Source organism: Pseudomonas sp. C2B4 (genome assembly GCF_013359695.1).
GTDB lineage: Bacteria > Pseudomonadota > Gammaproteobacteria > Pseudomonadales > Pseudomonadaceae > Aquipseudomonas.
This window is the reverse complement of sequence record NZ_JABFMU010000026.1, coordinates 1-57008: the sequence shown is the minus strand read 5'-3', so window position 1 is coordinate 57008 and position 57008 is coordinate 1. Positions and strand designations below refer to the sequence as shown.

Below are 57008 nucleotides of genomic sequence, written 5' to 3'. Positions count from 1 at the left end.
GAAAAACGCCCCATGCGACAGCTTTGCTGCGCCAGCCAGTTTTGCGTCCAGCCGGTATCGGGCAACAGTTTCGCGGTGACATACGCCAGTGCCAGAAAATGCAGCAGGCGCACCGGTGACAGGTTGGTCTTGCTGATCGGGTACAGCAGGTTGCTCAGGCTGGCCGGCATCAGCGCGTCGTGAATGTGCGGCCAGCGCCAGGCGAGGGTCAGTACCCCGGCAATGACCACGTATACCGCTGCGGTCATGAACAACGGCTGACGCAGCAATGGCCGGGGGGCCGGTACGCGTGGACGCTGGGCGTGAATCGCGGCGGCACCGCCGAGGACAAACAGCAGCTGCCACGCAACGGGGTTGAAGTACCACACGCCGTCCTTGATCGCGGCCAGGTTCCAGCCGAACAACGGCACCGTCAGATACACCGCCAGCGACATCGCTACCACCACCCAGGGTTTGCGCACCAGGATCGGCAACACCAGCGGCAATCCGGCCAGGAGCACGATGTACAGCGGCAGCGGGTCCATCAGGTTCGGTTTGAAGCGCAGCAGCAATTCATCGATCAACGCCTGCTGAGGGTCGCTGATGAAATGGTGCATGCCCATTTCCTCGACCAGGTCGCGGGTTTCCACATGGCTGTTGGCGAAAAACACGATGCCCATCAGCATCGCCAGCAGGAAAATGTGCACCACATACAACACCCAGGCGCGCCGCAGGATTTTTACGCAGGCGATCAGAAAGCCTTCCCGTGCTAGCACTTTGCCGTAGGCCAGCACGGCCGCGAAACCTGCCAGGAACACGAAGACTTCGGCGGCATCGCTGAAGCCGAAGTTACGCAAGGTGATCTGGCCCAACGGGTTGTGGGGCACGTGGTCCCAGAAAATGAAGATCAGTGCCAGGCCGCGAAAAAAATCGATCCGGTGATCGCGCGCTATCGTCATGACGGCAAGCTCGTAAACAGATGTTGAACAAAGGAGTAGCCCAGGGCGCGGCAGACTGCCCGCCGCACATCGGCGGCGCGCAGGGTGGACCGATTCGCCGGCAATTGCAAAGTCGGGGTATTTCGGAATGTTGATGCGGCGTTTAACCGCTGGTCTGAAAGGTGGCCAAACCTGCGATTTCTGACAGTAGACAAGCTCAAATACTTAGGGATGAGTGCGAGTTCTACTCCAGGAGCGTCAGCATGAGGCGGTTGTGGAAAGGCTTTTCCAGTTACACGGTGATAGGGATCGCCAACACCCTCATTCACTGGCAGATCTTTTTCCTGCTCAGCGTGGCCGCGGGCCTGCGTCAGGCTGTCAGCAACCTGGCGGCCTTCTGTGTCGCCGCTTCGTTTTCCTTCTACATGAATGCGCTCTACACCTTTGACAGCAAGCTGTCGGTCAGCGGCTATCTGCTGTTCATGGCGGCGATGGGGGCGTTGAGCTATGGGGTGGGCCATGCCGGTGATCTGTGGCGACTGCATGGTTTGCTGACCGTGGCGCTGTTTTCGGCGTTGAGCCTGATAGTGGGCTTCCTGTTTTCCAAGTACGTGGTCTTTCGCGAGCATCATCCATGAAGATCTCGCTCATCGTTCCCGTGTTCAATGAAGAACAGGCGATCGAGGTGTTTTATCAGGCCGTGCGGCGTGAGCTGAAACTCGACGATGCCGACGTGGAAATCGTGTTCATCAACGACGGCAGTACCGACCTGACGGCCGACCGGGCCACGGCGTTGGCGCAGAGGGACGAGCAGGTCATGCTGATCAACTTCTCCCGCAATTTCGGCAAGGAGCCGGCACTGTTCGCTGGCCTGGAATACGCCACCGGCGACGCGGTAATCCCGATGGACGTCGATCTGCAAGACCCGATCAGCGTGATCCCGTTGCTGATCGAGCAATGGCGCAACGGTGCGGATGTGGTATTGGCCAAACGCCGTGACCGTCATACCGACAGCTATCTGAAACGCCACAGTGCCTCGTTGTTCTACCACCTGTTGAATCGTATTTCCTACACGCGGATCGAAGAAAACGTCGGGGATTTCCGTCTCATGGATCGCAAGGTAGTGGATGTGATCCGCACATTGCCCGAGCATCAATTGTTCATGAAAGGCGTGCTGTCCTGGGCCGGGTTCAACACCGTGGTCGTTGAATACGAGCGGGCCCCCCGCGTCGCGGGGAAAAGCAAATTCAACGGCTGGAAGCTGTGGAACCTGGCGCTGGAAGGCGTGACGTCGTTCAGCACCGTGCCGTTGCGTTTGTGGACCTATGTCGGTGGCGGGATTTCGATTTTCGCCGTGCTGTACGCGGTGTACATGGTCCTGGACAAGATTTTCAACGGCAACAGCGTGCCCGGTTATCCCTCGTTGATGACCGCCATCCTGTTTCTGGGGGGCGTGCAACTGATCGGGATCGGCATCCTGGGTGAGTACATCGGCCGGATCTACATCGAGGCCAAGCACCGGCCGCGTTATGTGATCAAAGACATTGTCGGCGGCAAGCCGCCGCGCGGGCCTTAGCATGGGCCGGTTCAGCGACTTTTTCATCAAGGAAATCGGCCGCCGCCAGGCCTGGCTGTTTTTCCTGTTCGCAACGTTGGTGTATGTCCTGCCGCTGATCCTCGCGGACTACCCCTACATCGACGACAACTGGCGTTCGCTCTCCGCCGGCATGGCCTGGGCGGAGCAGGGGCGGTTGTTCACCCAACTGTTCTACAACGCGCTGACCTTCACCGGTGCGGCACCGAACATTTTCCCGTTGCCGTTGTTGATCGCCACCCTGGCCATGTCCTCGGCACTCACCAGCCTGACCTTTCATTACTTTCGCCAGCCGACCATCGCCTGCTGCCTGGTGCTGTTGCCGCTCTGGTACAACCCGTTCCTGCTGCAAAACCTGTCCTATCAATATGACGGCGCACCCATGGCCCTGAGCCTGGTGGCGGTGATCTACGCCATCACCTTTCGCCACCCTTCGCGCAGTGTGCAATGGCTGGTGCCTTCGTTTCTGATTGCGCTGGCATTGGGGTTGTACCAGATCAGCCTGAATGTGTTTCTGGGGCTGTGCTGTCTGGAGTTGCTCAGGGCTGCCGATGACAAAATGCCTTGGCCGCAGTGGGGCGCCTTGATTGGCTGGAAGTTCGCCCAGGTGCTGTTGGGCTGGTTGATTTACTGCGTCACGGCTTATCCGTTCCTGGGGCAGAATCGTGCGTTGTTGCTCAATTGGTCGGCACAGCCCTGGCTGCAAGTCGACATTAATATTGGCCGGGTGCTGGAAAAAGTCGTACTGCTGTTCCATGGCGGATTTGTCTGGGTGTTCGGCGTGTTGTTGCTGTGCGCCATTGCGGGGGCGGTTGGCCTGGGGATGAACGTTCTCGCACGCAAGGAGAGCGCGCCGAAGCGGATGCTGATCGGCCTGCTGTGCGTGCTGACAGTCCCGGCGGTGATGCTGTTGGTGTCGGGTGTGGCGTTGATCTTTCGCGACTTCAACGAAGGCGCCAGGACGCTGATGGGATTTTCGGTGCTGCTGGTGCTGCTGTTCTATCTGAGTCGTCTGGCGCTGGCGTCGGTGCATGAGCGATTGCCGCTGCTGTTGCTGGTGCCGTTGTTGGCGATGCTGTCGCTGTCGTTTGCCTACGGTCGGGTGCTGACCGTGCAGAAGACCTTCGCCACCAGCGCGCTGTACAGCCTTGAGCGCGACATCAGCAACCATCAAGCCTTGCGCGAGGCCAAGCGCATTTATATGTCGGTGACCTATTCCGATTACTGGTTGCTGGGGGCCGCCGGCTCCTTCAAGGCATTGCCGGTACTGCACTATCTGCTGAACATCGACTTTTACATGCTGGCGGAAAACCTGCCCAAGGTGGGCATCACCAACGTGGTCGCGGAGCGGGAGCGGCGCAATGCGACACGGGTGGGGTATCAGCATTACTCGCCGCTGGTGGAGAGCCCGTATTACCGGATCTACCTGATCGGCGATTACGGTTTCATCGTCATGAAAGAACCGGCCCCGATCAAATCGCTGCGTTGGTGAGCAGTCGTGTTGGCAAGGCATCCGCGTTTGTGGGCGGTCATTAGTCTGAAATGGGCGCGACCTGGTATTTCTGACAGTAGACATGTCGCGCGATGTGGCTCTAGTTTGCAGGCACCTTAAACGTGAAAGTTGCAAGGAGCCGGCATGAGAGCTTTATGGAATAAGTTCGGCGGTTACATGATAGTCGGCGCTCTCAGTACGCTGCTGCATTGGCAGATTTTTTTTGTGCTCGTCACGGCCTTCGAACTTAGTCAGACCGCCAGCAATTTTGCTGGGTTTTGCATAGCCGCCTCTTTTTCTTTCTATATGAATGCGGTGTTTACGTTTGATTCAAAGGCATTGTTATACAGATACCTGCTCTTCATAGGTTTCATGGCGGTGTTGAACATTGCCATAGGAAATGTTGCTGATGCCCTGCAATGGCGCGGCATTGTGACGGTTGCAGTGTTCTCATCGCTCAGCCTGGTTGGCGGTTTTCTTTTTTCGATGTTTTTCCTGTTTCGCGAGCGCCAAACATGAAGATTTTTTGCGTGCGCTGACATTGAGCGGCGTAGGCATTGAGGCACGCCTCTACATATTGAAAGACGAGCGCTGAGGTCAATTCGAACCGTCAGCGCCGAAGCCTTGAGGTCAGGCTGCTTCTACCTCATTAGGCTCGAAACTGTCCGCCCGCGCCATCTGCCACATCCGCGAATAAAACTCGCCATTCACTTCCCCGGTCAGCAATTCCCCCGGCTTCAAGAACACATGCAGCTGTGAGAACAGTTTGATCTCGGTCGCCGACATGCGCCGCACCAAGTGCTTGGCCGACAACTGAGAGGGGTGTTCAAGGCCGGCGGCGGCGAGCATTTCCGCCAGACCCTTGAGGGTGTTGCGGTGGAAGTTGTAGACGCGCTGCGCCTTGTCCGGCACCACCAGCGCGCGTTGACGCAGGGTGTCCTGGGTGGCGACGCCGGTCGGGCATTTGTTGGTGTGGCAGCTCTGCGACTGGATGCAGCCGATGGCGAACATGAAGCCCCGTGCCGAGTTGGCCCAGTCGGCACCGATGGCCAGGACGCTGGCGATATCGAAGGCGCTGACGATCTTGCCGCTGGCGCCGAGCTTGATCTTGTCCCGCAGGTTCAGGCCCACCAGCGTGTTGTGGACGAACAGCAAGCCCTCGCGCATCGGCACGCCAATGTGGTCGGTGAACTCCACGGGCGCGGCGCCGGTGCCGCCCTCCTTGCCGTCGATCACGATGAAGTCCGGGAGGATGCCGGTTTCCAGCATGGCCTTGGCGATGCCCATGAACTCCCACGGATGACCCAGGCAAAACTTGAAACCCACCGGTTTGCCGCCGGACAGCTCACGCAGCTGCTGGATGAAATGCATCATCTCGATCGGCGTGGAGAACGCGCTGTGCCGTGACGGCGAGATACAGTCTTCGCCCATCGAGATGCCGCGGGTGTCGGCAATTTCCTGAGTGACCTTGTGCTTGGGCAGAATCCCGCCGTGACCGGGTTTGGCGCCCTGGCTCATCTTGATTTCGATCATCCGCACCTGCGGCGTCCGGGCTTGCGCGGCGAAGCGTTCCGGGTCGAAGCGACCGTCGGCGGTGCGGCAGCCGAAATAGCCGCTGCCCAGCTCCCAGGTCAGGTCGCCACCGTGCTCCCGGTGATAGGGGCTGATGCTGCCCTCACCGGTGTCGTGGGCGAAGTTGCCGAGCTTGGCGCCCTGGTTCAAGGCGCGGATGGCGTTGGCGCTGAGTGAACCGAAGCTCATGGCCGAGATGTTGAACACCGACGCGGAATACGGTTGGGTGCATTGCGGGCCGCCGACCGTGACCCGGAAGCCGTTCGGATCGCTCAAGGGCGCCGGGCGCATCGAGTGACCGATGAACTCGAAGCCCGATTGATACACGTCGATCAGGGTGCCGAAGGGTTTGTCGGCGCTTTCGTTCTTGGCCCGGGAGTAGACCAGCGAGCGCTGGGCCCGGGAAAAGGGCAGGGCATCGCTGTCGGATTCGAGCAGGTACTGGCGGATTTCCGGGCGAATGCCTTCGACCAGATAGCGGATGTTTCCGAGGATCGGGTAATTGCGCCGCACCGCGTGGGGGCTTTGCAGCAGGTCGCCGATGCCGATCAGGCTGAGCACGCCGGTGACGGCGGTGATCGGCCACAGCCAGTCGTGTTCGAGAAAGGGCAGGCTGGCGAGGGTGAATATCACGCAGACGGCAAAGAAGGCGTAACGGCTCAGGAGTGACAGGCTCATACGGTTTCCTTGGGTTCGGACTCAAATTTTTTGGCTACACGCAAAACACTGTAGGAGCCGAGCCTGCTCGCGAAGGCGGTTTAACATTCAACATCAATGCTGGCTGATATACCGCTTTCGCGAGCAGGCTCGCTCCCACAGAAAAGCAAAGCGTTCCACGGCAGCATTCAGGCATTTTGTGCCTGCAGAAAAATCGAAAACAGCTCGGACTGGGACTTGATCCCCAGCTTGCTGTACATGTGTTTCTTATGGACCTTCACGGTTTCGATGGAGATTTCCAGTTTGCGGGCGATTTCCTTGCTGGAGCAGCCGCTGAGCATCAAGCGCCCGACATCCAGCTCCCGGGCGGTCAATTGCGCGCCCTTGAGTTGTTGCACCGACGCTTCCAGCTGTACCCGCCAGTCGCCTTGTGCCGGCGCGGGCGCCACCCTTTCGTTGATCTCGTAGGGCAGGCGCTGGCGCATCAGGCCCAGCACCCACGGCTGGATCAGCGACAGCAAGGCAATCTGCTGCGTGCTGAAGCGCTGCTGGCTGCCCAGTGACAGGCACAGCGTGCGGTCGCCTTCGAGCTGACAATTAAACTGGATTTCGTCGGCCACGACATTCACACGAAAGTATCGTTGATAGTACTCGGTGAGTTCGAAATGCTCCGGCGCGACTTCCGACAGGCGATACAAACCGCTGCTCGATTGCTCGCGGCAGGCGATGTAGAACGGATCGAGCAGGTACAGGCCGCGCAGGTAGTCCTGGAACAACTGGTCGGGGCTACCGTCCTCGCCAGGGCATTCGGCGAATACCTGCGGGTGCTGGTCGGCACTGAACAGCAGCGCCACCCAGCTGTCGCAGGGCACGTATTGATCCAGCAGACGCACGAGTTGCGTCCAGAAGTTGGGCTTGTCCAGGGCGTCGATCAATTGCCCCACCGAACGGTGCCAGGCGATGTCGTCCAACGAGAGTGTCATGCCGCTACCCCTATCGTGTTGCCCCAGCGGCATGATTCGCGGCCGCTTGCTTGCTGCGCATACTGGCGCACAGACAGCGACCGGGGCAATCTTTCTGGCGCCTGCTGGCGAAACGCGTGGTGTACCTGTAGGAGCGATGCTTGCTCGCGAAGAACGTCCAGACAACGCGATTACCCAGTTAGGGCGCGTTATCGTTGACGTCCATCGCGAGCAGGCTCGCTCCCACAGGGGGGAGGGCTTTGCTCGAGTACGACGGACATGTGATCCTTGCCGCTTTCGAGTCAAAGGCCTTCGTTCATGTCGACATTCCCTGCCCAGCCCACCGGACTTATCCACATCGCCGCCGCCCTGTTGATCGGCCCTGACGGTCGAACCCTGCTGGTGCGCAAGCGCGGCACTCAGGCGTTCATGCAACCGGGCGGCAAGATCGAGGCCCAGGAGCAACCGGTCAACGCCTTGGCTCGCGAACTGGAAGAAGAGCTGGGTTTGATCATCGATCCTTCGCACGCCACTTTCCTCGGCCAGTTCTCGGCACCGGCCGCCAACGAACCGGGTTTTATCGTTAAGGCCGAGATTTTTCTGCTGAGCATCGATTCAGACGTTACCCCCGCCGCCGAGATCGAGGAGGTGATCTGGATCGACCCGGCTACCGATGGCGACGTCCCGCTGGCGCCATTGACAAGGGACCTGATCCTGCCGTTTTATCGGGCTTCGCTGACCGCGACTGCCTGATCACTTACGCCCGATCATCCCTAGCAAGGACCCGCCATGATCCCGCTACAAGACTTGCTGATTTTCGCCGCCGCTGCGTTGCTGATGGTACTGACGCCGGGACCGAACATGATCTACCTGATCTCCCGTTCGATCTGCCAGGGCCGCAAGGCTGGCGTGACCTCGTTGCTGGGTGTGGTCGCCGGGTTCTTCGTGCATCTGTTCGCCGCCGCTGCCGGTTTGACCGCGGTGTTCCTGGCAGTGCCGATGGCTTATGAAGTGTTGAAGTGGGCCGGTGCGCTGTACCTGTTGTGGCTGGCCTGGCAGGCCGTCAAACCCGGTGCGCGTTCACCGTTCGAAGCCCAGCAGCTGCCACCGGATTCGTCGCGCAAGCTGATCACCATGGGTTTTCTCACCAGCGCCTTGAACCCCAAGATCGCGGTGTTCTACCTGTCGGTGTTTCCGCAGTTCATCACCCCCGAGCACGGTTCGGTGTTCACCCAAAGCATCGTGCTGGGCCTGACCCAGATCAGCGTCAGTTTCAGCGTCAACCTGCTGATTGCGCTGTTTGCCGCGGGCATCGCTTCGTGGTTCGTCAACAACCCGACCTGGCTGGCGATGCAGCGTTATTTCATGGGTTTCGTGCTGTCGGCGCTGGCGCTGCGGCTGATGCTTGAACAACGCCGGATGGCCTGACCATGTGGATCGAGCGGCTCGATGCCAGCCATGCCCTGGCCTACCGGGAATTGATGCTTGAAGCCTACGACCTGCATCCACAGGCGTTCACCTCCAGCGTCCGCGAGCGGGCATCGCTGCCATTGAGTTGGTGGGAATCGCGCCTGACCGGCAAGCTCGATGTGGTGTTCGGCGCTTTCGAGGAAGGCCGGTTGGCCGGCATCGCCGGGCTGGCCTTCGAACCCCGGGAAAAGGCCCGGCACAAGGCGACGCTGTTTGGCATGTACGTCTGCGCCAACGTGCGTCAGCGCGGGCTTGGCCATCAACTGGTGCAGGCGGTGTTGGCCGAAGCGCGCAGGCACCCGGCATTACGGCTGATCAAGTTGACCGTCACCGCCGGCAACGATACCGCGTTCAATCTGTACCGCCGCTGCGGCTTCATCCAGTTCGGCCTGGAGCCGATGGCGGTGCGGGTGGGCGAGGAGTATTTCGACAAGATCCACATGTGGCGGGAGATCTAAGGGACACCGACATCCCTGTTGGAGCGGGCTTGCTCGCGAAGGGGGCGTGTCAGACGACATCAATGTTGCCTGATGTACCCTCTTCGCGAGCAGGCTCGCTCCCACAAGGTGATGTGTGTTTCTAGCGAACCGCGCTGACCCCATCCAGCGTCGAAAACGACGTGTCCTTGGCCGTCAGCAGAAAATCGCGCATGTACGGTGCATCCAGCATGTCGGCCCGGATCGCTGCGTACAGCGTTGCAAACAATCCCTTCTCGCCCAGCCGCTTGGCCTTCACATAACCCCGTGAACTGTATTCATGCAGCGCCCAATGGGGCATGCCGCACACGCCGCGACCGCTGGCCACCAGTTGCATCATCATCACCGTCAGTTCCGAGGTGCGCACCTGCGCCGGTTCGACGTCGGCCGGCTCCAGGAAGCGGGTGAAGATGTCCAGGCGATCACGTTCCACCGGATAAGTGATCAGGGTTTCGGTGAGCAAGTCTTCCGGGACGATGTACGCCTTGCTCGCCAACCGGTGCTGGTTGGCCACCGCAAGCATCGCTTCATAGGTAAACAGCGGCACATAGGTGATCCCGACCAGGTCCACCGGATCGGACGTCACCACCAGGTCCAGATCGCCACGGGCCAAGGCCGGCAGTGGTGCGAAGGAGAAGCCCGAAGCCAGGTCCAGTTCAACTTCCGGCCAGGCATCGCGGAACTGGTCGATGGTCGGCATCAGCCATTGGAAGCAACTGTGGCATTCGATAGCCATGTGCAAGCGGCCGGCAGTCCCGCCGGCCAACCGCGCGATGTCGCGCTCGGCGGCGCGCAGCAGCGGCAGGGTGGCGTCGGCCAGTTGCAGCAGGCGCAGACCGGCGCTGGTAAAGCGTACCGGTTTGGTCTTGCGCACGAACAACTGCATGCCCATGCGCTCTTCCAGCTCCTTGAACTGGTGGGACAGCGCCGACTGGGTCAGGTGCAGGCGGTCGGCGGCATCCACCAGACTGTCGGCTTCGCGCAGGGCGTGCAGGGTTTTCAGATGACGGAGTTCAAGCACCGGAGGGCTCCATGAGGAAAACTTGTGATCAACACGAAAAGGTTGAGTTTGTCTCATGTTGGGTTGGCTGTCGACAATAGCGCCATCTTTTACACAGGAGCACCTCCAACATGGCCGTGGCACACACCCTGGGTTTCCCGCGCATTGGCGCCGACCGCGAACTGAAAAAAGCCCTCGAAGCCTATTGGAAGGGCGACCTTGACCAGACTGCGTTGCAAAGCGTCGGCCGCCAATTGCGCGCCACCCACTGGCAATTGCAGAAAGACGCCGGCATCGACCTGCTGCCGGTCGGCGACTTCGCCTGGTACGACCAGGTGCTGAGCCATTCCCTGGCCTTTGGTGTGATCCCCGAGCGTTTCGACAGCACCAAGGACGAGCGCGGCCTGCCGACCCTCGACACCTTGTTTGCCATGGCCCGTGGCGCCACGGCGAGCTGCTGCGGTGGCGAGCATGGCCAGGCGCAATACGCCCAGGAGCTGACCAAGTGGTTCGACACCAACTACCACTACCTGGTCCCGGAATTCAGCGCTGACCAGCAATTCAAGCTGAGCTGGGAACAACTGTTCGATGAAGTCGAAGAAGCCAAGGCCCTCGGTCACAACGTCAAGCCCGTCATCATCGGCCCCCTGACCTACCTGTGGCTGGGCAAGGCGAAGGGCAACGACTTCGACAAGCTCGACCTGCTGGAACGCCTGCTGCCGATCTACGGCGAAATCCTCGGTCGTCTCGCCGCCCAAGGTGTGGAATGGGTGCAGATCGATGAACCGATCCTGACCCTGGATCTGCCGCAGGAATGGAAAAACGCCTTCGAACGCGCGTATCACATCCTGCAGTACTCGCCGCTGAAAAAGCTCGTGGCTACCTACTTCAGTGGCCTGCAAGACAACCTTGGCCTGGCTGTCGGCCTGCCGGTGCAAGGCCTGCACATCGACGCGGTGCGTGCCCCGGATCAACTGCTGCACGTGCTCGATCGCCTGCCGATCTACAAGATTCTCTCGGTCGGTCTGGTCAACGGCCGCAACGTCTGGCGCTGCGAACTGGAACCGGTGCTCGAACAACTGCAATTTGCCCAGGAACGCTTTGGCGACAACCTGTGGGTCAGCAGTTCCTGCTCGCTGTTGCACAGCCCGGTGGACCTTGAGCGCGAAGACAAACTCGACCCCGAGCTGAAAAGCTGGCTGGCATTCGCTGTGCAAAAGTGTGGCGAAATCGCTGTGCTGCGCGATGCGCTCAACGATCCGCAAGCGCCGAAAGTGCAAGCCGCGCTGGCCGAAAGCCGCGCCATTGCTGCCAGCCGCACGCAATCGCCGCGCATTCATAAGGCCGAGGTGCAGGCACGCGTCAACGCCATCGACGCCACCCACAGCCAACGCCAGTCACCGTTCGCCAAACGCATCGAGCAACAGCGTGCACGCCTGAAACTGCCGGCATTCCCGACCACCACCATCGGCTCGTTCCCACAGACCGGTTCGATCCGCCTGGCGCGCCAGGCCTACAAGCAGGGCAAGCTGTCGGCCAATGATTACAACGACGCCATGCACCACGAAATTCGCCATGCGGTACAGATTCAGGAACGCCTGGGGCTGGACGTGCTGGTGCACGGTGAAGCCGAACGCAACGACATGGTCGAGTACTTTGCCGAGCAGCTTGAGGGTTATGTCTTCACTCGCTTTGGCTGGGTACAGAGCTACGGTTCGCGCTGCGTGAAACCGGCGATCATCTACGGCGACCTGAGCCGTCCGAAAGCCATGACGGTGGATTGGATCACGTATGCGCAGAGCCAGACCGACAAGGTCATGAAAGGCATGCTCACCGGTCCCGTGACCATGCTGATGTGGTCGTTCCCCCGCGAAGACGTGTCGCGCAAAGTGCAGGCGCAGCAACTGGCGCTGGCCCTGCGTGACGAAGTCGTCGACCTGGAAGCCGCCGGCATCAAGATCGTGCAGATCGACGAAGCCGCATTCCGCGAAGGCCTGCCGCTGCGCCGGGAGCAATGGCGCGAATATCTGGATTGGGCGGTGGAAGCGTTCCGCTTGAGTGCCAGCGGTGTGCGTGACGAAACCCAGATTCACACCCACATGTGCTACAGCGAATTCAACGACGTGATCGAAGCCATTGCGGCGATGGATGCCGACGTGATCACCATCGAAACCTCACGTTCGGACATGGAATTGCTGGAGGCCTTCAAGGCGTTCGATTACCCGAACGACATCGGCCCGGGCGTCTACGACATCCACTCGCCACGGGTGCCGGACACCGCCGAGATGGTCAACTTGATGAGTAAAGCCGTGAAGCGAATCCCGGCCGAACGCCTGTGGGTCAACCCCGATTGCGGCTTGAAGACCCGGGCGTGGCCGGAGACCGAGGCCGCGTTGGTCAACATGGTGGCGGCGGCCCGCCAACTACGCAGCCAGTTGGCCTGACACCTGTAGAACCTGTGGGAGCGAGCCTGCTCGCGAATGCGGCTTATCATTCAACGCTATGTTGACTGACACTCCGCTTTCGCGAGCAGGCTCGCTCCCACATGGATTGTGTGTCGCAATCCTTTGGTATCAGAGGTTTTCGAAATGCGGCAACACGGCCGACCGTTTACCGATATCGGCATAAGGCAGGTCGGCGTTGTCCGCGTGGGTCAGGAAGCGGTGTTCCGGCAATTTCAAATGAGCTTTCTCGAATTCGCTGAAACGCGGCGCCGCCCTGGAATAATGGAAGTGGGCGTACCACAGCACCCTGGGCGGGGTGGAGGTCAGGTCCCACACTTCGTATTCCTGCAGGTAGTCGATCCGGCCATCCGGGCGTTTGCCGAGGTTTTTGAGCGGGCTGGTTTTACGAATCTCGACAACCTCCTGTGTAACGAGGTCGTCCAGCATGCCGTCGGTGGGCTTTTTGCTCAGCAGCGATTGTCGGGTTCGCATGGCACGCCCGGTGGCGACCAGTTCGTTGGCCTTGTCGCGCAACTGGGCAATCACGGCGTGTTGCGGTGACAGTTCTTCGATGCCGCGGGCTCGATGGGTGAGCTCGTTTGCTTCTTTGAGCATCATGTCTTCCAGATCGACGGGGAGCGTGCCCTGAAGATTGGCGTAGGACTGAACCCTGGTTTTATAGGCGTCTTGCATCGCCAGCTTCTGTCGGGCTTCGACCACTAAGGCTGCAACGTCCCTTCGAGTGGAAGCGCCCGGCTGTGGTCTGGGGTTTCGCAACCGAAACCTGTTGTTCGCAATGGGCTCCCAGATCTCCGTGTAGCCGTCTTGACCGGTCAATGTGTATTGGCGCTGTTGAGTCGCGGGCTCCCAGCGCTCCACCCCGATCAGCAGTTCGTCGTTTTCGGTGGTAAACACTTTTTTGGTGATTGAGCCCGTCGGGGCAGGTGGTGGCGGAATGTCGAGTGCCTTGCGTGCTCGCTGGGTCAATTTTTCGAGGCTGTCCAGCAAGGGCGGCACATTTTCCAGATGGAAATGCTGCGGATAACTGATGGTCCAGGCCTTCATTGCACGACGAAATTGATCGTATTGCTCGATGCAGTCTTGAAGAATCTGGTTGCGTTGAGCCCTGGTGGCCGTCACTTCAGGCAGATTGAATTGCGTGAACAACGCTCGGTCGAGCTGGGTTCTTTTGACTTGCGTCTGGGTTTGAAGGAAGAACCAGGACACATCGTTGATGGTGTCAAAGCGTGTCACCGTTTCCATCAAGTTGCCCGTTCTCAAGTTGAGAATGTTGACTTCACTGAGGCGCTTGTTCAGCAGGGTGACTTCGTCGGTCAGTTGCGTTTTTTGTGCGCGCTCGCTGATGCGGTGATACCAGAGGTTGAGGTCATGCATGAGGGATTCGACGGTGTCGAACTCCTTCAACACTTCCAGTCGCAGTTTGCGGATGTCATCCAGGACACGTAGCCGTTCGGCGAGGGGGGATAGAAGCAGCTCATCGAGACTGTCCGTCAGTGCATCGATACGGTCCAACAAGGCCAGGACCCGATGGTTGGAGATGAACAGCCGATGCTTGCAACGATCGGCCACAATCAGGGCGCCATTGCTTTGTATCTTCCTGAGTTCATGCCGTTTGTTGCCGTGGGTCAGTGGCATTAGATCGGACACGTTTTGAAGGTGTCGCTTGGCCATCTCGATATCGCCGATGCAGGCGGAGTCGGATGCCTGCATCAGGCCTGCACGCTGATTCGCCGCCGTGGCGTGATAGGTCTTCAGAGCGGCGTCTGTATGCGCGACCTGTCGATCGAGCTGGCTGCCAAAGTCATCGATCGCCTCGGTCAATGCGTGATGACGGCGAAGGGCTCGATCAACCCACCAGCGCGGCAGCCGTTCGCGAATGGCGGCGGGCCACAGGGGATCGATTGCATCGGCCAAGTGCCCGAGTACCTGCCCACCACCGAGGCCACCGCCTTCGAAGGTGGTTCCATAGACGCCGAACCAGGTATCCCACTTGCCGGCTTCGTCCAGGGCAATGGGTTGCTTGTAGGTTTTGCGGCTGTTGCCGGTCAGGCGCCAGTTGCGCGAGTCGGTGCTCCATTCGACCTGGAACACGCGGCCCTGGCGGATGATGAAATCACCGTCGGCATGCCGGTAGACATTGCGGTAAGCGCCATGGGTCGCCGGTTGCAGCCCTGCCAGTGAAAGGGGCTTTTCGTATTCGTAGCCGGCGAAACGTGCGATGACATGCCGGGCCTGGCGCATGGACGGCGGCTGCAGCGCGGCTGCGCTGGCGGCCAATGCACGAAGCTGGCGCGTGCGCGTCAATGTGCGAGCGCCCGAGCCAAGCGCGGAGGCGAGGGCCTCCCCCGGCAGCAGGTCCATCGCCGCATCGATCAGGCACAACAGCACCGAGCCCAGTTCGTCCACTCCGTCCCCGACCTTGCCGCGCAAAAACGCCGCCACCGCCTGGTTTGCAGCGGTCCAGGCATCGTAGAGGGCGACTGCCGTGCCGATAAAGGGCAGCAAGCCGAGGGCCATTTTGATGTAGGCGAAGGCGCGCGGGCCTTGCAACGCGTAACGCTCCAGGTACAGCGCATCGTTGGAACGCGACGTGCCGCGATGGGCTTCGATCAGGCGGCCCATATGGGCATTGAGCAGATGGGCAGCCAGCGAAGTGGTGGCCGGCCAGGCTGCTCCGACGCCGATCATGGCGTCGAAACGTTTGAGTTGCGCGTCATTGATCCGGCTGACATGGGCCCGGACGTTGCCTTGCAAGGCACGACTGGCCAGGTAGTTGATCATCGAGTCTTGCGAGCACAGGTTGAACAGCGCCTTGCGCGCATCTTCCAGGTTGTCGTATCGACGCAGGAAGCGATTGTCAGGGTTGTCCGGCGTGTAAAGCAGGGTGACGCCGCTGATCTGTTCCTGGATGAAGGTCACCCCGGACAGGGTGACCCCGCCTTCGTTCGGCGTGTCCTTGCCGCCTACGCTGAGGTGAACCGGCAGTAGCGCCACGCGCTTGCCGCCGGCGCGCCAGGCTTCAGGGGTATTGGCATCGATGGCGACGTTCAGGATCTGCAAATCGTCGTAATGGATCTGGTTTTGCAGGTGGGCAAACTCGCCCTGCAACTTGAGCATCAGTTGCCAGGGTTCGATCAGGCATTCGCGACGATGCTCATTCACGAACGCCGGGTCGTCTGCCGAGCCCATGAACGCACGCTGGATCTGTTCTTCGTAGGCCTTGGGCAGGTCCAGATCCGGGAGGGTGTTGCGCAGGTAGATAAGGTTGATGCCATTGAGCAGCGTGAAGCGTTCCTGCGCAACCGTCGCCGTCACCTCCAGCCGCATGAACACCAGCCGCTGCGACAGGGCGTCCTATTGCACCGAATGGACGTTATCGATGTTGAGCTGGGCCAGGTCCTCAAGCGACATTTTGCTGTACTTGGCACCGGGCACCATGACCGTCGTTTCGACCTTCCCGGCTGGCGTTGTGGAGTAGCGTTTCTCCCACGTGACGGCATCGGGCAGTTCGAGTTGCACATCGAAATCGCCCTTGATGTTGAAGTCCTTGCGCAGCCGGGCTTGCAGATGTCGCCGAGTGAAGTCATCGCGCGGCTCGAGGTTGGCCGTCATCAGCTCGTGACTGCGGCGCATGGCCCTGATGTACGCCTGGATCAGATCCTTGAGTACTTTGCGATCGGCTGTAGACAGTTTGGCGAACATGTCCGGAAGACGGGTGCCCAGGGTGGCGCTACGGTCCTGCTCCAGGTCATGTGCGAACGCCAGGTTGCGCGCGGCATTGACGGGTACCTGCAGGGCAGCAAGGGTTCGCTTGCGCAGCGCTTCAAGTCGTTCGGCCACTTGCGTTTGCTGGTCTGTCCCGGCATTGCGTTGACGTATCCCGGCCGCCTGGACTTCGAAATCATTGTTGATCTGATGCAGCGCGTATTGCAGTGCATCGCCGCTGATTTTGTTCAGCTGCAATGCAAGATCGCTGTCGGTTTCGCCCATTTTGAACAGCTGTCGTTCAAGTTCCCGCCGGTTGGCGAACCGTTGCAGTCCGCCGCCAATCCCGGGCCAGTAAAGCAACACGCTGTGGGAAGACGAGGCCTCTAGCAGTGCGTCCGGGTGGGTCATCACAAAAACGCCGTTGAGTGCCTGGGTGTTGATCTTGGGTTGCGCACCGTCCTGTTCGGTCAGTGACAGGGTCAGGCTGGCCGCCACTCGGTCGCTACCCGGCTCGTCGGGCGTATCGAGCAGTGCCTTGAGCCGATTGGATTCTTCGTCGGTCAATTGCTTGAGTGCCCGTTGCAGCCCGGCCTCGGCGTGCAGTCCATCCTTGTGGGCTTTGTGCAGTGCTGTGAGTTCCCGATTCAAGGCGATGGGGTCAAGCGAGCGCTCACGGTAAAGCAGGGTGGAAGCAGCCTTGTCGGCGGCTTGCTCGGCGGTTTCCAGTTTTGCTTGCAGATCCTTGAGAGATTTCAGGTGCTCGTTTTGGCCAGCCTCGCGCCGTAGCGTTTCGAGTGCATCGCGCTGCTTGTTCAAGGCTGCCTGACGCAGGGCCCAGGGTATATCGGCATGCAGATTGCCGAACAGGGGTTGCTCGTCGTTGGGAGCGAAAGTGCTGTCGATGGGCGACGGATCCCCACCTGGCGGTGCGGCGAGCACCGGGCTTTGGCTGCGCTGCCGGTCCAATCGGTCCGAGTCCACCAAAGCCCTGGCACCCTGTTCGACCAGCCCGGGTTTTCCCGCTGAACCATTGCGCAAAGTGTCGAGTTGGGCCATTTGCTGATGGGCCAGCAGGTCGGTCATACCCGCCGACAATGGAAGGGCTCGGGTGGTGTACTGAAAAGCGATGTCAGTGTCGGGCCGTCCGCCGGGGACGAGGGCCTGTTGCGTCAGCCAGGTCTGCATGTCACTGCGCTGGGGGAAGGCTTGAAGCGCGACCGGACGGCACGGCAGGTACAACAATTGTTCGATCGGTGCCTTGTCGCCGAGGCTGATGACCCAGGCCTCGGGAAGCTTCACGCGAGCGTTGTTGCTCAGGATCAATTCCAATTGTTCGCATTGAACCGACGGATTATCCGGGCGTGCGCCCGTCGCGGGAGCGTCCATCAGCATCAACAGCGGTTTCAGTTGTTCGGCACTCAGGGTGCAATAGGCGAAGGCCCTGTGAGCCGTCGCTTCCAGGTGATTGAGGTACAACTGGCTGGCCCGTTCACGGCGCGACACCGCAGCGCCAGGGGCGCGCGCGTCCCAGTAGGCATTCCAGCGCTCGGTCATGGCTTGCTCCACTCCCAGCGCCTTGAGGCGGGTGAGCAGTTGCAACGGAGTGAGGGGGAAGAGGGCGTGGGTCGAAGTCAGGCCGGTAACGCGACAGCGCTGGTCCAGCGTGCTCTCCAGCTCAGGGTGCTGGAAGACAAACGCCAGGGCATCGGTGAGCAGAATGAACCGTTCGCCCTGATCTTGCGTGGCGAAAAACTGCAGACCCACGGCGTGGCCGTCCAGATCCAACTGTTGTTTGAGCAAACGCTCGAGCGTAGAGCGGGTGGCCGGCACGCCGGCGAACAGTTCACGCAAGCCCTCGTTGCTCTCGCGCCAACGGGCCGTAGCCCTGAGCCTCAAACTATCGTCGACATTGTCCGGCAGGATCGAGGAGGCTGGCAGGTCGATGGCGGTGGGTAAGGGGAGATCGAATATAAAGTTATCGGTCATGGGGTCATGGCTCGGTAAAGGGAGCGGTGAGTCCACTCCTTGAGCGAGTCATTTAAGGGAAGACCTGCCGGGCATTGGCACTACATAGTTATCGCGACGACCACTCGGCGATGTTCATCAAACTGTCATTGAACTGTGGCAGCGCGCTTGAACAAACTTCATCAGACTCGCGCTCTACTGGGGTTCTGCGTTTTGGTGTTTTGTCATGCGTGCTTTGTTTTTATCAGCGGCGATTGTTCTGTCCGCATTGTTCAGCCTGCCATCCCTGGCGGCGTCTCGTTGTGATGTGAATGTACCGACCGAACACGTCGATCTGGCGCAGGTGAGCCTGGCGTACCAGAGCATCGGCCGGGCCTCGGATCCGGCGCTGCTGCTGGTGATGGGGTTGGGCGGGCAGTTGATTCACTGGCCTGACGAGGTGGTGGTCGCCTTGTGTCAGCAGGGTTTCCGGGTGATTCGCTATGACAATCGCGATGTCGGCCTCTCGACCTGGCGGCAGGCACCGGCCGAGGCCAACCTGACCTTCGAGGTGCTGCGCTACAAGTTGGGTTTGCCGGTGTCGGCACCGTACTCGCTGACGGACATGGCCGATGATGGCCTGGGCCTGATGGATGCGCTGCGCATCGAGCAGTTCCACGTGTTGGGTGCCAGCATGGGCGGGATGATCGCCCAGCATATGGCGGCCATGGCGCCCGAGCGGGTCGAGAGTTTGACGCTGATCATGAGCACCTCCGGTGCCGAAGGCCTGCCCGCACCCAGCGCAGCGCTGGTGCAATTGCTCGCCCGCCGTGGCGCGCCGAATCGAGAGGCGGCGCTGGAGCAACAAGCCGATTTGCTGGCTGCGCTGGGCAGCCCGACAGTGAGCGATGATCGACAGGCGCTGTTGCATCAGGCGGCGCTGTCCTATGACCGGGCGTTCAATCCCGAAGGCGTGAAACGGCAGATCATGGCGATCCTGGCCGAGCCGAGCCGGGTGGCGTTGCTCAATCAATTGCGGGTGCCGGCGCTGGTGGTGCATGGCACGGCCGATCCGCTGTTGCCCGTGATGCATGGCGTGCATCTGGCGGCGCATTTGCGCGGCAGTCAGCTGAAGTTGATTCCGGGGCTGGCCCACCGTTTTCAGGAGGCGTTCAAGGCGCCATTGCTGGCGGCGGTGTTGCCGTATTTGCGTGAGCACCGTGAGGACACTTCGCATTGGGCGCAGATCGAGCCGGTGGCCGACCACAATCTCCTGTAACTCGGGTTCCCCGTGGGAGCGAGCCTGCTCGCGAAGAGGGCATTTCAGTCGGCATTAATGTTGGCTGACACACCGCTTTCGCGAGCAGGCTCGCTCCCACAAGGGATCTGCTGCGCGTTCAGTACTGTCAGGTGTATCGTTCGACTTTTCCGGCGCGTTCAAGCCAGCGAGGTGAATGATGAGTGCCCCCTTGAAAATCGATTTCGTCAGCGACGTATCCTGCCCCTGGTGCGTGATCGGCTTGTACGGCCTGACCCGGGCCCTGGAGATCTTGCGCGACGAAGTCCGCGCCGAGATCCGCTTGCAGCCGTTCGAACTGAATCCGAAGATGGGGCCGGAAGGCCAGAACATCACCGAGCACATCACCGAGAAGTACGGCTCGACACCCGAACAGTCGCAAAAGAATCGCGAGATGATCCGTGCGCGCGGCGCCGAGGTCGGTTTTGCGTTTCGTACCGATGGCAACAGCCGCATCTACAACACCTTCGATGCTCACCGCTTGCTGCACTGGGCCGGTCTGCAAGGGCTGCAACTGCCGCTGAAGGAAGCGTTGTTCAAGGCGTATTTTACCGATGGCGGCAATCCGTCCGACGGCGCTCAATTGGCGCAGATTGTTGAAAGTGTCGGGCTGGATCGGCAGCGGGCCGAGTCGATTCTGGCGTCGGATGAGTTCGCCGAAGAAGTTCGCCAGGAGGAACAACTGTGGCTATCACGCGGGGTCAGTTCGGTACCGACCGTGGTGTTCAATGGCCAATACGCGGTCACGGGCGGACAACCTGTTGAAGCGTTTGTCGGGGCGATTCGCCAGATCATGAGTGAATCAAGGGGCGGGACCGTGAGCTGAAAATGCCTGATGTCAAAAAAGTATCAATATGCCACTATTGTTTTGACCGTTGCTGCCGATACGGGCAGTGATGTTTTCAAATCATAGGGACTTGATCCATGACTCTCCGCGCTCTACGCACCTGGGCGGTGCTGACTCTGTTTGCCTGCCTCACGCTCACCGGCTGCGCCAACGTACAACCTCCCGTACCGCTGGACCATCAATTCTGGGATGCCAAGGAACCGACCATTGGCGTGGCAATCACCGAATTGCCTCCTCCCGTACTGGCATTGACCGGTAACCAGGGGATTCTCGATTACGCGATCAACTCGGGCGTCAACAGCAAGCTCAGTGACAACGTCAAAACCTGGCAAGTGCGAGATTTCGACACCCTGCCGGATGCGATCGTCGCCAAGTTGCAGGCCAAGGGTTACAAAGCCAAGCGCATCGACGAGAAGGTTGACCTGAAAGCTTACAAGGAAGGTAAATTCCGCGAAGGCTACACGATCAAAGACTTGACCCCGATGAAGGCTAAATACGGTATCGATCGCCTGTTGCTGGTGTATGTCACGGCCACGGGGGCGACCCGCAGCTACTACAGCATTGTCCCGACCAGCGTGCCGATGGCTCAGGTGGGCGGACAAGGCATGGTGGTGGACCTGGCGGATAACAAACTGCTGTGGTTCCAGCCATTTGTCGCGGTGCAAGCGGCTCAGGGCGAGTGGGACGAGCCGACCTACACCAACCTGTCCAACGCGTTCTACCAGGCCGTGGATAGCAGCCGTCAGCAAATGATCACGCCGTTCGCACAATGAAGCGATCAGTCGCAGCGGCCACTGCGGTGGCCCTGCTGATGTTGGCTGGCTGCGCGCAGAAGCCGGCTCCCGAGTCCGGTTTCAAAGACCCGATTGCGCTGTCCTATGTCCAGGCCCATGGACTTAAGGTGGATGTGCAGTTGCCGCAAGCGTTTGTCAGTGCCAGCACGGTGATCGATTCCAAAACGGCCCTTGAAGCGGCATCGTCCAGTCAGAATCTGGTGGCGAGTTCAGGCAACACCGCCGGGCTTGCCGGGTTGCTGGTGGCCAGCCTGATCAACACGCAGATGGGCAGTGGGAGCTTGCAGCGCGACGCCGAAAAAGCCGCGCTCAAAGACTCGCGACCGATGGCCGATCTGCTCGCGGGTGTGCCGCTGCAGGAGCGTCTGCAACGGCGCTTTCAGGACGCTTCGAAAGCGGCCGACCTCAAACAGGGCGAGGGGCAGGTGACTGCTCGTCTGCTGATTGAACCCAAACTGATGCTGACTCCCGATCGCGGGAGTTTCATCCTGATCAATCAGGTGCAGGTTCAGGACATTGCCGGTTCACCGCTGTACCGCATGCGCATCGAGGTGGCCAGCCAGCCGATTCGCCAATGTGGCAAGCAGTGCATCGATGACGGCAGCCTTGAACTGGCGAAGGTCACCGCCGTACTCGACGAGTGCATCGATGAGTCCATGCGGGTGCTGGCCACCGATCTCATGCAACCGCCACCCCCGCCGGCGGCCCAGGAAACCCTGCGTTATGTGCTCGATGGCCAGCGTGTGGTCGAGCGGGGATATCAACTGGCCAATAGCGGCAGCTACTGGCGTTATCGCAACCTGTACGGTGCGGTGAAGTCGGTGCCTGTACCGTTTGAGGATGCGTTGACCCAGGCGCAGTTGCAGCAGGTTTACGCGCACTGAAGCGATGTAACCTGTGGGAGCGAGCCTGCTCGCGAAAGCGGTGTGTCAGCCAGCTTTAATGCCAACTGAAATGCCCTCTTCGCGGGCAAGCCCGCTCCCACAGGGGATTGGCGGTGTTCAGGCGTGCAAGCGTACCCACACACTGACCAGCACCGTCGCCGCCATCAACCACGCCACCGCCGCCACCGCCAGCGACGCCTCCAGGCGCATCCGGTCGACCATCACGTACAAGGTCGCCAGGTAGACGAAATACGGAATGATCGACCACATGCCAAACACGATGGTGGTCTTGAGGTCATCAATTGAACGGCCCTTGCCGACGATGTAATGGGCAATCAACGCGAAGGTGGGAAACAGCGGCACCAGGCCCGCGATGTAATAGTTTCGGGTCTTGGCCAGGGCGGCGAGAATCACCACCACTGCGGCGCCCAGGGTTGCTTTGAGAATCAGGTCCATCAGTGGCTCAGCCCGTACTTCTTCACTTTGTCGAACAGCGTGGTCTTGGCCATGCCCAGTTCCTGGCTGGCCTGGGTCAGGTTGCCGCCGCTGCGTTGCAAGGCATCGCTCAACAGGTTGCGTTCAAAGGCTTCCACCGCTTCGGCGAACGCCAGGCCTTGGGCGCTGCCGCCAGCACCGGGTTTCTTGAACGCCGGCAGGCCGAGGGCAAAACGTTCGGCCACGTTGCGCAATTCGCGCACATTGCCCGGCCAGTCGTGGCTCATCAGGTTCGACAGGGTCTGGTTGTCCAGTTCCGGCGCGGCGCGGTCGAAGCGCAGGGACGACTGCTGCAGGAAGTATTCGAACAGTTGCAGGATGTCCTCGCGGCGTTCGCGCAGCGGCGGAAGTTCCAGAGTGACTACATTGAGGCGGTAATACAGGTCACTGCGGAACTCGCCGGCCTTGCTCGATTCGTCCAGGTCGGACTTGGTCGCGGCGATCACCCGACAATCCACCGCCACGCTCTGGTTAGAACCGAGGCGTTCGAGGGTGCGTTCCTGCAACACCCGCAGCAGTTTGATCTGCAGGGGCAGGGGCATGCTTTCCACCTCATCGAGGAACAGCGTGCCGCCGTCGGCATGTTCGATCTTGCCGATCCGCCGCTTGCCGGCACCGGTAAAGGCGTTGGCTTCGTGGCCGAAGATTTCGCTTTCGAACAGGTTCTCCGGCAGGCCGCCGCAGTTCAGCGCCACGAATGGCCGGGTGTGGCGGCGACTGAAGTCGTGCAGGCAACGGGCGACGAGTTCCTTGCCGGTGCCGGTTTCGCCCTCGATCAACACGTTGGCCGAGGTATCGGCGACGTTGGCAATCAGTTCGCGCAAATGCTGCATGGCCGGGGAGCGACCAATGATTCGGCCTTCCAGGGAGTCCCGTTCAGCCAGTTGCCGGCGCAACGACACGACCTCCCGCGCCAGGCTGCGTTGCTCCAGCGCGCGGCGTGCCACGTCCACTAGGCGTTCCGGGGAGAAGGGTTTCTCCATGAAGTCATAAGCGCCTTTCTGCATCGCGCCGACGGCCATGGAAATGTCGCCGTGACCGGTGATCAGCACCACGGGCAAGCTGCGGTCGCGTGCCTTGAGCCGGGTCAGCAGTTCAAGGCCATCGATGCCCGGCAGGCGAATGTCGCTGATGACGATACCGGCAAAGTTATCGCCGACGCGCTCCAGGGCTTCTTCGGCACTGCCGACGCCAATGCACGGAATGTCTTCCAGGGTCAGCGCCTGCTGGCAGCCGAGCAGCACATGGGGGTCGTCTTCGACGATCAATACACTAAGGTCGTTGTTCATACTGGCTCGGCGGGAGTGGGGCTTACCAACGGTAAACTGAGGACGAATGCGGTGCCACCGCTGGCCGGGTGCTCGACACCCAGGTGACCGCCCGTGGCGGCGGCCAGGCTCGCGGAAAGGGTCAGGCCCAGGCCGAGGCCCTGTTCGCCGGGTTTGGTGGTGAAGAACGGTTCGAACAGGTGCTTGCGCGCTTCGGCGTCGATGCCATGGCCGTTGTCCCGAACGCGCAGCCGGTATTTGCCATCGCCTGAGTCACCTTCGAGCCACAACTCTGGCTGTGGCTGCGCCTGCATGGCGTCGAGGGCGTTGCCGATGAGGTTCACCAGAATCTGCTCCAGGCGGGTCTGGTCAATCTGTACCTGAACTTCGTCGAAATGACGGTGCAGTTGCAGATGGGCGTTTTCGACGCGGCTGCCCAGTAGTTGCAAGGCCGCATCCACGGCTTTGCCGAGGCAGGCCTGGCCCTTGTCGTCACCGCGCCGGGCAAAGGAACGCAGGCTGGCGGTGATCCTGCCCATGCGGTCGATCAATTCGTTGATGGTCTTGAGGTTGGTGCTGGCCACGTCCAGCTGACCGCGTTCGAGGAAGCGCACAGTGTTGCCGGACAGGGTGCGCAGCGCCGCCAGCGGCTGGTTCAATTCGTGGGCGATGCTGGTGGACATCTGACCGATGGCTGCGAGCTTTCCGGCCTGCACCAGTTCATCCTGGGCGCGACGCAAGGTCTCTTCGGCGTGACGCCGTTCGCGGATCTGACCCTTGAGTCGTTCGTTGCTGGCACGCAAATCGACAGTGCGTTCGGTAATCCGACGCTCCAATTGACTGTTGGCTTCCTGCAAGGCTTCGCGAGCGGCCAGGCGGGTGGCGATCACCTTGCGTCGCTCGTTCCAGGCAATCAGCAGGAACGCCACGAGGGCAAAGGCCACCGCCACCAGAATCCCCTGATTGATGGCTTCGCGGCGCAGATCCTGCAGTGGCGTGAGCAGGGTGAAATTCCACGGTGTATCGCTCAGATTGCGGGTCTGCGACAGATAACTGATGTTTTCTTCGTCGGACGCCAGTTCGCTGTTGGCTGGAAAGGTCAGTTTTTCCACGCCCTCGGCGAGGGTTTCCCGGGCCAGCGGCTGCAGTTCGTTGAGCGGGAACCAGTAATACTGAAGGCTGCGGGCCAGTTTTTCCTTGGTCTCGTCGCTCAGGGGAATGACGGATTTCAAGCGCCGCGCCGGATCGCTGGACAGAATGATGATACCGTTCTCATCGCTGACGAAAGCCTCCAGGCGCGCCCGCTGCCAGCGTTCTTCCATGGCTTCCAGGCGCACCTTGACCACCGCGACGCCGATGATCTTGCCGTGCTCCTCCAGGCCATGGGCCAGGTAGTAACCGGGTTCGCCGTTGGTGCTGCCGATGCCGTAAAAACGCCCCGGCTGGCCGCGCACGGCATTCTGGAAATAGGCACGGAAGGACAGGTCTTCCCCCAGGTAACTGTCGACATCGCGCCAGTTACTGGTGGCCATGACGCGACCGGTGGTGTCCATCACGTAGATGGCCCGACTGCGGCTGCGCCGGTTCAGGCCTTCAAGGTAATCATTGACCGTTTGCCGGTGTTCCGGGGTCGGGTCGGCCAGCAGCTTCGACACGCTGGTTTCGAGTTCCAGCAGGCTGGGCAGGTAGGTGTATTTGCTGATTTCGCTTTCAACGGCGCGGGCATGCAACTCCAGCTGGCGCTGGCCGCTTTCGCTCAGGCTGCGGATGCCATAGTGCTCACTGGTCCAGAAGCCGATATAACCCAGTCCGATCATCAGGGCGATGATCAGCGGTGGCAGGAACAGATGGCGAATCAGACGGGGTTTCACGGCGAGTGATGGCGACGTGGCGCGATAGGGATTGGGGTCGCATTTCATCACAGATGCCTTGGGTCAACCACAACACTTGATCGTGAACCAACACCATCCCCTGTGGGAGCGAGCCTGCTCGCGAAAGCGGACTGACATTCAACATCAATGTTGACTGCAAGGGCCTCTTCGCGAGCAGGCTCGCTCCCACAAGGGGTTGGTGTGGCATCCAACAAGTACGTGGTGCTTAGTGCTGCAGAATCTTGTTGAGGAAGTGCTGCGTACGCTCGGCACGGGCGTTGATGTCGCCGAAGAACTCCTCTTTCTTGCAGTCCTCGATGATCTTGCCCTGGTCCATGAAGATCACGCGGTCGGCCACTTTACGGGCGAAGCCCATTTCGTGGGTCACGCACATCATGGTCATGCCTTCGTGGGCCAGTTGCACCATCACGTCCAGCACTTCGTTGACCATTTCCGGGTCCAGCGCCGAGGTCGGTTCGTCGAACAGCATGACGATCGGGTCCATCGCCAGCGCACGGGCAATCGCCACGCGCTGCTGCTGGCCACCGGACAGTTGGCCCGGGTGCTTGTGGGCGTGGGCCGAGAGGCCGACGCGCTCCAGCAGTTGCAGGCCTTTCTTGGTGGCTTCTGCCTTGCTGCGGCCCAACACCTTGATCTGCGCGATGGTCAGGTTTTCGGTGATGGACAGGTGCGGGAACAGCTCGAAGTGCTGGAACACCATGCCCACGCGGGAACGCAGTTTCGGCAGGTCGGTCTTCGGGTCGGCGATGGACGTGCCATCGACCACGATGTCGCCTTTCTGGAACGGCTCCAGGGCGTTGACGCATTTGATCAGGGTCGACTTGCCGGAACCGGACGGCCCGCACACCACGATCACTTCGCCTTTTTTGACCTCGGTGCTGCAATCAGTCAGCACCTGGAAGTCCCCATACCACTTGTTGATGTTTTTGATAGAGATCATACGGCGAACCTTTTTTGCAGACGCTTGACCAGCTGCGAGGCGGCAAAGCTGATGATGAAGTACACGAGACCTGCGAAGATCAGGAACTCATTGGAGCGGCCAATGATGTCGCCACTGGCGCGCGAAGCATTGAGGAAGTCCACCAGGCCGACGGCGTAGACCAGCGAGGTGTCCTGAAACAGGATGATGCTCTGTTGCAGCAGCAGCGGCGTCATCTTGCGAAACGCCTGCGGCAGGATGATCAGGCGCATCATCTGGCCATAGGTCATGCCCAGCGCCTTCGCTGCGCCCATCTGACCCTTGGGGATCGATTGCACGCCGGCCCGGACGATTTCGCAGAAGTACGCCGCTTCGAACATCATGAAGGCCACGATGCAGGAGGCGAACGCGCCGATCGGGGTGTCTTCGCCGGTGATCCAGCGCAGCACGAACGGTACCGCCAGGTAGAACCAGGTGATGACCAGCAGCAGCGGAATCGAACGGAAGTAGTTCACGTAGGCGCCGGCGATGTTCGACAGCAGTTTGCTGTGGGACAGACGCATCAACGCGAGGATGGTGCCGAGGATGATCCCGCCGACCACGCCCAGGACCATCAGCTTGAGGGTCATGACCATGCCGTTCCACAGGCCTGGCAGGGACGGGATGATGCCCGAGAAGTCGAATTCCATCATTTACCCCCTACGGAAATCAGGCCCGGTACGGCGACTTTCTTCTCGACCATGCGCATCAGCAACATCAGGCTCATGTTCAGGGTGAAGTAGATCAGCGTGGCCAGGGTGAACGCTTCAAACAGGTTGGCGGAGAACTCGGCGGTCTGTTTGGTCTGCGCGAGCAGCTCCATCAGGCCGATCAGCGAGGCCACGGACGAGTTCTTGAAGACGTTGAGAAATTCCGAGGTAAGTGGCGGAATGATGATCCGGTAGGCCTGGGGCAGCAGCACGTTCCAGTAGATCTGCGGCAGCTTGAAGCCCATGGCGCGGGCAGCGGATTCCTGGCCTTTGGGCAGCGCCTGGATACCGGTGCGCACCTGTTCGCAAACGCGGGCGGTGGTGAACAGGCCCAGGCACACGACGACGCTGATGAAGGCCGAGGTGGTCGGGTTCAGGTCCTGCTTGTACCACTCTTGCAGGTCCGCCGGCAGCAGGTCGGGCACCAGGAAGTACCAGATGAACAGCTGAACCAGCAGCGGCACGTTACGGAAGAGTTCGACGTAGCAGGTGGCGATGCCCGATACGATGCGGTTCGGCACGGTACGCATGACGCCCAGGATCGAGCCCAGTGTCAGGGCAATGATCCAGGCCGCGACGGCGATGCCAATAGTCCAGCCCAGACCGGAGATGAACCAGTCGAGATAGGTCTCGCTGCCCACGCCGGTGGACTTGAAGAACACGCCCCAGTCCCAGTTGTAATTCATTAGGGTCTCCCCTCAGATCAATCGATGTACAAGTACCCGCTTGGGGGAAACTCCGTTCCCGCCCGACCTTGACGATCAGGCACACGCCACCGGCTCGACAGCCACCGGTTCGAGTGTTTCCAAAAAATGCCAGCAGGGAGTGACAACCTCCCGAGAGGGCAGGGGCCCCCTCAGGAGATAAGGTTAGTCAGAAATCAGGACTTCTTGTCGTCAGCCGCTTTATCGGTCGGATTGGCGATCAGGGCCTTGAGCTCGTCGCTCATCGGGAAGTTCAGGTTCAGGCCTTTTGGCGGGATTGGCTGCATGAACCATTTGTCGTAGATCTTGTTGATCTCGCCCGACGCGTAGGTGGCCTTGATGGCGTCATCCACCGCCTTTTTGAACGGCTCGTCGCCTTTGCGCACCATGCAGCCGTAGATTTCGTAGGACTGTGGAGTACCGGTCACGGCCCAGTCGCTGGCCTTCTTGGCCTTGGCCGCTTCACCGGCCAGCAGGGCGTCGTCCATCATGAAAGCCACGGCACGGCCGCTTTCCAGCATCTGGAAGGACTCGCCGTGGTCTTTGGCGGAGATGACGTTCATGCCCATCTGCTTGTCGGCGTTCATCGCCTTGAGGATGCGCTCGGAGGTGGTGCCCGCGGTGGTCACGACGTTCTTGCCGGCCAGGTCCGGGAAATCCTTGTACTTGGAGTCTGCCTTGGACAGCAGGCGGGTACCGATTTCGAAGATGCCGACGGAGAAGTCAACTTGTTGCTGACGCTCGACGTTGTTGGTGGTGGAACCGCACTCCAGGTCCACGGTGCCGTTCTGCACCAACGGGATACGGGTTTGCGAGGTCACCAGGTTGTACTTGACCTGGAGGTTCGGCATGTCGAGGTCTTTTTTCAGGGCTTCGACGACTTTCAGCTGGATGTCGTGGGAATAGCCGACTGGCTTGCCGGAGGCGTCCGCGATGTAGGAGAACGGAATGGAAGCGTCGCGGTGCCCGAGGGTGATAACACCGGACTCTTTGATCTTCTTCAGGGTGCCGGTGAGTTCGGCGGCGAAAACTGGCGTGCTGATCAGAGCGGCAGCAATGGCTGCGCCCAGGATATGGGGAACGATGCGCATCAAATTTTCCTCGACATTGTTTTTTTTATGGAGCCAGTTCATCGGCCCTTTTGTGCTTCGAATGCCTGACGGCTCCTGAAGTGTTGGCGCAACAGGCATTCGTCGAAGAAGTGTAGAGCATGACCCGTGCCAGGCCAGGATGAATGCCTCAAGTAATTGATTTATAAGTGAATTAAATATTTGTGGCGGGTTTTTTAAGACAAAAAAATCCGGTTATCCGAACCGACCGGGAGGTCGCGTTCGGAAAACCGAATGATGGCCGGGCGCAACCCGGTATCAGGGGTATTTGCGCTTGTCCGGTGCCGGCGGGAAGTACTGGTACAACCAGGTTTCACTGAGTGTGCGGTCATTGGTGCGAATGAACAGGCGCAGTTCGACCGGCTCCACGCTGTCGTTGGTTGGGTACCAGTCGAACAGGATGCGATAACCCTTGATGTCATCGAGCACCAGCACGCTGAAATCCTTGACCTGGCCGTTCGAGCAGGTGACCACAGGTTCAATGCCGGCACCCGCGGGCAAGCGATCCAGGCCGCCACCGGTGAAGTCCACGGCAAAACGGCGGGCCCACACCTCAGGGTAATGCTCGCCCGGCGCCCAACCTTCGGTGAAACCGCCCATCCCGGAACGCGTCGCATGGACCCGCGCCAGCGGTGTGCCGACGGGCGGCAAGGCGCTCCAGTAGAGCTTGTAGCCGTAGTTCAGCGAATCGCCGGCGGCCACTGGTTTCTTCGGCGTCCAGAAGGCGACGATGTTGTCCATGGTTTCGCCGGTCGTCGGGATCTCCAGCAGATCGACCGAGCCTTCGCCCCACGCCGTTGTAGGTTCGACCCACAGGCTCGGGCGGCGGCTGTACCAGTCGACGGTGTCCTGATAGCTGGCGAACTCGTGATCGGTCTGTACCAGGCCGAAACCTTTCGGGTCCTTGTCGGTAAAAGCATTGAATTGCAGTTTGGCCGGGTTGTTCAGCGGACGGCAGATCCACTCGCCGTTGCCACGCCACATGGCCAGGCGGTCGGAGTCGTGGATCTGCGGGTGAATGGTGTCGCACATGCGCCGCTCGTGAGTGCCACAACTGAACATGCTGGTCATCGGCGCGATGCCCAGTTGATCGATGGCGGTGCGGGCATTGACGTGGGCGTCGACCTCCATCACCACGCGCTCGGCCTGGCAATCGATGTCAAAGCGGTACGCGCCGGTGGCGCTCGGCGAGTCGAGCAGGGCATAGACCACGAAGCGGGTGCTGTCCTTGTCCGGGGTTTCGAACCAGAACTTGGTGAAATCGGGGAATTCTTCGCGCTGCTTGGCATAGGTGTCGATGGCCAGGCCGCGAGCCGACAGGCCGTACTGGCCAGTGGCATCCACCGCGCGGAAATAGCTGGCGCCGAGGAAGGACACCACGTCGTGCTTGTCCAGCTCCGGCGCCTTGAACAGCTTGAAGCCGGAAAAACCCAGGTCGCCGGTCAGCTGCTTGGTGTCCACCGTGGTGTTTTCGTAGTTGAACAGTGATGGACGGAAGTGCACTTCGCGGGCCATGCGGGTCTTGGGATCGACGCTGTACATGCGCACCGGCTGCTTGAAACCCATGCCGACGTGGAAGAACTGCACGTCCAGCTGACCTTTGTTGTCTTTCCACAGCGAATGATCGCCGTCGTAACGGATGGCGTTGAAATTCTGCGGGGTCATGGTTGCCAGGGTAGGCGGCAATACTTGCTTGGTGTCCTGGTAGCGATTGCTGGCGAGCTGCTTGGCCTGGATCTTCAGGGCATCGAAGTCGAAGGCCTTGGCCTCGCCATCGGCGGTCCCAGGAGCGGCCCAGGCACGGGCGGCGAGCAGGCCGCTGGCGGACAAACCGGTGTAGGCCGCGATGGCCATGGAGGCTTTGAGCAAATTCCTGCGGTGCATAAATACAACCTGTCGTGAACAATCCCGCGCCGTTCCTGGCACGTGCTGGATCAGAAATTACGGTTCGGACATGCCTTCGGCCAAACGCGACGGACTTTAAACAGATGCCGGATAGCATAAACCGTTCGATCGAAGCGCAAAATTGATTGATGGCACGGCGCTAGTGCGCGAGTGAAACAAGACATGTCGAGAAACATTTCCGACAGCACTTTCTGATTTGCAGGGCATTTCTGCTTTTTTCGACTAATTACTCTAAAAACCACTTTTCAGCGCCGGGAATATTTCTATTCTGTGCTCATGACCGGTTTATGCCCTTCGGGCCGGTACGGTTCAGTGGCCATGCGGCGCTGCCGGAAAAGGGATTAAGGGCGATGCGGTTTCTGAAGTTTTCTTTGACGTAGAGAAGGACATCGTCCATGTCGAAAGTACAAGGCATCACCGAAATACTGGGAATCTTTCCATGCCTGGCCACCGGGCGGCGAAGGCGTCGGCTCAATAGCGAGGAAATGAAGCTGGTTGAGCGTTATAGGGAGCTGTCGGAGAGTGACCGGATAGCGATGCGGTATCTGGTGGATGCGATGAGGAGTGTTTCAAGGTTTTGAGTGGACCTATGTGGGAGCGAGCTTGCTCGCGATGGTCGTCAACGATGACGCGTACTTTCTGGATGTACGCGGCGTTCTTGAGCCCAACGCGAGCAGGCTCGCTCCTACAGGGGGACTGGATTTATCTCTTTAATTGCAAGTGCCGACAACAGGGTACGGTCGCTGCACCTGCATCAAATCAGGCATGTCCCGCCATTTGATCCACGCGTGATGTTGGTAATGCAGCAAAGGCACCGTGACGCCGGCCCAATGCAACGCGCTCAGGCTCGGCAGGTTCTCCAGCGGCGCTGCCTGTGCATTTCGAAGCATCGGCACAACCTCGTGACTCAACCACTGCCTCAAATTGCGGTTTTCCGGGATGAAGTGGTGAACCAGCATGGCGTATACCCCTGATTCGCTGACCATCAGCGATTCGAGGGTTTTGCCGTTTTTCAACAACCAGACATGACGCCGCTGATCCGGATCGAGCTTTTGGATCAGCCGTTCGTTCAGCGGTTTGCCCATCAGGCGACCAAGATCCTGGACGCAGAACCAGGCTTGATGGTCCTGCAGGAAGGCGTGGAGGAAGCGGTTGTGACGGGTGAAGACGGTGGGGGTGAAACAGGAAAGGGATTCCGATGGATTTGACGTTTGCTTGAGCATGTTTCGACTCCATGTTGAAAAAGGAACCGACACTAATCCTTCGACAGATTTGGGTGGCGGACCGTGTGGCGTTCGAAGTCGGGACATTCTCATTCAACATGGAAGCCATGAGAGGCCCGCGCCACACAGCCCGCCATAGATTGAAGCTGAAAGGCAAAAAATGCCCCAGTTCAAATGGGGGCGCGGGTGCGCCATGTTGATGAGTTACCGGCTTCGACTCCGGGTCGCTGATTTGGCAGCGACGGGACAAAGCCTATCGGTCAGGCGCTCGCGGCGCCAAGTCTACTCCGGCGACGCTTGTCGTAGGAATGAGAGTCTTCGCCGGAAGGCTGCATCTGTAGGAATTTCCTGTTTTTGCAGGACGTGCAGTCAAACGACACCCAGGCCTCAGTTTTTCCTTTATCTATTCGAAACCAAGGAATTAACTGCAGGTTTTCTCCATGCTGATCGAATTTTCGGTGTCCAATTACCGCTCGTTCCGTGACAGGCAAACCCTGTCCATGGCGGCGACTCCTCGTCTGAGCAAGACGCGCAACCTTTTCACATCGTCCACGAACTCAGAGAGGCTTCCTGACCTATTGAAGGTCGCTGCAGTTTACGGCCCGAACGCCTCTGGTAAATCCTCGTTGATCCGGGCGATGGGGATAGTCGGCCGCTTGCTGGCCATACCTTCAGGCACCAATGGCGAACCGCTGCCGGTTTCGCCTTTTCGTTTTGATCGCGCATTGAAAGATGCCCCCAGTGTTTTTGAGTACAACTTCATTCAAGCGGGGCTGCGCTATCGGTTTGTGCTCGGATTGACCAGCCAAAGAATTTTTCAAGAACAATTGGTTGCGTACCCAAGAGGAAAAGAAACGCTCCTTTATGACCGCCACTTCGATGCTGATGGCGAACACTATGTTTTCGGTAAAACGCTGGAGGGTGGCAAAGAGGTGCATTGTGCATGGCGGCGTTTGACGAGCCCCAAAATGCTGTTTCTCGCGCAAGCCGTTATGAACAGCAGCGAGGAGCTAAGTCAGTTGCGAGCTCCGTTCAGCTGGTTTCAAACCGGCCTTCTTATCGTTGACCAGAACAACATGATGGGGTTGTCGACTGCTTCTATCAGGTTTCTTCAGATGGTATCGGACTACAAAAATGATCTGAGGGACTTTCTGAGTGCGTTGGATATTCCGGTGTCTTCCATTGAACTGAACTCACACGAATCCGTTTCGATTCAACGGAATGGAAAACTCACGTTGAAAGATTTTTTGGCCGCTGCGCAGAAGGACAAATTGACCCTGACGCATACCAGTGCTTCGGGCGATGCGGATTTCGATTTTTCCGAGGAGTCGTGCGGGACAAAGAACCTGATCGGCTTTTGGTTGCCCTGGTTCATGATGAATCAGGCGGGTGGTAGTGGTGTCCTTTGTGTCGATGAACTGGACAGTAGCCTGCACCCTGAAATCGTTGCTGATTTGATCGGCAAACATTTGGACAGTGGTCTGGATACTCAGTTGATCTTCACCACTCACGATACGCATCTTATGAACGAAAAGATTTTGCGTCGCGATCAGTTCTGGATTGCTGAACGTGATGCTCATGGCGCCACAAGTCTTTTTTCTGTTCATGACTTTGTGGGGCGGGAGAGTGAGGATGTGGAGAAGCGCTACTTTGAAGGTCGTTATCGCGGATTACCGCTGATAAGGCAGGGATGAGCATGGCGAGGTCGAGCAAGTCATTTGATCGCAAGGCATCCCGATTCAAGCCTCAACCTAAAGTGTTGGTGCTCTGTGAGGACAGTCAATCAGGGAGGCGGTATCTGGAAGACGCTGCCTTTCATTTTCGGGCAAAGGCGCAGGTTGAAATTGTTCACTGCGGAGTCACGCACCCGAGCGGTATTGTTGAACGAGCCGTTATCCGGCAAAAAGATTTCGACAAAGTATTTTGTGTTTTGGATCGCGATACGCACCTCTGCTTTGGGCGCGCGATGAGCATTGCCAAGTCCCACCCGAAGATCAGAGTCATTGCGTCGTATCCCTGCTTCGAGTTTTGGCTTCTCTTGCACTTCGGTTTCAACCGAAAGCCTTTCAGAGCTGTCGGAAAATATTCACCGGGTGATTTGGTAGTCAAGAGCCTGAGAGAGAGACCCAACATGGATCAGTACGACAAGGGCAAAGGCACCCGTTGTTTCGCTCAACTGCTGGGTGAGCCGTTTCTAATGGCGAGAGCGCTGGCGCCAAGGATTCTTGATGACGTCGTTATCAGTGGTGAGCCCAACCCGAGTACCGAAATCCACCTACTCATGGATGAATTCGAAGCGCTCTCGAAACCGCAACTCATCTGACGTTATCAAAACCTGCCCGCATCTCTGCGGGCAGGGCGTTTGACCAGAAGACGAAATGGTTACCGACTAACCTTCCAAGCATCCCCCGCAGGCGCCGTGCCGTGGTCATACGGCTTGGCGATCCACATGTAGAGCAGCCCCAGGCCGATGACGATGGCGGTGCTCAGGACCATGGCGTAGTTGATGTACCACGCGGCGTCCGGGGTGCGGGGCCAGGCCATGTTGATGATGGCGCCGATGCCGTAGGCCAGCGCGCCGATATTGACCAGCCAGCCCCAGGCGCCGAGGGTGAATTTGCCACTCGGTTTCCAGCCTTTGAGACGGGCGTACAGCGCCGCGAGTACGATCATCTGGAACGCCAGGTAGATGCCGATGGCAGCGAAGCTGACGATGGTGGCGACCGCATCCTGCAGGAAGAAACCGAGGATGATGATCAGCGCCGGCAGCACGCCGGACACGAACAGCGCGGCCACCGGAACCTGCGTGTGAGGCGAGATCTTTTTCAGCAGGCGGCTGCCGATCACCATCTCGTCCCGGGCGTAGGAGTACAGCAGGCGACTCGCCGCCGCTTGCAGGCTGATGACGCAGGAGATGAAGGAAATCATCACCACGCCCATCACCATTTTCGAACCGACCGGACCGAAGGCGTTGTTGAGGATGGTACCGACCGGGTCCTTGTCGGTGCCGTCGATCACTGCTTGCATGTCCGGCACGGCGAGGATCAGCGCCAGGCAGGCGAACATCGCCGCCACGCCGCCGATGTAGATGGTCATGCGCATGGCCACCGGGATTTTCTTGCTCGGGTTCGGGGTTTCTTCGGCCACATCGCCGCAGGCCTCGAAGCCGTAGTACAGGAACATCCCCGCCAGAGAAGCGGTGAGGAAGGCGGGCAGGTACGAGCCGTTGACGCTGATGTCGAACGTGTTGAACAGCACACTGATCGACTGATGACGCTCGAAGATCAGCAGGTAAACACCGACGATCACCGCGCCCACCAGTTCGCAGAGGAAGCCGAACATGGCAATGCGTGCGAGCACCTTGGTGCCGCTGAGGTTGATCAGGGTAGCCAACAGCGTCAGTACCAGGGCGATGACGATGTTGGTGTTGTTGCTCGGCTCAAAGCCCAGCATGGCGGCGAGGTAAGGACCGGCGCCAACGGCAACGGCAGCGATGGTCACGCACAGGGCGATGGAGTAGATCCAGCCGACCATCCACGCCCAGCGCTTGCCCACCAGGCGACGGGCCCACGGGTAGACGCCACCGGAAATCGGGAATTGCGAAACCACTTCACCGAAGATCAGGCACACCAGCAACTGGCCGATACCCACCAGCAGATAGGCCCAGAACATCGGTGGCCCACCGGCGGCGAGACAGAGGCCGAAGAGGGTATACACCCCGACGACCGGAGAGAGATAGGTGAAGCCCAGGGCGAAGTTTTCCCACAGGCTCATGCTGCGATTGAAGTTGGAGGTGTAACCCAGTTTTCGTAGTTGCTCGGCATCGCTGTCGGCAACGGCTGCAGAGAGATCGGATGATGAACTCATGTATGTTTGCTCCGGAAAATCGGCAGATTTCGGATGTCCGATGCCGTGGCGGGGCCATGACGGCACCGCCCGGATCGGTGGTTATTGTTTTGACTTCTTTGGTGTGGAGCCCTGGTGGTGCGTATTGCCGGTTTCTGCCTTGAAACCGAGGTGACTCATTCGCGAGCAGGCTCGCTCCCACAGGGGAATGCATTTCAAATGTGGGAGCGAGCCTGCTCGCGAAGCTGTTAGTGCTTGAACATCACATGCCGCACGACGGTGTAATCCTCCAACCCATACATCGACATGTCCTTCCCGTACCCGGACAGTTTCTGACCGCCATGGGGCATTTCGCTGACGAGCATGAAGTGGGTATTCACCCAGGTGCAGCCGTACTGCAAGCGAGCCGACAGACGATGGGCGCGACCCACATCGGCGGTCCACACCGAGGATGCCAGGCCGTAGTCGGAGTCGTTGGCCCAGCCCAGTACCTGCGCTTCATCGGTGAATTTCGTCACGGACACCACCGGCCCGAACACTTCGCGACGGACGATTTCGTCATCCTGTTGTGCGTCGGCCAGCACGGTCGGTTCGAAGAAGAAACCGTTGCCGTCCACGGTTTTGCCGCCGGTGATCAGGCGGATGTGCGGCTGCGCCACGGCGCGCTCGACGAAACCGGCGACGCGGTCACGGTGTTGCGCGGTGATCAGTGGGCCGAGTTCGGTGGAAGGATCGTCCTGCAGGCCGTACTTGATGCTGCTGACCGCGGCGCCGAGTTTTTCGACGAACTTCTCGTAGATGCCTTCCTGCGCGTAAATCCGGCAGGCGGCGGTGCAGTCCTGCCCGGCGTTGTAGAAGCCAAAGGTACGGATGCCTTCGACGGCGGCATCGATGTCGGCGTCGTCAAAGATGATCACCGGGGCCTTGCCGCCCAGTTCCATGTGCATGCGTTTGACGCTGTCAGCGGTGCTGGAAATGATGTTCGAACCGGTAGCAATCGAACCGGTCAGCGACACCATGCGCACTTTCGGGTGAGTGACCAGCGGGCTGCCCACGGTAGGACCGCGACCGAACACCAGGTTAAGCACGCCGGCCGGGAAAATGTCCGACGCCAGTTCGGCCAGACGCAACGCCGTCAGTGGGGTTTGTTCCGACGGCTTGAGCACCACGGTATTACCGGCGGCGAGGGCCGGGGCGATTTTCCAGGCGACCATCATCAGCGGGTAGTTCCACGGCGCGATGGAGGCGATCACGCCCACCGGGTCGCGACGGATCATCGAGGTGTGGCCAGGCAGGTATTCGCCACCGGCCGAACCGCTCATGCAGCGGCTGGCGCCGGCGAAGAAGCGGAACACGTCGGCAATCGCCGGGATCTCGTCATTCAGCGCGGCGCTGTAGGGTTTGCCGCAGTTGTCCGATTCCAGTTTGGCCAGCTCTTCGCCGTGGGCTTCGATGGCGTCGGCGAGTTTGAGCAGCAGCAGCGAGCGTTCTTTCGGCGGGGTGTGCGACCAGCTGTCGAACGCGGTATCAGCGGCACGTACGGCGGCATCGACCTGGGCTTCGCTGGCTTCGTTGATTTCCACCAGCACGCGACCCAGCGCCGGGTTGAACACCGGTTGGGCGGGGCCTTCGCCGTTGACCAGTTGGCCGTTGATCAAGAGTTGGGTTTGCATGGCTATGTCCTCTTCAAATCAGTTCTTGTTTTGAAACCGGCCCCTGTAGGAGCGAGCCTGCTCGCGATAGCGGTCTGACAGGCGACATCAGTGTTGAATGTCAGTCAGTCATCGCGAGCAGGCTCGCTCCCACAGGGGATGTGGTTGTCTGTTCCTGGTTTACTTCCCGCCACTCCCCGCCACGCTTTCACCGCCACGGGTCAGGTAATAGGCGCCGAGAATCGGCAGCATGGTCACGATCATCACCAGCATCGCGACGACGTTGGTCACCGGTACGTCCCGTGGGCGGCTGAGCTGGTTGAGCAGCCACAGCGGCAGGGTGCGTTCATGGCCGGCGGTGAAGGTGGTCACGATGATTTCGTCGAACGACAGCGCGAACGCGAGCATGCCGCCGGCCAGCAACGCCGAGCCGAGATTCGGCAGGATGATGTAGCGGAAGGTCTGCCAACCGTCGGCGCCGAGGTCCATCGAGGCCTCGATCAGGCTGTGGGACGTGCGGCGCAACCGGGCGATGACGTTGTTGTAGACGATCACCACGCAGAAGGTCGCGTGACCGACGATGATGGTGAACATCCCCGGCTCGATGCCCAGCGTCTTGAAGGTCGCCAGCAGTGCGATCCCGGTGATGATCCCCGGCAGGGCGATCGGCAGGATCAGCATCAGCGAGATGCCTTGCTTGCCGAAGAAGTCCCGACGGTACAACGCTGCCGACGCCAGTGTGCCAAGCACCATGGCAATCGCCGTGGCAACGGCAGCAATCTGCAACGACAGCTTGATCGCTTCCAGAACGTCAGGCCGCGAGAACGCCACGCCGATCCACTTCAGGGTGAAGCCCTTGGGCGGAAAGCTGAACGCCGCGTCTTCGGTGTTGAAGGCGTACAGGAAGATGATCAGGATCGGGAAGTGCAGGAACACCAGCCCGCCCCAGGCTGCGATTTTCAAGCCTAGAGAGGCTTTCTCCCCCTGCTTTTCTGAATTAGAGTGCATCGAAGGCCCCCAGTCGTTTGACGATGGACAGGTAAATGGCGATCAGCACGATCGGTACCAGAGTGAACGCGGCGGCCATCGGCATGTTGCCGATCGCGCCTTGCTGGGCGTAGACCATGCTGCCCACGAAGTAGCCCGGTGGGCCCACCAGTTGCGGCACGATGAAATCACCCAGGGTCAGGGAGAAGGTGAAGATGGAACCGGCGGCAATGCCCGGTACCGACAGCGGCAGAATCACCTGCATGAAGGTCTGGCGCGGTTTGGCGCCGAGGTCGGCGGAGGCTTGCAGCAGCGACGGCGGCAGGCGTTCCAGCGAGGCCTGGATCGGCAGGATCATGAACGGCAGCCAGATGTAGACGAACACCATGAAGCGCCCCAGGTGCGAGGTCGACAAGGTACTGCCACCGACCCCTGGTATGCCCAGCACGAACTGCAACAGCGGTTCCAGCCCCAGGTTCTGGACGAACCACTGCGCCACGCCGCCCTTGGCCAGCAGCAGGGTCCAGGCATAGGCCTTGACGATGTAACTGGCCCACATCGGCATCATCACCGCGATGTAGAAAAACGCCTTGGTCTTGCCGGTGGTGTAGCGGGCCATGTAGTAGGCAATCGGGAACGCGACGATGGCGCTGGCGATGGACACCACGATGGCCATGCTCAGGGTGCGCAGGATGATGTCGAAGTTCGAGGGCTGGAACAGCGCGGTGAAGTTCGCCAGGGTCAGGTCGGGGGTGACCGCCATGGTGAAGTCATCGAAGGTGTAGAAACCTTGCCACAGCAGCGTCAGCAACGAGCCCAGGTAAATCGCGCCGAACCACAGTAGTGGCGGCACCAGCAGCATCGACAGGTACAGGTTCGGCCGGCGATACAACAGGTTGGAAAACCTGCGCAGCGCCGAGCCGCTGGCCGGGGTTTGAGAGACAGCCAAGGTGCTCATGTCACACCCCGCCCGCAAGTGTGTCGTGCAGCGGAATCATGGCTTCGCGCGCCCAGCGAGCGCTCATGCGCTGCCCGGTCTGGTGCTGGGCGCTGGTATCGAGCCATTGATTGTTGGCCTGGCTGATGTTCAGGGTCTGGCCGTTTTCCAGCTTCAGTTCGTAGCGGGTGGCACTGCCCTGGTACTGGATGTCGTGCAGCAAGCCGCTGACTTCGACTTCATGGCTGGCCAGCGGGCCTTCGGCGAAACGCACGTGTTCGGGGCGAATCGAAAACGGTTGTGGATTGCCGCTCAACTGTTTGGCCAGATCACCGCGAATCACGTTGGAGGTGCCGACGAATTCGGCGACGAAGGTGGTCGAGGGTTTCATGTACAGGTTGCGCGGCGAATCGACCTGTTCGATGCGGCCCTTGTTGAACACCGCGACGCGGTCGGACATCGACAGCGCTTCGGTCTGGTCGTGGGTGACGAAAATGAAGGTGATGCCGAGCTGGCGTTGCAGCTTCTTCAATTCGCCTTGCATCTGCTCGCGCAATTTCAGGTCCAGCGCACCGAGGGGCTCGTCGAGCAGCAGCACCCGCGGACGATTGACCAGGGCACGGGCCAGGGCCACACGCTGGCGCTGACCACCGGAGAGTTGCACCGGCTTGCGCTCGCCGTAGCCGCCGAGGGCGACCATGTCGAGGGCTTCTTCGGCGCGCTTCAAGCGTTCGGCTTTGCCGACGCCTTTGACTTTCAAACCGTAGGCGACGTTGTCGCGAACGTTCATGTGCGGGAACAGCGCGTAATCCTGGAATACGGTGTTCACGTCACGCTGATACGGCGGCAGCCCGGCGGCTTCTTCGCCATGAATCCGGATCGAGCCCGCGCTCGGCTGTTCAAAACCGGCGATCAGGCGCAGACAGGTGGTTTTGCCCGAGCCGGAAGGCCCCAGCATGGAGAAAAACTCGCCGTCCTGGATGTCGATGGAAACCCGGTCAACGGCTTTCACTTCGCCGAACTGACGGGAAACGTTGGTGAACTGGACTGCAAGCGTCATGGTGCGGTGCTCCAAAAAGGCGAAGGCCGTCGCAGCGGCCCTGCCTGGACTTCTGAAAAAGCGAGTATCTGTCGTCTCTAAGCCGAGCGCGTGAGCGGCTGCGGCGGTGATCAACTGTGGGAGCGAGCCTGCTCGCGAAGGCGGTGTGTCAGCCACCCTCAACGTTGAATGTGATGGCCTCTTCGCGAGCAGGCTCGCTCCCACAGGGGGGCTGGCTAGCGACCGCCCATGATCGCGATGTAGTCCTGGGTCCAGCGGCTGTACGGCACGAACTTGCCGCCTTCAGCCTGCGGGGTTTTCCAGAAGGCGATCTTGTCGAAGTTCTCGAAACCGTTGGTCTTGCAGCCCTCGGCACCCAGCAATTCGCTTTCCTTGCACGCCGCCGGTACCGCTGGCAGCGAACCGAACCACGCCGCTACGTCACCCTGGACTTTCGGTTGCAGCGACCAATCCATCCACTTGTAGGCACAGTTCGGGTGCTTGGCATCGGTGTGCATCATGGTGGTGTCGGCCCACCCAGTGGCGCCTTCTTTCGGGATGGTCGAGGCGATCGGCTGTTTCTCGTTCATCAGGCCGTTGACCTGATACGGCCAGGCGCCGGACGCGACCACGCCTTCGTTCTTGAAGTCGCTCATTTGCACGGTGGTGTCGTGCCAGTAGCGGTGGATCAACGGCTGCTGGGCGCGCAACAGGTCGAGCACGGCCTTGTATTGGGCTTCGGTCAGTTCGTAGGGGTTCTGGATGCCCAGTTCCGGCTTGGCGGATTTCAGGTACAGCGCCGCGTCGGCGATGTAGATCGGACCGTCATAAGCCTGCACGCGGCCCTTGTTCGGTTTTCCGTCCGGCAGGTTTTCGGCATTGAACAGCACGCCCCAACTGGTCGGCGCGGTCTTGAACACGTTGGTGTTGTACATCAGCACGTTCGGGCCCCACTGATACGGGGTGCCGTAGGTCTGCTTGTTGACCACGTACCACGGCGCGTCCTTGAGGCGCGGGTCAAGGTTCTTCCAGTTCGGAATCAGCGCGGTGTTGATCGGCTGCACACGCTTGCCGACGATCAGGCGCAGGGACGCGTCGCCGGATGCAGTGACCAGGTCGTAACCGCCCTTGGCCATCAGGCTGACCATCTCATCGGAGGTGGCGGCGGTCTTCACATTGACCTTGCAGCCGGTTTCCTTCTCGAAACCGGTGACCCAGTCATAGGCCTTGTCACTTTCGCCACGTTCGATGTAGCCGGGCCACGCCACAATATCCAGTTGGCCTTCGCCAGCGCCAACCGCTTTCAGCGGCTCGGCGGCCTGGACACTGGCACTGGCCAGCAGCGCTGTGGTGATTGCACTGAGCAGTGCGGTCTTGTGCACGAACATGGGAATTCCCTCTTCTTTAAATTATGGTCGGGGCAGTTTTGAACGTGGTGAAGCATGCCGTTGGCGGCTAGTTATTAGCGTAGTCAGAGATGTTGTCCGTGGCGCGCCATGATGTGTCGCACCACGCTGTAGTCCTGAAGCGAATCGCTGGACAGGTCCTTGCCGTAGCCCGAGCGCTTGAGGCCGCCGTGGGGCATTTCGCTGACCAGCATGAAATGGCTGTTGATCCAGGTGCAGCCGTACTGCAACCGGGCGGCGACCTGCATCGCCTTGTCCAGATTCTGGGTCCACACCGACGACGCCAGGCCGTACTCCGAATCGTTGGCCCAGTCCACCGCTTGTTCCAGTTCATCGAAACGGGTCACGGTCACCACGGGCCCGAACACTTCCCGCTGGACGATTTCGTCGCTCTGTTTGCAGCCGGCCAGCAAGGTCGGCTGGTAATAGAACCCTGCGCCGGAATGCACCGCAGCGCCGGTGACCCGCTCGATATGCGGCTGACCGAGGGCGCGTTCGACGAAACTGGCCACGCGGTCGCGCTGGCGGGTGCTGATCAGGGGGCCGATTTCATTGTCGGCATCGCGTTTGCCGGCGAAACGCAGGCTGCTCACCGCCGCGCCGAGTTCGGCCACCAGGCGATCGTGAATCCCTGCCTGTGCATACACCCTGCACGCCGCCGTGCAGTCCTGGCCGGCGTTGTAGTAACCGTAGGTGCGCACACCTTCGACCACGGCCTGGATGTCGGCATCGTTGCAGACGATCACCGGGGCCTTGCCGCCCAATTCAAGGTGGGTGCGCTTGAGGGTCTTGGCCGCGGCCTGGAGGATTTTCTGGCCGGTGACGATATCGCCGGTCAGCGACACCATGCGCACCTTGGGATGGCTGACCAGATGACTGCCGACGCCTTCGCCGCCACCGCAGATAATGTTGATCACGCCACGGGGCAGGATCTCGGCCAGCGCCGGGGCCAGGGCGAGGATCGACAGCGGCGTGTGTTCCGAAGGCTTGAACACCAAGGTGTTGCCAGCGGCCAGGGCCGGGGCGATTTTCCACGCGGCCATCATGATCGGGTAATTCCACGGCGCAATGGACGCCACCACGCCAATTGGGTCGCGACGCACCATGCTGGTGTAGCCTGGCAGGTATTCGCCGCTGAGCTGGCCGGTCTGGCAACGCACGGCACCGGCGAAGAAGCGGAACACGTCGACCGTCGCGCTCAGGTCGTCCTGACGGGCCAGGTGCAACGGCTTGCCGCAGTTCAGGGCTTCGAGGCGGGCGAGCAGGTCGGCGTTTTTTTCGATGGCGTTGGCGATGTCCAGCAACAGGTTCGAGCGCTGCTGCGGCGTGGTGCGCGACCAACTGGCGAAGGCACGGTGGGCGGCATTGATGGCGGCTTCGACTTGTTCGCTGCTGGCTTCGGCGATCTGCGTCAGGACTTCGCCGGTGGCCGGATTGAGAATCGGCTCGACAAAGCCTTGACCGGCGACTAATTCACCATCGATCAACAGGGCGGTAAACAGCGGGGTCTGCGCGCCAGCCATTTTTCGGGTTCTCTTTTCTTGTGTGGCCATGCTGCTCCCTGTGACTGGGGCCCGGCCGTCTTATATAGATGGATCAAGACTAGTGCGCGGACCCGAGGTCGACAAATACTAAATACTGAAGGTGCCGTTCGATTAAATAGATGGCTTGCGGCCGCCGTGGGGCTGTTCGCGGGCAACGGTCAGGAACGGGTCCACCAAGGCCGGCCGTGCCGTGCCGCGACGCCAGGCCAGGCCGACGTCGAGGGTCTGGCTGAGGTCGGCGATCGGCCGTGCTTCGATGATGTCGCCTTCCAGTGACCATGGACGGTAGGTCATGTCCGGTTGAATCGATACGCCCAACCCGGCGGCCACCAGGCTTCGCACCGCTTCGGTCGAAGCGGTGCGCAAGGTGATGCGCGGTTGCAGCGAGGCCGCCGTCCACATGCGCTGGGCGTTGCGATCCATTTCATCGACGTTGAGCTGAATCAGCGGCTCGCGGGCGACGTCGGCGAGGTTGATGCTGTCGTGTTCCAGCAGCGGATGCTGGGCCGGCAGCCAGAGTCTGTGCGGCGAATGAGTCAGCACTTCGGTCTGCAAAGCGTGGCGGTCTTCGAGGTTGGACAGAATCAACACACCGACATCGATCTCGCCGCTGACCAGCAAATGCTCGATATAAGGGCGTTCGTCCTCCATCACGCGGATTTCGACGTTAGGGTAGGCGCGCTGGAAACGGGTGAGCAAATCCGCCAGGTAGTAACCGGCCACCAGGCTGGTCACTCCGATGATCAACTGTCCGGCCACCTGATCGGTGCTCTGCTGCAGGCTGCGTTTGGCGTTGTCGACCGTGGCGAGGATCAGGTGGGCCTGGCGCAGGAACTGATGGCCCTGATGGGTCAGGGTCATGCCTTTGGCGTGGCGGCTGAACAGGCTGACGCCAATCTCCTCTTCCAGTTGCTGGATCGCCAGGGTCAGGGTGGACTGGGAAATGAACGCGGTTTGCGCGGCGGCGGAGATCGAACCGGTCTCGGCCACGGCGATGAAATGACGGATCTGACGCAGGGTCATCATGAGAAGCGCACCCGGTGGGCTGTTTTTATCGATTTACCTGAGTGTATATCTATTTTTCTGAAGGTTGGGCTCAAGCTGCAAGGCATAAGCGCGGCGTCACGGTCAGGTCAAAAAGTTTCGTCGTAAACCGTAACGTTCTGCCGTCAGCGTTCTCTACAAAGGCAATCAAGCAAGCACGCTTGTCATCACGCCAGCCTTTCGGAGAGACATCATGACTGCAACCCCTCGCACCTTGTCGGCTACTGCCCTGGTTCTGGCCCTTGGTTCCGCCTTGAGCATGGCCGCGGTATCGACTGCCGCCCAGGCTGGCGACAAGATGGAAAAATGCTTCGGTGTGGCCTTGAAAGGTCACAACGATTGCGCAGCCGGTGCCGGCACGACTTGCGCAGGCAGCGCAAAAACCGACTACCAGTCCAATGCCTGGAAACTGGTCCCTGAAGGCACCTGCGTCACCCTCGAAAGCAAAACATCGTCGACCGGTTTCGGTCAGCTGCAAGCCTTCAAGGCCAAGTCCTGAGAGTGACCCAGTCTGAATGTCGACCATGAGCGATTTGTCGAGCGGCCTGCCGCGCCGTTCCGGTCTGGGACTGAAGTCCGATCACTTTCTGGAAGTGCTCGGTTCAATCCCTGATATCGGGTTCTTCGAAGTTCACGCCGAAAACTTTATGGTGGCCGGCGGACCGTTTCATTTTTATCTGGAGTTGATCCGCGAGCACTACCCACTGTCGTTGCATGGCGTGGGTCTGTCGATTGGCGGTGAAGATGAGCTGGACACACTGCATCTCAAACGCCTCGCCGAGCTTATCGAACGCTATCAACCCCATTCTTTTTCCGAGCACCTGGCCTGGTCCAGCCACGGCCCGATGTTTCTCAATGACCTGTTGCCGGTGGCGTATGACAAGGCCAGCCTGATCCGGGTCTGTGATCACATCGATCAGGTTCAAACCGCCCTCAAGCGCCCGATGTTGCTGGAAAACCCGGCGACTTACCTGATGTTCAAGCGCTCGACGATCGATGAAACCGACTTCATCGATGAAGTGGTTCATCGCACCGGTTGTGGGTTGTTGCTGGACGTGAACAACGTCTACGTATCGTGCATCAATCATCGACGCGACCCGCTGGCCTACATCGATGCATTGCCGCTGCATGCCGTGGGCGAGATCCATCTGGCCGGGTTCGCCGAAGACCAGGATAGCCTGGGTGATCGCCTGCTGATCGACGATCACGGTGCGCCGATTGATCGCCAGGTCTGGGCCTTGTATCAACAGGTGCTGGCGCAAACGGGACCGGTCGCCACCCTTATCGAGCGTGACAATCAGGTCCCGGCTTTCCACGTATTGCAGGCAGAAGCGCGTCAAGCCGATGAACTGTTGCTGTCTTGCGGACGTCTGCAATGAGCACGCTCGCCGCGTTCGCCGCCGCGCTGATCGACACACAGCGGGCCTGCCCCGAAGGTTTCTTCAGTACCAATGGCGCTGACCCGGCGAGCCGTTTTGCGGTCTATCGCAACAATGTGCAGAGCTCGTTGATCAACGCGTTGGCCGACGGTTACCCGGTGGTCAGGCAATTGGTGGGCGATGCGTTCTTTCGTGCGATGGCTCAGGCCTACATCCGGAGCCGCCCGCCACGCAGCCCGTTGATCAACAACTACGGCGGGGATTTTGCGGACTTCATCGAGGGGTTCGAGCCGGCATCCTGCGTGGGCTATCTGGCGGATGTCGCCCGACTGGAACGACTGCGGGTTCGGGCGTATCACGCCGCTGATGCGCAGCCGCTGAGCCACGAGCAGATTGCCGCCACGCTTTCAGACCCGAGCACTTTGGACGGGCTCAATGTCGTGCTCCATCCCTCGGTGAATGTTTTGCGTTCGGCCTTCGCCGTGGTCGCGATCTGGAGCGCCCATCAGGGAACGAATACTCTGGAAGGGCTCGATCCCAGCCAGGGCCAGCACGCCCTGGTGTTGCGCAACGATCTGCATGTCGAGGTGTTTTCCATTGACGCCGGCGCCAGCGCGTTTATCCACGGCCTGCAAAGTGGCCAGGCGTTGAGCCAGGCAATAGCAGGCGCTCCGGCATTCGAACTGGAGCACACCCTGGCGCTGTTGATCAGCCACCAGGCCATTACGTCCATTCACCCCACCAAGGAGTCAGCATGAACCTGCGCATGACCGTACAAAACTGGATTACAGATGCCGTCACGCTGATGTACATGATCCCTCACAGCCTGATTGCCTTTGTTGCGCGGTTTTCCATTGCCGCGGTGTTCTGGAAGTCCGGTCAAACCAAGATCGAAGGGCTGGCCATTGATCTGTTCGACGGCACCTTTTCACTCGGCATCCCGCGTCTGGCGGACTCGACCCTCCCGTTGTTCAGCAGCGAGTATCAGCTGCCGTTGCTGTCACCGCAGATGGCTGCCTGCATGGCCACTTTCGCCGAACACTTTTTCCCGATCCTTATCCTGCTCGGTTTTGCCACGCGTTTTTCCGCACTGGCCTTGTTGGGCGTGACCTTGATCATTCAACTGTTCGTGTATCCCGATGCTTACCCGACTCACGGTACCTGGGCAGCGGTATTGTTGTATTTGATGGCGGGCGGCCCCGGGAAACTGTCCCTTGATCATCTTGTATATCGTTATTTTTTTCGGAATGCCCTCACTTATAAATTTTGAAGTTATCGAGTTTTCGAGAGATTGAAGTGCAACGTAGTTGGGTAATAACCCTTTTCGTTGTGTAGTCCCATTCCAAAGATACTTGGGATGCTTCCTACAGCGAGAGAATACTGCGTGCAATAGCATGGCCCTTTTCGTTTATTTAACCGATCAGGTGTTTTTATGCTGAAGAACTATATTGTGCCTGGTTGCGCTCATTCGGAGCGTTATCTAAATGTCTGACGAAGCGCAACTTCTCGATCGCTTGCTGGCGGGTGAACCGAACGCTTACAAAGAACTTATCAATACTTACCAGAGCGCCATGCAGGCCGTGGCTTTTGCCATTGTCGGCTCTCGTGGCGCGGACGATGTGGTGCAGGACGCCTGGTTGTCAGTGGTGCGTAATCTTGATGGTTTTCAGCGCCGTTCCAGCCTGAAGACCTGGCTGCTGACCATCACGGCCAACTCGGCCAAGAGTCGCTACAAGCAGAATCGCCGCGAGGTGTTGCTTGACGATCTGCCGTCGCCTCACGGAACGGTCGATGACGAACGTTTTTCGTCTGATGGTCATTGGCTGGTCGCCCCCTACGACTGGCATCAGGACACGCCGGAGGCACTGTTGACCGAGGAAGAGTTGCGTAAATGCCTGGAGCGCACGTTGACGCGCTTGCCTGAATTGCAAAGCAGCGTTTTGTTGCTGCGCGATCGCCACGGGGTCGAACTAGAAGACATCTGTAGCCTGCTTAAAATCTCACTCACTAACGCACGTGTGCTGCTGCATAGGGCCCGGATGAAGGTCTTTGCAACCGTAGAACGTTTTGAGGAACGCGGTGAATGTTGACCTGCAAAGACCAAGTGGCCGCTGCCAGTGATTATCTCGATGGGCAATTGAGCTTTCGCAAGACATTCATGGTGCGACACCATTTGCTGTTTTGCTCCAACTGTCGGCGGTTTATCCGCCAGATGCGCCTGGTGCAGGCGACATTGCGTGAAATGCCCGAAGAAGGGGTGCCCGACGTCGATGCATTCGCCGAGCGGCTTTCCAGCGAACGCCATAAAACGCCATAAGCACCATCCCTTGAAATCATGGCGCGTCCATGTAGGACGATTCGTTATTGCTGTAGGGATCTGGACGACATCGTCTGATGGTTCAGTCCTACGGGGTGCCATGCGTCATCGGTTGAAAATTGGCGAAGCCATGAGTGAGCCGCGAAGTGTTTGCGTGCAGCTCATCTTTTTCGACCTTTCGACTCGATACAAGGACCACTCCCGTGCGTTGCCTCCGATTGAAACCCCATGCCCTGGCGACAGGTATTTCCCTGGTCTGGGCTGCGTTTTCCCATGCCCATGCGGCCCCGATTGAATTGGGCAAGGGCGATCAGATTGCCCTGAGTAAATTGACGGTCACGACCGCCAATGACTACGAACCCGTGCTGTTGATCGACGGGGAGGGGGCGGTCGCGAGGATCACCGAAAGTTCGTTCAGTACCACAGGGCTCGGCAGCCACGCCGTGCAGGTGATGGCCGGTGAGGCCATGTTGAACGGTGCGCAGCTTTCCACCACCGGCAGCAATGCATCGGGGGTGTCGGCCAGTGGCCAGGATAGCCGGATTGTCCTGGCCAGCGGCGACGTGCAGACACTGGGCCAGAACGCCCACGGCGCGACGTTGGGCAATGGCGCACAGCTGCGGCTGGAGGCCGCTCAAATCAACACCCAGGGTGCCGGTGCCCGGGGTGTGAATGCCGTTACCGCCAGCACACTTGATATGCACCTCACCTCCATTCTGACTCAAGGTCTTGCCGCCGATGGGTTGTATATCCGGGGTGTCAATGAGCAAGAGCGTTCCAGGGGCAGTGTGCTGAACAGCTTCATCCAGACAACGGGCGACAACGCCAAAGGCGTCAACGCCAACCGCGATTCAATGGTGGCGTTGCAGGGTACCGGCATCGACACGGCCGGACGGAATGCGCATGGCATCTGGGCTGCCAGCAATACCAGCCTGGTGCTGGTCAACGACGTCCAGATCAGCACTCGCGGTGCCAGTGCCAATGGCGCCATTGCTCAGAGCGGCGCGTTGATCGACGTGCAGAAAAGTTCGATCGAGACATTCGGCGACAGCGCTCACGGCCTCTATGCCGATAATGGTTCCTCTGTCGTGGCCAATGAGGTGGACGTTCAAACCCACGGCCTCAGTGCAGGTGTTTTCGCTGTGGGGCCTCTCACGCGGATTGACCTCAATGACGTTGCGATCAATGCAGAGGGCGGCGGTTTCGGGCTTGTCGGCGTCGGGGCTTCGCGTATTCAGGGTCAAGGCTTGACGGTCAATGCCCAGGGCGCGGGCGCTCGTGGCTTGCTGTTGCAGGATGGGGCGCAGATGGGGCTGGCGGATACGCTGGTTCAGGTGATGGACGAGGACAGCGTGGGTGTGCGTTCGTTGTCCAGGAACGGCCTTATCAATTCCCTGCAATTGCTGGGTTCTCAAGTGACGGCGCAGGAGACGGCAGTGCATGCCTCCGGCGGGCTGCGCCTGGAACTGCTCGATAGCCGGCTCGCGGGTGAGCGGGTGCTGCATACCACTGTCCGGGAATTGAGCGACGGTACGCGGGTGGCGGATGAACAGGTGTCGGTGGCGGCGATTGCTTCGACATTGAACGGCGATATTCTCGTGGAGGCCCAGCAAGTCGAGGTGGCGCTGAGAAATCAATCGGCATTGCACGGCGCCATCGACGGACTGCAAAACCTCGACCTGGAAGACAGCCTGTGGATCATGACGGCCGACTCGAACGTTGGCACGTTGAATCAAACCAATGGCCACGTGGTGTTTGAACCGTCGCTCAACGGCGCTTTCAAGACGTTGACGATCAACGAAGACTTGAGCGGTTCCGGCCGCTTCGATCTCAATACCGATTTGTCGACCTTGCAGGGCGACCTGCTGCGGGTCAACGGACAGATTTCCGGCAGCCACACCCTGGTCATTGAGGATTCCGGTCTTGAACCGAGCGGTCCCGGGCAACAGCTGCAGGTGGTCGACGGCCATGGCGGCAGCGGTACGTTCGGACTCTTTGGCGGGCACGTTGATGCCGGTGCCTTCCGTTACACACTGGCTCAGCAAGGCGATGACTGGTTTTTGCGAAACAGCGTGACCGTCGAACCTCCGGTCGATCCGCTGACGCCGATTGATCCGGTCAACCCGATCGATCCCCTTGATCCCGTTGTGCCTCCCGTGACGGGTCCCGGTCCTGGTGACCTTTCCAAGGGCGCGAACGCGGCGCTGGCGTCACAAACCGCCGGGGCCACGCTGTGGAGCGCGCAGATGAACGCACTGGTCAAGCGCCTGGGCGAACTGCGCATGGGCAAGGACGAAGGCGGGGTATGGACGCGGGCCATCGGCAGGCGTTTCGACGTGGCTGAAGGGTCCAGTCGCTCCTACACGCAAAATGTCACCGGCATGGAAGTGGGCGCGGACAAGGCGTTTGCCGTCGGCGAGGGCAAGTTGTACGTCGGTGGCGTCGTGGGTGGCGCGCGTTCGAACATGAATTTTGGCGAGGGCGCGTCGGGTGATGTACAGAGCCGGATGATCGGCACGTACGCCACTTACCTGCACGACAGCGGTTTCTATGTCGACACGGTGGCCAAATACAGCCATTTCGATAACGAAGTCAAAACCCCGACCAACCTGGGCACCCCGGTCAAAGGCTCCTACACCAACCAGGGCGTGGGCATGGACGTTGAAGTCGGCCGTCATATCAAGCTCAAGGATGGCTGGTTCGTCGAGCCGCAACTTGAAGTGACAGCGACCCACACCACCGGTGGCGATTACACCGCGACCAACGGTTTGCGTGTGGATGCCGATGACACGAACTCCCTGCAAAGCCGTTTGGGATCGTTGTTCGGCCGCAACATGACGCTGGAAAACGGGATGGAAATCCAACCCTATGCCAAGGCCTCGTGGATCACCGAACATGCCGGCGCCAGTACCGTCAAGGTCAACGGCAACCGTCTCAAGGCCGAGTTGCCTGGCGATCGACTGGAGCTGGGGTTTGGCGGCATCGTGCAGATCAGCGAGCGCAGCAAGATTGCCCTGGATGCCGAGTTCGCCAAAGGTCATGACATCACGCAACCGTGGGGATTGACCCTGGGTTATCGCTACCTCTGGTAATTGAAGCGCGACGACCCGACATCGGAGGATGTCGGGTTTGTTTTTGAAGATCCATCGGCCACGACCGCGCTGTTTACACGGCGGCTGTCTGTAGCAGGTTGCGCAAATGGCCGCTGCTCAGTGGCAGATCAAGCAGGCCAAGCAACGGAAGTTCCTGAGTCCGGGCGGCCTTTTTCAATGCTTGTTTTTCATGGGGTGAATAACTTCCGACCAGTACGATTGCCCGGGTTTTTCCCTGTCGGTGAAGTGCATTCATGTGCTGTAAGTCAGTCTGGATATCACCCGCGTATTTAAGCAGCGCCACATTGAATTGAATGGGGCTTTTGGCGTTTGTTTCCAGCGCCTGCTCAGTTGAATCGCAGTGACGTATGCAGTAGACGCCGGCTTCGTTGGCGCTGTTTTGGGAGGCATGAGCCAGAATGGCATTGTCTTCTATCAACAATATTTTCAATGCGGAATTCTTCATGGCAATAAACCCGGTGACTAAATAAGACACCCTAGGCTTTGCACTTTGAGTTTCTTGAAGGTTTTCGCCGCTTCGTTAAGTAGGATTGATCCGACAGTAGTGAATGTTTGGTCCTACGCACTAATTGCGCTGGAGTTTATTGCAGTAACTTATTAGTTTCTGCGCCTGTTTTATTTGTTTTGGAAAAGTGTTTTTGACCAGTTCTTTTCGCTTTGCCGCCTGTAAAGGATGGCAACTGCTGGCTTGGCTGCTGTTGGCCACGACTGTACAGGCCCAACCCGCCCGGTTGCAGTTGCTCGTTCAAACGCCAGTGATCGCACCGATTGTCGACTTTGCCCCGGCGACCCGCAAATGGCTGGATAAGCATCCGGTTTTGCGCGTGGCGGTGTGGGGTAACGCCTTTCCCCCGTTTGATGTCGGGTTTGAACCCGACAAGTTCGAAGGTGTGACCGCCGACTACCTGGGCGTGTTGCGCGGTTCTCTGGGGTTCACCGACATTCAGATCTTTCGCTACCGCACTCGGCATGAAGCCGAGCAGGCGGTGGTGACGAACTATGCGGATCTGTTGGCCATCCACACCGGTCCCGGAGGTGCACGCGACGACCTGCTGGTCAGCAGTCCCTACCTGCTCGATCGAGCGGTGATCGTCAAACGCATCGGCGACAGTGCAAAGGGCCTGGATCGGTTGAAGGGGCAAAGGCTTGCATTTACCAGCGACCAGGAGCTGTACCAGCAGTTGAAATCCCAGTATCCGGAAGCGGTGCTGGTGCCCGAAAGCTCGGATCTCAATGCCTTGTCTGCCTTGGTCTATGGTCAGGCGGACGCTTATTGGAGCGATGCGGCGTCGGCGGATCATCTGATCAAAAGTACGTTTTACAACGGCGCCTACATCGCCGGTGATGCGATTCAACCCGAAATGAACATCGCCTTTGCCGTCAGCTCCAGGAAGCCGCACTTACTGAAGGCCATCAATCAGACGCTGGAAGCCCTTCCGCTGGCCCGTCGCCTGCGCATTACCTCGCGTTGGGATCTGGCCGCCAAGTATGTCGAGCAACCGCCCATGCTCGGTTTCACGGCAGAAGAACAGCGCTGGATCGATCAACATCCACAGGTCAGGGTCGCTGTCGGCGGCAGTTATGCCCCGATGACCTTCCACGATCAGGACGGTGTGTTCCGTGGCCTTGCCGTGGATATCCTGCAGCAAATCTCGCTGCGCACCGGCATGCAGTTCACCATGACCCATGGTGCCAGCGTGATCGACATGATTGACCAGCTACGGCACGGTTCGGTCCATCTGATCGGATCGGCAATCATCGGGCTGCAGTCGGGCGCCAACATCACCTTCAGTCGGCCCTACGCGGTCAACCCGATGGTGCTGGTCAGCCGGCGAGAAACGGAAGGGCTGAACGACGTCAGTGATTTCAACGATCGCTGCGTCGCGATCGTTGCCGGCAGTCCGTTGATTCCCTGGTTGAAGCAGCACTACCCGCGCATCGGTCTGGAGGAGGTCGAAAGTACCGTGCGCGGTATAGAAATGTTGATCGATGGCGAGGTCGACGGCGCGATCAACACGCAATTGGGGGCTGACTATTTCATCAAGAATTTCTACCCGAACGAGCTGGCGATTCGTTCCTCCGTCGGGCCCGATGTGGCGCGCATCGGGATGGTTGCCCGAAGCGATCAAGCAATCCTGATCAGCATTATCAACAAGGCTTTGCTGGATATTGCGCCGGAAGACCTGCAGCACCTGACCGAGCGCTGGCGAAGTCACTTCACGCCGCCCCTGGCCAGTTCCTGGACCAACTACCGGGGTTTTGTCTACAAGGCGTTGGGAATTGCCTTCCTGTGCGTGGTGCTGTTTCTCGTCTGGAACCGCTATTTGCGTCACCAGATCAACCAGCGCCAGGCGGCCGAACGCAAGCTCAAGGATCAATTGGAGTTCACCCGGACCCTGATCGATGGCTCGCCCGTGGCGTTGTACGTGCGAGATCATGAAGGCCTGCTGTTGCAGTGCAATCAGTCCTACCTGGACTTTTTGCAGACCGAGCGTCACATCGTGGTGGGCAAGAACCTGCGCGATTCTCCGGTCATGACGCCGCATTTCAATCAGTACCATCATCAGTTTTACGAGCGCACCCTGATTGACGGCGAGCCCACCTTCGCCGATATGGAAGTGCAGGTCTGTGGCCAGTCTTACCGGATCTACCACTGGACCCTGCCGTTCCGTAATGTCGACGGCAAGGTCATCGGGATTATCGGCGGCTGGATCGACCTGACCGAGCGTGAGCAGATTCTTCAGGAGCTGCGCCAGGCCAAGGACACCGCGGATTCGGCGAACCGATCGAAGTCGGTGTTCCTGGCCAGCATGAGCCATGAAATCCGCACCCCACTGAACGCCATTATCGGCCTGCTCGAATTGCTGCAGCGGCGCGGCGGCAGTGCCGAGCAAGTCCGCGAGGCGGTCGACGTCGCTCACGAGTCCGCGCAGGCGCTGCTGTCCCTGATCGGAGATATTCTGGACCTGTCGAAAATCGAGTCGGGCGCCATGAAGCCTTCCCCGCGGCCGACCGACTTGCCGAAACTGATGAACTCGGTGTTCAAGCTGTTTGAGCCGAGCGCCCAGGGCAAGGGGCTCAAGATCCACCTGGTGATGGAAGTTCGTCACCCTCACATTTTGATCGATTCGCTGCTGTTGAAGCAGATCGTTTCCAATCTGCTGAGCAACGCCATCAAGTTCACGGATCGCGGCAGCATCGAGATCGCTGTTTTCGATGCGGTGCAGGCCTCACAGGACGACGTTGCGCATCTGATGATTCAAGTGACAGACACCGGGCACGGGTTGTCGGAGTCCCAACAACTGGCGATTTTCGAACCGTTCGTCCAGACCAGTCGCGGCCGGGCCGCACAGGGTGGGACAGGCCTGGGATTGAGTATCTGCCGACGCCTGGCCGAACTGCTGGGCGGCGAATTGCAGCTGGAAAGCGAACCCGGGGCCGGCTCGACCTTCAGCCTGATGTTCAACGCGCCGCTCTGCGAAGAACCGGAGTCTGCAGAAACCGGGCAATCGGTGCCCAGGGTGGGGCGCTCATTGCATGTGCTGGTGGTGGATGATCACGCGGCCAACCGCCTGTTGCTGTGCCAGCAACTGGAATTTGCCGGCCATCGCGTCGAGTCTGCCGAAGACGGCGAGCGGGCGCTGTTCATGTGCAAGCACGCCGACCTGGCGTTCGATCTGGTCATCAGCGACTGCAACATGCCGAACATGGACGGCTTTGAATTTACCCGGCACTTGCGTCAGTGGGAGCGCGAGCAGGCTTTGCCGGCATGTCCGGTTTTCGGCTTGACCGCCAACGCGCAGACTGAGGTGGTCAAACAGTGCCTGCAGGCTGGCATGAGCGATTGCATGTTCAAGCCCCTGACGCTGGACCAATTGATCAACCGCATCCAGTTGGCATTTCCGGACAACATCATGCCGTTTTCCGCTGAGTCACTGGCCAAGGTCAATGGCCTGGGTGCGCAGGCGCACGCGACGTTCATCGAGCAGGTGGTGCGCAGCAACCGGGCCGACCTGGTGATGCTCGATGTGTTTGTCGCCCAGGGCGATTTACCCGAGCTGGCGCGCCTGGCCCACAAGATCAAAGGCGCGGCGAAAATCATCGATGCGCAGGAAGTCGTGGAAAACTGTCGACGATTGCAGGTCTTTGCCGAGCAACGTCAGGAAGAAAGTTGTCTGGTCCAGGTTCATCACTTGAAACAGAACTTGCTGCAGTTGGAGGCCGCCTTGTTGAAAGAATAAATTTTTTTGAAATTTGTGACGCAGATTCACCCCTGTTGTTTACCTTGGAATGACTCGTAGTCTTTACTCCGAGATGTACTCCTCTGTCTCTCGGTGATCTATGCGTAAGCAACTGATGTTCGTTTTGGCGTTGGCATCAATCAGTGCGCAATGTCTGGCTGCGCCACCCGCGCCTTACGCGGGTGTTTTGCGTTTCCAGGGTTTTTTGGTCGCGGGCGGCTGCGGGTTGTCGACACAGGAAGCGGCCAAATGGGGCAATACCACGGCCTTGGGCGGCTCGACGGATAATGCCGTGTGTGAAGGTAGTCGGGATCTGCAGCAGGTCAGTTTTGCCGGGCAATCGGCAACCCTGACGGGCGGTGTCGCGGCTTTGGCGCAACTGTGGCAGGACGGTGTGCTGATCATCGAGCACAGCTGAAGGCGATGTGATTGTACCGAGCGTAAAAAAACTGCAGCGATGCAGTTTTTTACGCCCGTAGCAAATGTCTAGACCAGCCCGTGGCGCTTGGCGAATTCCGCCAGTTCGACAATGCTGTCGATCTTCAGTTTTTCCTGGAGGCGAGTCTTGTAGGTGCTGACGGTCTTGTTGCTGATGTGCAGGGATTCGGCGATTTTCATGTTGGTCAGGCCGCCGGCCAGGCAGCGCAAGACATTCATTTCCCGCGGCGACAGCTTCTTTACCGCATCGTCCTCGTCTGAGTTGAAGTCCTCTTCGCGCACCGAGTCTATGGTGTCGGCCTTGAACCAGGTGTAACCCTCCTTGATCGCCAGGCAGGCATTCAACAGTTCACCCATGGTGCCTTCCTTGCTCACGAAACCTGACGCGCCATCTTGCAGGCAACGCTGGGGCAGGCGTGAGTTCTTGGCGCCGGTGAAGATCAGGATCCGGGGTTTTGGCATGAAACTGGACAGGCGCTTCATCACACTCAGGCCGTCGAGTTGTGGAATGTCCACGTCGAGAATCACCAGGTCGGGTTTGTGGGTTCGTACCCCGTCAATGGCCAGGATTCCGGTGTTGGCTTGTCCGACCACGTCGAACCCGTGTTCGCGAAGCAAATTAGTGACCGCAAGGGTAACGATTTGATGGTCGTCAACGACTAATACTTGGCGGCCGCAAAAACTGAGTGCAACACCTGACCTTTCCGGTACGGTGCTGCCAC

General features: G+C 59.6%; 49 protein-coding genes (1 of these 49 running past the window's edge). 24 read left to right on the top strand and 25 right to left on the bottom strand.

All coding sequences use genetic code 11. The annotated features are described in order from the left end of the window. On the bottom strand, positions 1 to 938 hold the 5' portion of the coding sequence (locus tag HNQ83_RS17455) for an OpgC family protein (RefSeq protein WP_175390077.1). The gene continues 187 nt to the left of window position 1, outside the view; the window shows 938 of its 1125 coding nt (coding positions 1-938); the start codon lies at positions 936 to 938; its stop codon lies off the left edge, out of view. Positions 939 to 1180: 242 nt separating this feature from the next. On the opposite strand from HNQ83_RS17455, the gene HNQ83_RS17450 reads away from it, so the two are divergent. The 4 genes from HNQ83_RS17450 to HNQ83_RS17435 all read left to right on the top strand — a co-directional run bounded on the left by HNQ83_RS17450 (position 1181) and on the right by HNQ83_RS17435 (position 4522). After that, complete coding sequence (locus HNQ83_RS17450; RefSeq protein ID WP_175390076.1) at positions 1181 to 1555, top strand: GtrA family protein; 375 nt, start codon at positions 1181 to 1183, stop codon at positions 1553 to 1555. After that, entirely contained in the window at positions 1552 to 2493 is a 942-nt protein-coding gene (locus tag HNQ83_RS17445; protein WP_175390075.1) for a glycosyltransferase family 2 protein, read from the top strand. Before HNQ83_RS17450 ends, HNQ83_RS17445 begins: the two co-directional genes overlap by 4 nt. Position 2494: 1 nt before the next feature. Then, positions 2495 to 4003, top strand: coding sequence for a glucosyltransferase domain-containing protein (locus tag HNQ83_RS17440; RefSeq protein WP_175390074.1), 1509 nt, complete (start codon positions 2495 to 2497; stop codon positions 4001 to 4003). A gap of 144 nt (positions 4004 to 4147) precedes the next feature. After that, the gene (locus tag HNQ83_RS17435; protein ID WP_175390073.1) at positions 4148 to 4522 is read left to right on the top strand and encodes a GtrA family protein; all 375 of its coding nucleotides are present in this window, start codon (positions 4148 to 4150) and stop codon (positions 4520 to 4522) included. A gap of 111 nt (positions 4523 to 4633) precedes the next feature. Here HNQ83_RS17435 and HNQ83_RS17430 read toward each other — a convergent pair whose 3' ends face one another. After that, positions 4634 to 6253, bottom strand: a complete 1620-nt coding sequence (locus tag HNQ83_RS17430; protein WP_175390072.1) for an FMN-binding glutamate synthase family protein — start codon at positions 6251 to 6253, stop codon at positions 4634 to 4636. A 167-nt stretch (positions 6254 to 6420) separates the two neighbouring features. Continuing rightward, the gene (locus HNQ83_RS17425) at positions 6421 to 7215 is read right to left on the bottom strand and encodes a LuxR C-terminal-related transcriptional regulator (RefSeq protein WP_175390071.1); all 795 of its coding nucleotides are present in this window, start codon (positions 7213 to 7215) and stop codon (positions 6421 to 6423) included. A 297-nt stretch (positions 7216 to 7512) separates the two neighbouring features. Between HNQ83_RS17425 and HNQ83_RS17420 the strand changes: the two genes are divergently transcribed. From HNQ83_RS17420 to HNQ83_RS17410, 3 genes are read left to right on the top strand one after another with little or no spacing between them, the layout of a single operon-like run. Continuing rightward, positions 7513 to 7947, top strand: a complete 435-nt coding sequence (locus tag HNQ83_RS17420; protein WP_175390070.1) for an NUDIX domain-containing protein — start codon at positions 7513 to 7515, stop codon at positions 7945 to 7947. Between the two features lie 36 nt (positions 7948 to 7983). Next, positions 7984 to 8622, top strand: coding sequence for a LysE family translocator (locus HNQ83_RS17415; RefSeq protein WP_175390069.1), 639 nt, complete (start codon positions 7984 to 7986; stop codon positions 8620 to 8622). A gap of 2 nt (positions 8623 to 8624) precedes the next feature. Beyond that, positions 8625 to 9122, top strand: coding sequence for a GNAT family N-acetyltransferase (locus tag HNQ83_RS17410; RefSeq protein WP_175390068.1), 498 nt, complete (start codon positions 8625 to 8627; stop codon positions 9120 to 9122). A 121-nt stretch (positions 9123 to 9243) separates the two neighbouring features. Here the strand turns inward: HNQ83_RS17410 and metR are convergent, their stop codons facing one another. After that, a complete protein-coding gene (metR, locus tag HNQ83_RS17405) occupies positions 9244 to 10161 on the bottom strand; it encodes a transcriptional regulator MetR (protein WP_175390067.1) in 918 nt (305 codons plus the stop codon). A gap of 110 nt (positions 10162 to 10271) precedes the next feature. Here metR and metE point away from each other — a divergent pair, with 110 nt between their 5' ends. Continuing rightward, positions 10272 to 12584 (top strand): 5-methyltetrahydropteroyltriglutamate--homocysteine S-methyltransferase, encoded by a 2313-nt coding sequence (gene metE / locus HNQ83_RS17400; RefSeq protein WP_175390066.1) that lies wholly within the window; start codon positions 10272 to 10274, stop codon positions 12582 to 12584. Positions 12585 to 12713: 129 nt separating this feature from the next. Here metE and HNQ83_RS31240 read toward each other — a convergent pair whose 3' ends face one another. Together HNQ83_RS31240 and HNQ83_RS31235 are read right to left on the bottom strand one after the other, a co-directional pair. Then, a complete protein-coding gene (locus HNQ83_RS31240; protein ID WP_256669040.1) occupies positions 12714 to 15932 on the bottom strand; it encodes a dermonecrotic toxin domain-containing protein in 3219 nt (1072 codons plus the stop codon). Positions 15933 to 15959: 27 nt separating this feature from the next. After that, the gene (locus tag HNQ83_RS31235) at positions 15960 to 18299 is read right to left on the bottom strand and encodes a dermonecrotic toxin domain-containing protein (protein WP_256669039.1); all 2340 of its coding nucleotides are present in this window, start codon (positions 18297 to 18299) and stop codon (positions 15960 to 15962) included. 205 nt (positions 18300 to 18504) lie between these two features. Between HNQ83_RS31235 and HNQ83_RS17390 the strand changes: the two genes are divergently transcribed. The 4 genes from HNQ83_RS17390 to HNQ83_RS17375 all read left to right on the top strand — a co-directional run bounded on the left by HNQ83_RS17390 (position 18505) and on the right by HNQ83_RS17375 (position 22079). After that, positions 18505 to 19536 carry an alpha/beta fold hydrolase gene (locus tag HNQ83_RS17390; protein WP_175390065.1) on the top strand — a complete coding sequence of 344 codons (1032 nt, stop codon included), beginning with the start codon at positions 18505 to 18507 and terminating at the stop codon, positions 19534 to 19536. A gap of 178 nt (positions 19537 to 19714) precedes the next feature. Then, the gene (locus tag HNQ83_RS17385; protein ID WP_175390064.1) at positions 19715 to 20380 is read left to right on the top strand and encodes a DsbA family oxidoreductase; all 666 of its coding nucleotides are present in this window, start codon (positions 19715 to 19717) and stop codon (positions 20378 to 20380) included. 98 nt (positions 20381 to 20478) lie between these two features. Beyond that, the gene (locus HNQ83_RS17380) at positions 20479 to 21174 is read left to right on the top strand and encodes a hypothetical protein (protein ID WP_175390063.1); all 696 of its coding nucleotides are present in this window, start codon (positions 20479 to 20481) and stop codon (positions 21172 to 21174) included. Beyond that, positions 21171 to 22079, top strand: a complete 909-nt coding sequence (locus HNQ83_RS17375; RefSeq protein ID WP_175390062.1) for a hypothetical protein — start codon at positions 21171 to 21173, stop codon at positions 22077 to 22079. Before HNQ83_RS17380 ends, HNQ83_RS17375 begins: the two co-directional genes overlap by 4 nt. Before the next feature lie 117 nt (positions 22080 to 22196). On the opposite strand, the gene HNQ83_RS17370 is transcribed toward HNQ83_RS17375, so the two are convergent. From HNQ83_RS17370 to HNQ83_RS17335, 8 genes are all read right to left on the bottom strand, one after another. Beyond that, positions 22197 to 22526: a GlpM family protein gene (locus HNQ83_RS17370; RefSeq protein WP_175390095.1), complete on the bottom strand. Its 330-nt coding sequence runs from the start codon at positions 22524 to 22526 to the stop codon at positions 22197 to 22199. Between the two features lie 8 nt (positions 22527 to 22534). Then, entirely contained in the window at positions 22535 to 23863 is a 1329-nt protein-coding gene (locus HNQ83_RS17365) for a sigma-54 dependent transcriptional regulator (RefSeq protein WP_175390061.1), read from the bottom strand. Then, a complete protein-coding gene (locus HNQ83_RS17360; RefSeq protein WP_175390060.1) occupies positions 23860 to 25761 on the bottom strand; it encodes a sensor histidine kinase in 1902 nt (633 codons plus the stop codon). The genes HNQ83_RS17365 and HNQ83_RS17360 overlap by 4 nt, the downstream gene beginning before the upstream one ends. A gap of 178 nt (positions 25762 to 25939) precedes the next feature. After that, complete coding sequence (locus HNQ83_RS17355) at positions 25940 to 26674, bottom strand: amino acid ABC transporter ATP-binding protein (protein WP_175390059.1); 735 nt, start codon at positions 26672 to 26674, stop codon at positions 25940 to 25942. Continuing rightward, positions 26671 to 27342 (bottom strand): amino acid ABC transporter permease, encoded by a 672-nt coding sequence (locus tag HNQ83_RS17350; RefSeq protein WP_175390094.1) that lies wholly within the window; start codon positions 27340 to 27342, stop codon positions 26671 to 26673. Before HNQ83_RS17350 ends, HNQ83_RS17355 begins: the two co-directional genes overlap by 4 nt. Next, positions 27342 to 28088 carry an amino acid ABC transporter permease gene (locus HNQ83_RS17345; RefSeq protein ID WP_175390058.1) on the bottom strand — a complete coding sequence of 249 codons (747 nt, stop codon included), beginning with the start codon at positions 28086 to 28088 and terminating at the stop codon, positions 27342 to 27344. Before HNQ83_RS17345 ends, HNQ83_RS17350 begins: the two co-directional genes overlap by 1 nt. 194 nt (positions 28089 to 28282) lie before the next feature. Further along, positions 28283 to 29197 carry a glutamate/aspartate ABC transporter substrate-binding protein gene (locus HNQ83_RS17340; RefSeq protein ID WP_175390057.1) on the bottom strand — a complete coding sequence of 305 codons (915 nt, stop codon included), beginning with the start codon at positions 29195 to 29197 and terminating at the stop codon, positions 28283 to 28285. Positions 29198 to 29473: 276 nt separating this feature from the next. Next, entirely contained in the window at positions 29474 to 31099 is a 1626-nt protein-coding gene (locus HNQ83_RS17335; protein ID WP_175390056.1) for a glucan biosynthesis protein D, read from the bottom strand. A 416-nt stretch (positions 31100 to 31515) separates the two neighbouring features. Between HNQ83_RS17335 and HNQ83_RS17330 the strand changes: the two genes are divergently transcribed. Then, complete coding sequence (locus tag HNQ83_RS17330) at positions 31516 to 31701, top strand: hypothetical protein (protein ID WP_175390055.1); 186 nt, start codon at positions 31516 to 31518, stop codon at positions 31699 to 31701. Between the two features lie 129 nt (positions 31702 to 31830). On the opposite strand, the gene HNQ83_RS17325 is transcribed toward HNQ83_RS17330, so the two are convergent. Continuing rightward, on the bottom strand, positions 31831 to 32343 hold the full coding sequence (locus HNQ83_RS17325; RefSeq protein WP_175390054.1) for a Bro-N domain-containing protein: 513 nt from the start codon (positions 32341 to 32343) through the stop codon (positions 31831 to 31833). Between the two features lie 440 nt (positions 32344 to 32783). On the opposite strand from HNQ83_RS17325, the gene HNQ83_RS17320 reads away from it, so the two are divergent. Both HNQ83_RS17320 and HNQ83_RS17315 read left to right on the top strand, forming a co-directional pair. Then, positions 32784 to 34037: an ATP/GTP-binding protein gene (locus HNQ83_RS17320; protein ID WP_175390053.1), complete on the top strand. Its 1254-nt coding sequence runs from the start codon at positions 32784 to 32786 to the stop codon at positions 34035 to 34037. 2 nt (positions 34038 to 34039) lie between these two features. Then, positions 34040 to 34666, top strand: coding sequence for an RloB family protein (locus HNQ83_RS17315; protein WP_175390052.1), 627 nt, complete (start codon positions 34040 to 34042; stop codon positions 34664 to 34666). Positions 34667 to 34725: 59 nt separating this feature from the next. On the opposite strand, the gene HNQ83_RS17310 is transcribed toward HNQ83_RS17315, so the two are convergent. The 8 genes from HNQ83_RS17310 to HNQ83_RS17275 all read right to left on the bottom strand — a co-directional run bounded on the left by HNQ83_RS17310 (position 34726) and on the right by HNQ83_RS17275 (position 44780). Next, a complete protein-coding gene (locus HNQ83_RS17310) occupies positions 34726 to 36210 on the bottom strand; it encodes an APC family permease (protein WP_175390051.1) in 1485 nt (494 codons plus the stop codon). 227 nt (positions 36211 to 36437) lie between these two features. Then, a complete protein-coding gene (locus HNQ83_RS17305) occupies positions 36438 to 37862 on the bottom strand; it encodes a gamma-aminobutyraldehyde dehydrogenase (RefSeq protein ID WP_175390050.1) in 1425 nt (474 codons plus the stop codon). Positions 37863 to 38021: 159 nt separating this feature from the next. Beyond that, positions 38022 to 38849 (bottom strand): ABC transporter permease, encoded by an 828-nt coding sequence (locus tag HNQ83_RS17300; RefSeq protein WP_175390049.1) that lies wholly within the window; start codon positions 38847 to 38849, stop codon positions 38022 to 38024. Beyond that, positions 38839 to 39786: an ABC transporter permease gene (locus tag HNQ83_RS17295; protein ID WP_175390048.1), complete on the bottom strand. Its 948-nt coding sequence runs from the start codon at positions 39784 to 39786 to the stop codon at positions 38839 to 38841. The genes HNQ83_RS17300 and HNQ83_RS17295 overlap by 11 nt, the downstream gene beginning before the upstream one ends. 1 nt (position 39787) lies before the next feature. Beyond that, positions 39788 to 40825 carry an ABC transporter ATP-binding protein gene (locus HNQ83_RS17290; protein ID WP_175390047.1) on the bottom strand — a complete coding sequence of 346 codons (1038 nt, stop codon included), beginning with the start codon at positions 40823 to 40825 and terminating at the stop codon, positions 39788 to 39790. Between the two features lie 215 nt (positions 40826 to 41040). After that, positions 41041 to 42192: a putative ABC transporter substrate-binding protein YdcS gene (gene ydcS, locus HNQ83_RS17285; RefSeq protein ID WP_175390046.1), complete on the bottom strand. Its 1152-nt coding sequence runs from the start codon at positions 42190 to 42192 to the stop codon at positions 41041 to 41043. Between the two features lie 83 nt (positions 42193 to 42275). Beyond that, on the bottom strand, positions 42276 to 43763 hold the full coding sequence (locus HNQ83_RS17280) for a gamma-aminobutyraldehyde dehydrogenase (protein ID WP_175390045.1): 1488 nt from the start codon (positions 43761 to 43763) through the stop codon (positions 42276 to 42278). 102 nt (positions 43764 to 43865) lie between these two features. Beyond that, positions 43866 to 44780, bottom strand: a complete 915-nt coding sequence (locus tag HNQ83_RS17275) for a LysR family transcriptional regulator (protein WP_090316798.1) — start codon at positions 44778 to 44780, stop codon at positions 43866 to 43868. Positions 44781 to 44991: 211 nt separating this feature from the next. On the opposite strand from HNQ83_RS17275, the gene HNQ83_RS17270 reads away from it, so the two are divergent. The 7 genes from HNQ83_RS17270 to HNQ83_RS31470 all read left to right on the top strand — a co-directional run bounded on the left by HNQ83_RS17270 (position 44992) and on the right by HNQ83_RS31470 (position 51586). Then, positions 44992 to 45297, top strand: a complete 306-nt coding sequence (locus tag HNQ83_RS17270; protein WP_175390044.1) for a DUF2282 domain-containing protein — start codon at positions 44992 to 44994, stop codon at positions 45295 to 45297. 25 nt (positions 45298 to 45322) lie between these two features. After that, complete coding sequence (locus tag HNQ83_RS17265; RefSeq protein ID WP_175390043.1) at positions 45323 to 46177, top strand: DUF692 domain-containing protein; 855 nt, start codon at positions 45323 to 45325, stop codon at positions 46175 to 46177. Further along, positions 46174 to 46935: a DUF2063 domain-containing protein gene (locus tag HNQ83_RS17260; RefSeq protein ID WP_175390042.1), complete on the top strand. Its 762-nt coding sequence runs from the start codon at positions 46174 to 46176 to the stop codon at positions 46933 to 46935. The genes HNQ83_RS17265 and HNQ83_RS17260 overlap by 4 nt, the downstream gene beginning before the upstream one ends. After that, the gene (locus tag HNQ83_RS17255; RefSeq protein ID WP_175390041.1) at positions 46932 to 47447 is read left to right on the top strand and encodes a DoxX family protein; all 516 of its coding nucleotides are present in this window, start codon (positions 46932 to 46934) and stop codon (positions 47445 to 47447) included. The genes HNQ83_RS17260 and HNQ83_RS17255 overlap by 4 nt, the downstream gene beginning before the upstream one ends. Before the next feature lie 214 nt (positions 47448 to 47661). Next, the gene (locus HNQ83_RS17250) at positions 47662 to 48267 is read left to right on the top strand and encodes an RNA polymerase sigma factor (RefSeq protein WP_175390040.1); all 606 of its coding nucleotides are present in this window, start codon (positions 47662 to 47664) and stop codon (positions 48265 to 48267) included. Then, entirely contained in the window at positions 48261 to 48494 is a 234-nt protein-coding gene (locus HNQ83_RS17245; protein ID WP_175390039.1) for an anti-sigma factor, read from the top strand. Before HNQ83_RS17250 ends, HNQ83_RS17245 begins: the two co-directional genes overlap by 7 nt. Positions 48495 to 48697: 203 nt before the next feature. Beyond that, positions 48698 to 51586: an autotransporter outer membrane beta-barrel domain-containing protein gene (locus HNQ83_RS31470; protein WP_175390038.1), complete on the top strand. Its 2889-nt coding sequence runs from the start codon at positions 48698 to 48700 to the stop codon at positions 51584 to 51586. 73 nt (positions 51587 to 51659) lie between these two features. Here the strand turns inward: HNQ83_RS31470 and HNQ83_RS17235 are convergent, their stop codons facing one another. Beyond that, on the bottom strand, positions 51660 to 52052 hold the full coding sequence (locus HNQ83_RS17235; RefSeq protein ID WP_175390037.1) for a response regulator: 393 nt from the start codon (positions 52050 to 52052) through the stop codon (positions 51660 to 51662). A 193-nt stretch (positions 52053 to 52245) separates the two neighbouring features. Between HNQ83_RS17235 and HNQ83_RS17230 the strand changes: the two genes are divergently transcribed. Both HNQ83_RS17230 and HNQ83_RS17225 read left to right on the top strand, forming a co-directional pair. Then, positions 52246 to 55848, top strand: coding sequence for an ATP-binding protein (locus tag HNQ83_RS17230; RefSeq protein WP_175390036.1), 3603 nt, complete (start codon positions 52246 to 52248; stop codon positions 55846 to 55848). Positions 55849 to 55948: 100 nt separating this feature from the next. Further along, entirely contained in the window at positions 55949 to 56266 is a 318-nt protein-coding gene (locus HNQ83_RS17225; RefSeq protein ID WP_175390035.1) for a hypothetical protein, read from the top strand. 68 nt (positions 56267 to 56334) lie between these two features. Here HNQ83_RS17225 and HNQ83_RS17220 read toward each other — a convergent pair. Further along, on the bottom strand, positions 56335 to 57008 hold a 674-nt coding region (locus tag HNQ83_RS17220; RefSeq protein WP_175390034.1), incomplete at its 5' end, for a response regulator transcription factor.

Excerpts from the sequence above, each read along its gene's own strand:
- HNQ83_RS17385 (WP_175390064.1), top strand. The coding sequence starts at position 19,715 with ATGAGTGCCCCCTTGAAAATCGATTTCGTCAGCGACGTATCCTGCCCC.
- HNQ83_RS17300 (WP_175390049.1), bottom strand. The coding sequence starts at position 38,849 with ATGCACTCTAATTCAGAAAAGCAGGGGGAGAAAGCCTCTCTAGGCTTG.
- HNQ83_RS17360 (WP_175390060.1), bottom strand. The coding sequence starts at position 25,761 with ATGAAATGCGACCCCAATCCCTATCGCGCCACGTCGCCATCACTCGCC.
- HNQ83_RS17350 (WP_175390094.1), bottom strand. The coding sequence starts at position 27,342 with ATGGAATTCGACTTCTCGGGCATCATCCCGTCCCTGCCAGGCCTGTGG.
- HNQ83_RS17295 (WP_175390048.1), bottom strand. The coding sequence starts at position 39,786 with ATGAGCACCTTGGCTGTCTCTCAAACCCCGGCCAGCGGCTCGGCGCTG.
- HNQ83_RS31240 (WP_256669040.1), bottom strand. The coding sequence starts at position 15,932 with ATGCGGCTGGAGGTGACGGCGACGGTTGCGCAGGAACGCTTCACGCTG.
- HNQ83_RS17365 (WP_175390061.1), bottom strand. The coding sequence starts at position 23,863 with ATGAACAACGACCTTAGTGTATTGATCGTCGAAGACGACCCCCATGTG.
- HNQ83_RS17390 (WP_175390065.1), top strand. The coding sequence starts at position 18,505 with ATGCGTGCTTTGTTTTTATCAGCGGCGATTGTTCTGTCCGCATTGTTC.
- HNQ83_RS17355 (WP_175390059.1), bottom strand. The coding sequence starts at position 26,674 with ATGATCTCTATCAAAAACATCAACAAGTGGTATGGGGACTTCCAGGTG.
- HNQ83_RS17380 (WP_175390063.1), top strand. The coding sequence starts at position 20,479 with ATGACTCTCCGCGCTCTACGCACCTGGGCGGTGCTGACTCTGTTTGCC.
- HNQ83_RS17410 (WP_175390068.1), top strand. The coding sequence starts at position 8,625 with ATGTGGATCGAGCGGCTCGATGCCAGCCATGCCCTGGCCTACCGGGAA.
- HNQ83_RS17450 (WP_175390076.1), top strand. The coding sequence starts at position 1,181 with ATGAGGCGGTTGTGGAAAGGCTTTTCCAGTTACACGGTGATAGGGATC.
- HNQ83_RS17265 (WP_175390043.1), top strand. The coding sequence starts at position 45,323 with ATGAGCGATTTGTCGAGCGGCCTGCCGCGCCGTTCCGGTCTGGGACTG.
- HNQ83_RS17330 (WP_175390055.1), top strand. The coding sequence starts at position 31,516 with ATGTCGAAAGTACAAGGCATCACCGAAATACTGGGAATCTTTCCATGC.
- HNQ83_RS17445 (WP_175390075.1), top strand. The coding sequence starts at position 1,552 with ATGAAGATCTCGCTCATCGTTCCCGTGTTCAATGAAGAACAGGCGATC.
- metE (WP_175390066.1), top strand. The coding sequence starts at position 10,272 with ATGGCCGTGGCACACACCCTGGGTTTCCCGCGCATTGGCGCCGACCGC.
- HNQ83_RS17315 (WP_175390052.1), top strand. The coding sequence starts at position 34,040 with ATGGCGAGGTCGAGCAAGTCATTTGATCGCAAGGCATCCCGATTCAAG.
- HNQ83_RS17245 (WP_175390039.1), top strand. The coding sequence starts at position 48,261 with ATGTTGACCTGCAAAGACCAAGTGGCCGCTGCCAGTGATTATCTCGAT.
- HNQ83_RS17275 (WP_090316798.1), bottom strand. The coding sequence starts at position 44,780 with ATGATGACCCTGCGTCAGATCCGTCATTTCATCGCCGTGGCCGAGACC.
- HNQ83_RS31235 (WP_256669039.1), bottom strand. The coding sequence starts at position 18,299 with ATGACCGATAACTTTATATTCGATCTCCCCTTACCCACCGCCATCGAC.
- HNQ83_RS17280 (WP_175390045.1), bottom strand. The coding sequence starts at position 43,763 with ATGGCCACACAAGAAAAGAGAACCCGAAAAATGGCTGGCGCGCAGACC.
- HNQ83_RS17305 (WP_175390050.1), bottom strand. The coding sequence starts at position 37,862 with ATGCAAACCCAACTCTTGATCAACGGCCAACTGGTCAACGGCGAAGGC.
- HNQ83_RS17325 (WP_175390054.1), bottom strand. The coding sequence starts at position 32,343 with ATGCTCAAGCAAACGTCAAATCCATCGGAATCCCTTTCCTGTTTCACC.
- HNQ83_RS17340 (WP_175390057.1), bottom strand. The coding sequence starts at position 29,197 with ATGCGCATCGTTCCCCATATCCTGGGCGCAGCCATTGCTGCCGCTCTG.
- HNQ83_RS17345 (WP_175390058.1), bottom strand. The coding sequence starts at position 28,088 with ATGAATTACAACTGGGACTGGGGCGTGTTCTTCAAGTCCACCGGCGTG.
- HNQ83_RS17250 (WP_175390040.1), top strand. The coding sequence starts at position 47,662 with ATGTCTGACGAAGCGCAACTTCTCGATCGCTTGCTGGCGGGTGAACCG.
- HNQ83_RS17235 (WP_175390037.1), bottom strand. The coding sequence starts at position 52,052 with ATGAAGAATTCCGCATTGAAAATATTGTTGATAGAAGACAATGCCATT.
- HNQ83_RS17440 (WP_175390074.1), top strand. The coding sequence starts at position 2,495 with ATGGGCCGGTTCAGCGACTTTTTCATCAAGGAAATCGGCCGCCGCCAG.
- HNQ83_RS17320 (WP_175390053.1), top strand. The coding sequence starts at position 32,784 with ATGCTGATCGAATTTTCGGTGTCCAATTACCGCTCGTTCCGTGACAGG.
- HNQ83_RS17290 (WP_175390047.1), bottom strand. The coding sequence starts at position 40,825 with ATGACGCTTGCAGTCCAGTTCACCAACGTTTCCCGTCAGTTCGGCGAA.
- HNQ83_RS17430 (WP_175390072.1), bottom strand. The coding sequence starts at position 6,253 with ATGAGCCTGTCACTCCTGAGCCGTTACGCCTTCTTTGCCGTCTGCGTG.
- HNQ83_RS17255 (WP_175390041.1), top strand. The coding sequence starts at position 46,932 with ATGAACCTGCGCATGACCGTACAAAACTGGATTACAGATGCCGTCACG.
- HNQ83_RS17335 (WP_175390056.1), bottom strand. The coding sequence starts at position 31,099 with ATGCACCGCAGGAATTTGCTCAAAGCCTCCATGGCCATCGCGGCCTAC.
- HNQ83_RS17420 (WP_175390070.1), top strand. The coding sequence starts at position 7,513 with ATGTCGACATTCCCTGCCCAGCCCACCGGACTTATCCACATCGCCGCC.
- HNQ83_RS17435 (WP_175390073.1), top strand. The coding sequence starts at position 4,148 with ATGAGAGCTTTATGGAATAAGTTCGGCGGTTACATGATAGTCGGCGCT.
- HNQ83_RS17310 (WP_175390051.1), bottom strand. The coding sequence starts at position 36,210 with ATGAGTTCATCATCCGATCTCTCTGCAGCCGTTGCCGACAGCGATGCC.
- HNQ83_RS17260 (WP_175390042.1), top strand. The coding sequence starts at position 46,174 with ATGAGCACGCTCGCCGCGTTCGCCGCCGCGCTGATCGACACACAGCGG.
- HNQ83_RS17270 (WP_175390044.1), top strand. The coding sequence starts at position 44,992 with ATGACTGCAACCCCTCGCACCTTGTCGGCTACTGCCCTGGTTCTGGCC.
- HNQ83_RS17225 (WP_175390035.1), top strand. The coding sequence starts at position 55,949 with ATGCGTAAGCAACTGATGTTCGTTTTGGCGTTGGCATCAATCAGTGCG.
- HNQ83_RS17425 (WP_175390071.1), bottom strand. The coding sequence starts at position 7,215 with ATGACACTCTCGTTGGACGACATCGCCTGGCACCGTTCGGTGGGGCAA.
- HNQ83_RS17415 (WP_175390069.1), top strand. The coding sequence starts at position 7,984 with ATGATCCCGCTACAAGACTTGCTGATTTTCGCCGCCGCTGCGTTGCTG.
- ydcS (WP_175390046.1), bottom strand. The coding sequence starts at position 42,192 with ATGTTCGTGCACAAGACCGCACTGCTCAGTGCAATCACCACAGCGCTG.
- HNQ83_RS17375 (WP_175390062.1), top strand. The coding sequence starts at position 21,171 with ATGAAGCGATCAGTCGCAGCGGCCACTGCGGTGGCCCTGCTGATGTTG.